At 67.9% G+C, this 57671-nt stretch carries 47 protein-coding genes, 2 tRNA genes and 1 pseudogene (1 of these 50 cut by a window edge); 21 read left to right on the forward strand and 29 right to left on the reverse strand.

Going from position 1 to position 57671, the window contains the following annotated elements:
* The 6 genes from J2X55_RS02270 to sfnG all read right to left on the reverse strand — a co-directional run.
* Nucleotides 1-416, reverse strand: the 5' end (the start) of a protein-coding gene (locus J2X55_RS02270) for an ABC transporter permease (protein ID WP_309821698.1). It extends 667 nt beyond the left edge of the window; only the first 416 of its 1083 coding nucleotides appear in the window; the start codon lies at nucleotides 414-416; its stop codon lies beyond the left edge, outside the window.
* Nucleotide 417: 1 nt separating this feature from the next.
* Nucleotides 418-1491, reverse strand: a complete 1074-nt coding sequence (locus tag J2X55_RS02275) for an ABC transporter permease (protein WP_103207537.1) — start codon at nucleotides 1489-1491, stop codon at nucleotides 418-420.
* Nucleotides 1492-1612: 121 nt separating this feature from the next.
* Nucleotides 1613-3244 carry an ABC transporter substrate-binding protein gene (locus J2X55_RS02280; protein ID WP_309821699.1) on the reverse strand — a complete coding sequence of 544 codons (1632 nt, stop codon included), beginning with the start codon at nucleotides 3242-3244 and terminating at the stop codon, nucleotides 1613-1615.
* 163 nt (nucleotides 3245-3407) lie between these two features.
* Entirely contained in the window at nucleotides 3408-4022 is a 615-nt protein-coding gene (locus tag J2X55_RS02285; protein ID WP_309821700.1) for a hypothetical protein, read from the reverse strand.
* A 62-nt stretch (nucleotides 4023-4084) separates the two neighbouring features.
* On the reverse strand, nucleotides 4085-7189 hold the full coding sequence (locus tag J2X55_RS02290; RefSeq protein ID WP_309821701.1) for a M14 family zinc carboxypeptidase: 3105 nt from the start codon (nucleotides 7187-7189) through the stop codon (nucleotides 4085-4087).
* A 160-nt stretch (nucleotides 7190-7349) separates the two neighbouring features.
* Nucleotides 7350-8483, reverse strand: coding sequence for a dimethylsulfone monooxygenase SfnG (sfnG, locus tag J2X55_RS02295; protein ID WP_115916482.1), 1134 nt, complete (start codon nucleotides 8481-8483; stop codon nucleotides 7350-7352).
* A gap of 123 nt (nucleotides 8484-8606) precedes the next feature.
* Between sfnG and J2X55_RS02300 the strand changes: the two genes are divergently transcribed.
* Complete coding sequence (locus J2X55_RS02300) at nucleotides 8607-9668, forward strand: LLM class flavin-dependent oxidoreductase (RefSeq protein WP_210111620.1); 1062 nt, start codon at nucleotides 8607-8609, stop codon at nucleotides 9666-9668.
* A 497-nt stretch (nucleotides 9669-10165) separates the two neighbouring features.
* Here J2X55_RS02300 and J2X55_RS02305 read toward each other — a convergent pair whose 3' ends face one another.
* Nucleotides 10166-11479 carry an O-acetylhomoserine aminocarboxypropyltransferase/cysteine synthase family protein gene (locus J2X55_RS02305; RefSeq protein ID WP_115916480.1) on the reverse strand — a complete coding sequence of 438 codons (1314 nt, stop codon included), beginning with the start codon at nucleotides 11477-11479 and terminating at the stop codon, nucleotides 10166-10168.
* Nucleotides 11472-12413: an alpha-L-glutamate ligase gene (locus J2X55_RS02310; RefSeq protein ID WP_309821702.1), complete on the reverse strand. Its 942-nt coding sequence runs from the start codon at nucleotides 12411-12413 to the stop codon at nucleotides 11472-11474. Before J2X55_RS02310 ends, J2X55_RS02305 begins: the two co-directional genes overlap by 8 nt.
* A 101-nt stretch (nucleotides 12414-12514) precedes the next feature.
* Between J2X55_RS02310 and J2X55_RS02315 the strand changes: the two genes are divergently transcribed.
* The gene (locus tag J2X55_RS02315; protein WP_309821703.1) at nucleotides 12515-13345 is read left to right on the forward strand and encodes a class I SAM-dependent methyltransferase; all 831 of its coding nucleotides are present in this window, start codon (nucleotides 12515-12517) and stop codon (nucleotides 13343-13345) included.
* Nucleotides 13346-13846: 501 nt separating this feature from the next.
* On the opposite strand, the gene J2X55_RS02320 is transcribed toward J2X55_RS02315, so the two are convergent.
* Entirely contained in the window at nucleotides 13847-15643 is a 1797-nt protein-coding gene (locus tag J2X55_RS02320; protein WP_309821704.1) for an alpha/beta hydrolase, read from the reverse strand.
* Nucleotides 15640-15930, reverse strand: a complete 291-nt coding sequence (locus tag J2X55_RS02325; protein ID WP_115916472.1) for a type VII secretion target — start codon at nucleotides 15928-15930, stop codon at nucleotides 15640-15642. The genes J2X55_RS02320 and J2X55_RS02325 overlap by 4 nt, the downstream gene beginning before the upstream one ends.
* Before the next feature lie 164 nt (nucleotides 15931-16094).
* Here J2X55_RS02325 and J2X55_RS02330 point away from each other — a divergent pair, with 164 nt between their 5' ends.
* Genes J2X55_RS02330 through J2X55_RS02345 form a run of 4 tightly spaced genes read left to right on the forward strand, consistent with a single transcriptional unit; the run spans nucleotide 16095 to nucleotide 19555 of the window.
* Nucleotides 16095-17030, forward strand: coding sequence for an ABC transporter ATP-binding protein (locus tag J2X55_RS02330; protein ID WP_115916470.1), 936 nt, complete (start codon nucleotides 16095-16097; stop codon nucleotides 17028-17030).
* Nucleotides 17027-17824 (forward strand): ABC transporter permease, encoded by a 798-nt coding sequence (locus J2X55_RS02335; protein ID WP_309821705.1) that lies wholly within the window; start codon nucleotides 17027-17029, stop codon nucleotides 17822-17824. Before J2X55_RS02330 ends, J2X55_RS02335 begins: the two co-directional genes overlap by 4 nt.
* A 19-nt stretch (nucleotides 17825-17843) precedes the next feature.
* Entirely contained in the window at nucleotides 17844-18953 is a 1110-nt protein-coding gene (locus J2X55_RS02340) for a sensor histidine kinase (protein ID WP_309821706.1), read from the forward strand.
* The gene (locus tag J2X55_RS02345) at nucleotides 18950-19555 is read left to right on the forward strand and encodes a response regulator transcription factor (protein WP_115917473.1); all 606 of its coding nucleotides are present in this window, start codon (nucleotides 18950-18952) and stop codon (nucleotides 19553-19555) included. Before J2X55_RS02340 ends, J2X55_RS02345 begins: the two co-directional genes overlap by 4 nt.
* On the opposite strand, the pseudogene J2X55_RS02350 reads toward J2X55_RS02345, so the two are convergent.
* Nucleotides 19556-19663 (reverse strand): annotated as a pseudogene (locus tag J2X55_RS02350) (DUF779 domain-containing protein); the annotation flags it as partial.
* Nucleotides 19664-20140: 477 nt separating this feature from the next.
* The gene (locus tag J2X55_RS02355) at nucleotides 20141-20956 is read right to left on the reverse strand and encodes a hypothetical protein (protein WP_309821707.1); all 816 of its coding nucleotides are present in this window, start codon (nucleotides 20954-20956) and stop codon (nucleotides 20141-20143) included.
* Nucleotides 20957-21049: 93 nt separating this feature from the next.
* On the opposite strand from J2X55_RS02355, the gene J2X55_RS02360 reads away from it, so the two are divergent.
* The gene (locus J2X55_RS02360) at nucleotides 21050-21442 is read left to right on the forward strand and encodes a YbaB/EbfC family nucleoid-associated protein (RefSeq protein WP_115916464.1); all 393 of its coding nucleotides are present in this window, start codon (nucleotides 21050-21052) and stop codon (nucleotides 21440-21442) included.
* A 141-nt stretch (nucleotides 21443-21583) separates the two neighbouring features.
* On the opposite strand, the gene J2X55_RS02365 is transcribed toward J2X55_RS02360, so the two are convergent.
* From J2X55_RS02365 to J2X55_RS02385, 5 genes are all read right to left on the reverse strand, one after another.
* Entirely contained in the window at nucleotides 21584-21973 is a 390-nt protein-coding gene (locus J2X55_RS02365) for a DUF779 domain-containing protein (RefSeq protein WP_115916462.1), read from the reverse strand.
* A gap of 160 nt (nucleotides 21974-22133) precedes the next feature.
* Nucleotides 22134-23684 carry an aldehyde dehydrogenase family protein gene (locus J2X55_RS02370; protein ID WP_309821708.1) on the reverse strand — a complete coding sequence of 517 codons (1551 nt, stop codon included), beginning with the start codon at nucleotides 23682-23684 and terminating at the stop codon, nucleotides 22134-22136.
* A 312-nt stretch (nucleotides 23685-23996) separates the two neighbouring features.
* Nucleotides 23997-24521: a hypothetical protein gene (locus tag J2X55_RS02375; RefSeq protein WP_309821709.1), complete on the reverse strand. Its 525-nt coding sequence runs from the start codon at nucleotides 24519-24521 to the stop codon at nucleotides 23997-23999.
* Between the two features lie 78 nt (nucleotides 24522-24599).
* Complete coding sequence (locus J2X55_RS02380; RefSeq protein ID WP_309821710.1) at nucleotides 24600-25886, reverse strand: GAF domain-containing protein; 1287 nt, start codon at nucleotides 25884-25886, stop codon at nucleotides 24600-24602.
* A 137-nt stretch (nucleotides 25887-26023) separates the two neighbouring features.
* A complete protein-coding gene (locus J2X55_RS02385; RefSeq protein WP_309821711.1) occupies nucleotides 26024-26584 on the reverse strand; it encodes a hypothetical protein in 561 nt (186 codons plus the stop codon).
* Nucleotides 26585-26696: 112 nt separating this feature from the next.
* On the opposite strand from J2X55_RS02385, the gene J2X55_RS02390 reads away from it, so the two are divergent.
* Nucleotides 26697-27731, forward strand: a complete 1035-nt coding sequence (locus tag J2X55_RS02390; RefSeq protein ID WP_115916454.1) for an NAD(P)-dependent alcohol dehydrogenase — start codon at nucleotides 26697-26699, stop codon at nucleotides 27729-27731.
* 246 nt (nucleotides 27732-27977) lie between these two features.
* On the opposite strand, the gene J2X55_RS02395 is transcribed toward J2X55_RS02390, so the two are convergent.
* On the reverse strand, nucleotides 27978-29405 hold the full coding sequence (locus J2X55_RS02395) for a CCA tRNA nucleotidyltransferase (RefSeq protein ID WP_309821712.1): 1428 nt from the start codon (nucleotides 29403-29405) through the stop codon (nucleotides 27978-27980).
* Between the two features lie 46 nt (nucleotides 29406-29451).
* Nucleotides 29452-30966: a methyltransferase gene (locus tag J2X55_RS02400; protein ID WP_309821713.1), complete on the reverse strand. Its 1515-nt coding sequence runs from the start codon at nucleotides 30964-30966 to the stop codon at nucleotides 29452-29454.
* A 107-nt stretch (nucleotides 30967-31073) separates the two neighbouring features.
* Here J2X55_RS02400 and J2X55_RS02405 point away from each other — a divergent pair, with 107 nt between their 5' ends.
* The 4 genes from J2X55_RS02405 (at nucleotide 31074) to trxA (ending at nucleotide 36362) form a co-directional block, all read left to right on the forward strand.
* A complete protein-coding gene (locus J2X55_RS02405; protein ID WP_309821714.1) occupies nucleotides 31074-33320 on the forward strand; it encodes a DUF6049 family protein in 2247 nt (748 codons plus the stop codon).
* Nucleotides 33317-34915 (forward strand): murein biosynthesis integral membrane protein MurJ, encoded by a 1599-nt coding sequence (gene murJ, locus J2X55_RS02410; protein WP_115916446.1) that lies wholly within the window; start codon nucleotides 33317-33319, stop codon nucleotides 34913-34915. Before J2X55_RS02405 ends, murJ begins: the two co-directional genes overlap by 4 nt.
* A gap of 74 nt (nucleotides 34916-34989) precedes the next feature.
* Entirely contained in the window at nucleotides 34990-35976 is a 987-nt protein-coding gene (gene trxB, locus J2X55_RS02415) for a thioredoxin-disulfide reductase (protein WP_103207479.1), read from the forward strand.
* 62 nt (nucleotides 35977-36038) lie between these two features.
* The gene (gene trxA / locus J2X55_RS02420) at nucleotides 36039-36362 is read left to right on the forward strand and encodes a thioredoxin (RefSeq protein WP_056225032.1); all 324 of its coding nucleotides are present in this window, start codon (nucleotides 36039-36041) and stop codon (nucleotides 36360-36362) included.
* Between the two features lie 254 nt (nucleotides 36363-36616).
* Here trxA and J2X55_RS02425 read toward each other — a convergent pair whose 3' ends face one another.
* From J2X55_RS02425 to rpmH, 9 genes are all read right to left on the reverse strand, one after another.
* Nucleotides 36617-36964: a tryptophan synthase subunit alpha gene (locus J2X55_RS02425; RefSeq protein ID WP_396653238.1), complete on the reverse strand. Its 348-nt coding sequence runs from the start codon at nucleotides 36962-36964 to the stop codon at nucleotides 36617-36619.
* Between the two features lie 82 nt (nucleotides 36965-37046).
* Nucleotides 37047-38015, reverse strand: a complete 969-nt coding sequence (locus J2X55_RS02430; protein ID WP_115916442.1) for a ParB/RepB/Spo0J family partition protein — start codon at nucleotides 38013-38015, stop codon at nucleotides 37047-37049.
* Complete coding sequence (locus J2X55_RS02435; protein WP_115916441.1) at nucleotides 38015-38932, reverse strand: ParA family protein; 918 nt, start codon at nucleotides 38930-38932, stop codon at nucleotides 38015-38017. The genes J2X55_RS02430 and J2X55_RS02435 overlap by 1 nt, the downstream gene beginning before the upstream one ends.
* A 3889-nt stretch (nucleotides 38933-42821) precedes the next feature.
* Nucleotides 42822-43451 carry a 16S rRNA (guanine(527)-N(7))-methyltransferase RsmG gene (rsmG, locus tag J2X55_RS02440; RefSeq protein ID WP_115916439.1) on the reverse strand — a complete coding sequence of 210 codons (630 nt, stop codon included), beginning with the start codon at nucleotides 43449-43451 and terminating at the stop codon, nucleotides 42822-42824.
* Nucleotides 43452-43459: 8 nt separating this feature from the next.
* Nucleotides 43460-43963: a R3H domain-containing nucleic acid-binding protein gene (locus tag J2X55_RS02445; protein ID WP_115916437.1), complete on the reverse strand. Its 504-nt coding sequence runs from the start codon at nucleotides 43961-43963 to the stop codon at nucleotides 43460-43462.
* 15 nt (nucleotides 43964-43978) lie between these two features.
* The gene (gene yidC, locus J2X55_RS02450; RefSeq protein ID WP_181906387.1) at nucleotides 43979-45052 is read right to left on the reverse strand and encodes a membrane protein insertase YidC; all 1074 of its coding nucleotides are present in this window, start codon (nucleotides 45050-45052) and stop codon (nucleotides 43979-43981) included.
* A 2-nt stretch (nucleotides 45053-45054) separates the two neighbouring features.
* On the reverse strand, nucleotides 45055-45411 hold the full coding sequence (gene yidD / locus J2X55_RS02455; protein WP_115917466.1) for a membrane protein insertion efficiency factor YidD: 357 nt from the start codon (nucleotides 45409-45411) through the stop codon (nucleotides 45055-45057).
* Nucleotides 45408-45746, reverse strand: a complete 339-nt coding sequence (gene rnpA / locus J2X55_RS02460; RefSeq protein WP_115916435.1) for a ribonuclease P protein component — start codon at nucleotides 45744-45746, stop codon at nucleotides 45408-45410. The genes yidD and rnpA overlap by 4 nt, the downstream gene beginning before the upstream one ends.
* A gap of 8 nt (nucleotides 45747-45754) precedes the next feature.
* Nucleotides 45755-45892, reverse strand: coding sequence for a 50S ribosomal protein L34 (rpmH, locus tag J2X55_RS02465; RefSeq protein ID WP_013584598.1), 138 nt, complete (start codon nucleotides 45890-45892; stop codon nucleotides 45755-45757).
* Between the two features lie 295 nt (nucleotides 45893-46187).
* Here rpmH and dnaA point away from each other — a divergent pair, with 295 nt between their 5' ends.
* From dnaA to J2X55_RS02510, 9 genes are all read left to right on the forward strand, one after another.
* A complete protein-coding gene (gene dnaA / locus J2X55_RS02470) occupies nucleotides 46188-47609 on the forward strand; it encodes a chromosomal replication initiator protein DnaA (protein WP_115916433.1) in 1422 nt (473 codons plus the stop codon).
* Between the two features lie 451 nt (nucleotides 47610-48060).
* Nucleotides 48061-49212 (forward strand): DNA polymerase III subunit beta, encoded by a 1152-nt coding sequence (gene dnaN, locus J2X55_RS02475; RefSeq protein ID WP_115916431.1) that lies wholly within the window; start codon nucleotides 48061-48063, stop codon nucleotides 49210-49212.
* A gap of 47 nt (nucleotides 49213-49259) precedes the next feature.
* Entirely contained in the window at nucleotides 49260-50414 is a 1155-nt protein-coding gene (gene recF / locus J2X55_RS02480; RefSeq protein ID WP_115916429.1) for a DNA replication/repair protein RecF, read from the forward strand.
* The gene (locus J2X55_RS02485) at nucleotides 50407-50895 is read left to right on the forward strand and encodes a DciA family protein (protein WP_309821715.1); all 489 of its coding nucleotides are present in this window, start codon (nucleotides 50407-50409) and stop codon (nucleotides 50893-50895) included. Before recF ends, J2X55_RS02485 begins: the two co-directional genes overlap by 8 nt.
* A 119-nt stretch (nucleotides 50896-51014) precedes the next feature.
* Nucleotides 51015-53054 carry a DNA topoisomerase (ATP-hydrolyzing) subunit B gene (gene gyrB, locus J2X55_RS02490; protein WP_115916425.1) on the forward strand — a complete coding sequence of 680 codons (2040 nt, stop codon included), beginning with the start codon at nucleotides 51015-51017 and terminating at the stop codon, nucleotides 53052-53054.
* Nucleotides 53055-53090: 36 nt separating this feature from the next.
* On the forward strand, nucleotides 53091-55721 hold the full coding sequence (gene gyrA, locus J2X55_RS02495) for a DNA gyrase subunit A (protein ID WP_309821716.1): 2631 nt from the start codon (nucleotides 53091-53093) through the stop codon (nucleotides 55719-55721).
* Complete coding sequence (locus J2X55_RS02500; RefSeq protein ID WP_103207439.1) at nucleotides 55718-56119, forward strand: DUF3566 domain-containing protein; 402 nt, start codon at nucleotides 55718-55720, stop codon at nucleotides 56117-56119. The genes gyrA and J2X55_RS02500 overlap by 4 nt, the downstream gene beginning before the upstream one ends.
* Nucleotides 56120-56184: 65 nt before the next feature.
* Nucleotides 56185-56258, forward strand: a tRNA-Ile gene (locus J2X55_RS02505).
* A gap of 13 nt (nucleotides 56259-56271) precedes the next feature.
* Nucleotides 56272-56344, forward strand: a tRNA-Ala gene (locus J2X55_RS02510).
* A gap of 57 nt (nucleotides 56345-56401) precedes the next feature.
* On the opposite strand, the gene J2X55_RS02515 is transcribed toward J2X55_RS02510, so the two are convergent.
* Nucleotides 56402-57661, reverse strand: coding sequence for an acyltransferase (locus J2X55_RS02515; protein ID WP_309821717.1), 1260 nt, complete (start codon nucleotides 57659-57661; stop codon nucleotides 56402-56404).
* Nucleotides 57662-57671 lie beyond the last annotated feature (10 nt).

Consider the following 57671-nt stretch of genomic DNA (forward strand, 5'->3'; position numbering starts at 1 on the left):
TCGAGCCAGCCGCCGAAGTAGCCGCCGACGAGACCCAGGAAGATGCCGAGGAAGATCGAGAACGCGATCGCGCACAGGATCACGAGCAGCGCGGTCTGTGCTCCCCAGATCACGCGCGAGAGCACGTCGTAGCCGCCGACGGTCGTGCCGAGCAGGTTCATCGCGCTGGGCGCCTGCTGCGTGCCGAACTTGACGCCGCCCGCCTCTTGCTGCGCGAAGCCGTAGGGCGCGAGCAACGGGGCGAACAGTGCCGTCAGCAGGAAGACGGTGGTGATGACGAGGCCGAGCACCAGCATGGTGCGCTGCAGGCCCACGCTGCGGCGAAGGTGCGAGATCACCGGTAGGCGGTCGCGCAGGGGGACCTTGCGCACGGTCACGCTGTCGTCGGAGAGGGTGGGGGTCACGGCATCCGACATGTCAATACCTCACTCGCGGGTCGATGATCGCCGCGATGACGTCGACCAGGAAGTTGGTGAAGGCGACCAGCACGGCGATGATCACGACGATGCCCTGCACGGCGACGAAGTCGCGCGCCTTCAGGTACTCGCTGAGCATGAAGCCGAGGCCCTTCCACTCGAAAGTGGTCTCGGTCAGCACGGCGCCCGACAGCAGCAGGGCGATCTGCAGGCCGATCACGGTGATGATCGGGATGAGCGCGGGGCGGTACGCGTGCTTGGTCACCAGGCGGTACTCCCCCACGCCGCGCGACCGCGCCGAGGTGACGTACTGCGCGCCCAGGGTGCCGATCACGTTCGTGCGGACCAGGCGGAGGAAGATGCCCGCGGTCAGGATGCCGAGAGCCACACCGGGCAGGATCGCGTGGATCAGCACGTCTCCCGCGGCGGCGCCGTCGCCGAGGCGGATCGCGTCGAGCAGGTAGATGCCGGTGGGGTTCTCGATCGAGGCGAACTTGAGCTCGGTGCGGGTGCTCGCGCGCCCGGCGACCGGGAGGACGCTCAGCCACACCGAGAAGACGAGCTTGAGCAGCAGGCCGACGAAGAAGATGGGCGTCGCATACCCGAGGATCGCCCCGATGCGCAGGGTCGCGTCGGGCCAACGGTCGCGCTTGTAGGCGGCGAGCAGACCGAACGGGATGCCGATCAGCAGCGCCACGAAGAGCGCATAGATCGCGAGCTCGAGGGTGGCCGATCCGTACTGCAGCAGGATCTCGATCACCGGACGGTTGTCGGTGAGCGTGGTGCCGAAGTCGCCGCGGAGGATCCCGCCGATGTACTCGAAGTACTGGACGATCAGCGGCCGGTCGTAGCCGGCCTGCGCGATGCGCTCCGCGAGTTGATCAGGAGGAAGACGGCCGCCGAGCGCGGCGGTGATCGGGTCGCCCGTGATGCGCATGAGCACGAACACCACGGTGACGAGGATGAACACCGTCGGGATGATCAGGAGCAGACGGACCAGGATGTAGCGCCACAGTCCTCCGCCCCTGGGAGCGACGGGTTTGGCGATGTCGGCAGCGTCGACGGCGGTGACCATACGGGAGAGACCTCACTCGAAGGGGGAACGGCGCCTCATCGCTCCGCTCTCACCCGACGACCGAGGGTACGTGACCCCCGGTCGTCAGGCGTGCGGAATCGCGCGAGGCGCCGATTCGGTGTTACTTGTGCAGAGGTGCGTAACGGAACTTGAAGGAACCGTCGAGGACGGCGCCCTCGACGCTCGAGCCCACGATCGCGACCTGCTTGCCCTGGAGCAGCGGCAGCGTCGAGAGGTCGGCGGCCACCTTGTCCTGGATCTCGCCGATCTCCGACTCGCGCGTGGTCTTGTCGGTCTGCGTCGCCTGGTCGACGAGCAGCTGCTGGACCTCGGCGTTGTCGTAGTGGTTCAGCAGGAAGTTGTCCTTCGAGAAGAACGGGGTGAGGTAGTTGTCGGCATCCGAGTAGTCGGGGAACCAGCCGAGCTGGTACGCGGGGTACGCGTCGGCCTTGCGGTCCTTCGTGTACTGCACCCACTCGGTCTGAGCGAGGTTGACCGTGAACAGGCCGTCCTTCTCGAGCTGCGCCTTGACCGCGGCGTACTCGTCGCCCGACGAGGGGCCGTAGTGGTCGCCGTTGTACTGCAGGTTCAGCGTGACGGGCGTCGTGAGACCGGCGGCCTCGAGAGTCGCCTTGGCCTTGGCGGCATCGGGCTTGCCCTGGCCGTCGCCGTACAGGTCCTTGAGCGCCTCGTTGGCGCCCGCGAGACCCTGCGGAACGTAGGAGTACAGCGGCGAGTAGGTGTCCTTGTACACGTCGGTCGCGATGGCCTGGCGGTCGACGAGGTCGGCCGCGGCCTGGCGGATCGCGAGCGACTTGGCGGGGTCGGCGTCGGCCGTCTTCGTGCCGTAGGGCATGGTGTCGAAGTTGAAGACGATGTAGCGGATCTCGCCACCGGGGCCGTCGACGACCTTGACCGCGTCGTCCTGCTGCAGGTCGGCGACATCGGTCGCGCTCAGGCTGCGGTAGGCGACGTCGATCGCACCCGACTGCACGTCGAGCTTCAGGTTCGACGAGTCGGCGTAGTACTTGGTCGAGATGCCGCCGTTCGCGGCCTTGGGGAGCGAGCCCATGTAGTCGGCGTACGGCGCGTACGAGATGAGCTCGTTGGGCTTGTACGACTCGATCGTGTACTGACCGGCGAAGGCCTTGCCCTCGACGATCGTGTCGTCCGAGGTGACGGCGGAGGCCGAGAAGACCTCTTCGTCGACGATCGGCGCGGCGGGGCTCGACAGGATCTGGGGCCAGACCTGGTCGTTGCCGTTCTTGAGGGTGAAGACGACGGTGGTGTCGTCGGGAGTGGCGACGCTTTCGAGGTTGCCCAGCAGCGATGCGGGGCCGTTCGGGTCGTTGATGGCGACCTGGCGGTCGAACGAGAACTTCACGTCGGACGACGTCAGGTCGTGGCCGTTCGCGAACTTCAGGCCGGACTTGAGCTTGACCGTGTACTCGGTCGGCGAGGTGAACTCGGCCGACTCGGCGATGTCGGGAGTGACCTCGGACGTGCCGTACTGGCTGTTCATGAGGAAGGGGTAGATCTGCGTCATGACGGCGAACGAGCCGTTGTCGTACGAGCCGGCCGGGTCGATCGAGGTGATCTTGTCGGTGGTGCCGATGACGAGCGGGTCGGTCGATCCGCCGTCCGAGGAGCCGCCCCCGGTCGTGGTCGTGCAGCCCGCCAGAACGAGGGCCGACGCGCCGAGAGCGCCGAGAGCGAGGCCGAGACGGCCGCGTCCACTGTTGTGCAGTGTCATGTTTTACCTCTGCTGTGAAGTGTCGATTGCGACAGACGCCGCAGTCCTTCGGACATCTAAGTCCGATTTCCGCCGCTCACAAAGACATCGCGCGCATATTTACGAGACCGAAACTCAAGGGCGGTGCGACGCAGTCTCACGGCGTTGACGCGTCCGGGGCTCGTCACCCGAGCTCTCTCGCGACCGCGATCGTGCTGCTCACCGTGCCGCCCGCGCCCTGGACCGTGAGCGTGAACACCTGGTCGGCGTCGCGGCACGCGAACGACACCGAGGTGAATCCGTCGGTGCTGGTGGCGACCTCCGCCGTCGGCTGGACGGACGCGTCGCTCGTGTTCACGCCGATCCAAGCGCGGTCGGCACCTTCGGTTCGCCACGAGAAGGTCAGCGGAACGACGCTGTCGCGCTCGTCGGGGCAAACCGCCACCTCGGGTTGCACGGCGAACGACGAGATGATCGGGGCGTCGGCCGCGGGCGGGACGGGAGCGACAGGAGCGACGGATGCCGATGGCTCGGCCACCGCGGTCGCCGACGGCGCCGCGCTGGGGGCGGCCGTCGTCTGCGTGGGGCTCGCGGCCGCGGTGGCGGAGGGCGTGGTCACGGGGACGTTCCGGCCCTCGGGTGCGCGGACCGCCGCGGCGATGGCCCAGATGGCCAGGGCGATCCCCGCCACGACAAGGAGTACGCCGATCACCACGGCGGCGCGACGGCGGGTGCGGTTCTCGGGGGGTGCGGAGGCGTCGTCGCGGTCGGAGTCGATGGGTTCTGTCGGGTCGGTCATGGGTGGAGCTCCAGGGGGTGGGGGAGTCCGGGGAGGGGCGGGTGCCCCTCCCCGGACGGGTGTCACTGCGTGCTGCTCGTCGAACGCACCCGGCCGATGACGACCAGGCCTGCACCGATCATGCCCGCGGCGAGCGCCAGCCAACCGAGCGACGACACGTCGGGTGCACCCGTGGTGGCCAGATCACGCGGGGCGTTCCCGGCCGGAGCGGGGACCGGAGTCTCCGTGGGGTCCGAGCTCGGCGTCGGAATCGGCTCCGCGGCGGCGGCGACCACGACGAGGTCGTCCCAGCCGAAGAGCGTTTCTTCGGCCGCGAGCGCGGCGACGCGCGCGGCGCTGGGCGCCGGCTCGTCCGATCGCAGCACCGCGATGCGCAGATCCCCGAGTGCCAGGTCGCCCGGCAGGGTGAGGGTCGCCGAGGTCGCGGTGACCTCATCGAACTCGACCGCCAGGGAACCCGGGAACAGCACCGCGAAGGGGTCGTCACCGGTGAGGTCGGCTCCCAGCTCGACGGTGATCGTCTGCCCGGCGACGGCCGTATCCGGCACGGTCACGGTGCCGCGCGTGGCATCCGTGAGGTCTTCCTCGATGACGCTCGGCGGCGGAACCACCGGGGTTCCCTGGCCGACCGCCCAGAACACCGCCCGGGCGATGTCGCTGAACGCTCCGACGGGGTGCGCACGGTAGGTGGGCGAGGTGCCGAACACGAAGGCCCGCGAACCGGACACACCCGTGAGCGAGACCGCCGACGCCTGGCCGGCGGCATCCTGAATCGATCGTCCCTGCGTCGCGCGCCAGTGACCCGAGACGAAGGTGTCGGTGGTCGCGTAACGCTGCTCGACGGTGACACCGGACGCGGGGGTCGGGAACCACGCGAACGAGGAGCCGAAGACGGTGTCCTGCGGGTAGTCGCCGAGGACTCCGTCGGCCGGTGTCTCGACGCGCGCGATGCCGTTCGACCCGCTCGTTCCCGAGACGGCGGCGAGCGGTGTGATGTAGGTGCTGACGAACGCGGCGGCGGCCGTGCCGCGACCGACGACCGGCTTGCCCGCGGCGATGTACGCGCGCACCTTCTCGGCGCCCGCGGACTGGGTCTGCGAGAAACTCAGGCCCGTGCCGATGTAGAGCACGTCGAGGGCGCCGAGGTCGACGTCTCCGGAGGTGACACCCGCGGCAGACACCGCGACGGGGGTCGAGAAACCCAGCTTGATCAGGGCGTCCCGGTCACCGGCGTCTCCGACGTAGCCGATCCTCGTGGGCGCCAGTGCGGTGCTCTCGCCGTCGCGGAGGGCGCGTCCATCGCTCAGGACGAAGTCCACGCCGAAGACGGCGGCGGCCTCACGGGCGGCCGTGCGCGAAGCGTCGTCCGCCCCCACGACGATCGTTCCGTCGGGCAGCTGTGACAGGGCGACGCCCTCCGCGAGGAGCGCGTTCACGGCCTGCCAGTCGGCGACGCCGCGCGGTTCGAAGGTGAGGTAGCCGGCACCGTCGGGAGCCGCTCCGGTGAGGGGCGCCGTGGTGACCCGCTCCACCGCGGTGGTCGGCGCGGGGTCCGTCGTCTCGCCCACACGGACGACGTCGGCACCCCAGAGCAGAGCCAGGCTCCACGCCGAGATGTCGTACATGTCGGGAACGCGGTTCGAGATGTCGGATCCGTCGGCCAGGAGCACGTTGGCCAGGCCGCGCAACGGCTGGTGCATGTCGACGTAGTACGAGCCGGCGGGGTAGTCCATGCCGTCGATGCGCGCGCCGGAGGTCATGCGGTCGACCCGGACGCCGTTCACGAGCAGCTGCTGCACGAGGGTCTGGGCGTCGGACTCGGAGCGCTGGCCGGCGCCGACGGGGATGACGTAGGCGCGGGGGAAGTCGGCGTTGTAGACGTCGGTCTCGTCCCAGATGTCCGTCCACTCCGTCGGCACGCCCGGAGCGAGGTCGCTCGGGGCGATGTCGGCCGGGATCTCGCGGCTGGGCTCGCCGGCCGTTCCGCGACGGAAGATCTCGATCTGGTTGTCGAGCAGCGCGTCGCTGTGGGTGTCGACGTAGTCCACGACGGTGTCGATGACGACCTCGGCGACCTCGATGTTCACCTTCGCGCGAGCGGGCTGGTCGCCACTACGACCGAGGGGGAGCTCGACGGTGTTCGTGATCGCACCCTGGTACGCCACGTACTGCGGGGCGAAGATCGGGGGCCAGTCGTCCCACCCCGAGCGCTGGTCGCGGAAGGGGATGTTGATGTAACCGGTGTTGGTGGAGGTGACCCCGCCGGACGCCGGGTCGTAGTAGGTGTTGCCCGGGATGTTCGCCGCGGTCACGGCCTGCTCGATCTCGAGCGCGGTCGCGTAGGCGTGGGGCACGAAGAGGTCGTACTCGTAGTTCTCGCCGTGCGGCGGGCCACAGGGCTCGACCTGGAGCACGTTCGTGTAGCCGTGCAGGTCGATGAAGTAGGTCGGCTGGATGACGCTCGCCAGGTCGCGGACGATGGATGCCTCGGCGGTCGCGCCCGTGATGAAGTCGCGGTTCGGGTCGTAGCCGTTGGCCGTTCCGCGCTGGCCCAGGGCCCGCCCGTCGGGGTTGTTGGTGACCGTGAAGTAGATGCGGTGGTCGGTGAGCATCTCGGTCGTGGCCGGGTCGGTGCTCGTGGCGAGGTCCTCGATGTAGTTGAGGGTCGCGTCGGTTCCCTCCCACTCGTTGCCGTGGATGTTGCCGTTGAACCACATCGGCACCTTGTAGCCGGACTGCAGGGCCGCGTCGGCGGCGGCAGCGGCCGGGTCGGCCTTGATCAGGTCTCGCCAGACACCCTGTTGGCGCGTCTGCTCGGCGTTTTCGGGGGTGGTCAGAGTGACCAGGTAGATGTCACGCCCCTGAGCAGAGGTGCCGACGACCTGCGCGGAGACGCGGTCGCTGGCATCCATCAGCGTGTTCAGGAACGGCGCGATCTCGTCGTACGGGCGGACCCCGCGGGCTATCGACTTGTCGTCGGGGTTGTCGGGGAAGACCTTGAGGTCGGGCTGCGCCGGGTAGGCCGTCGGCATGTCGATCAGCGGCGAGGCCGGTCGCACCACGCTCAGCGGCGGTGGGGCGATCGCGGCCGAGACCGGGGCGGCGGCGAACACGGTCGTCACGGCGATGCCGACGACGACCGTGCCCGCGAGAATGCGTCTCTGCACGGGTTCTCCATCAGGTTGCGCTCGCGCGGCATGGAGCTTCCCGCGCGATCGGTGGGGGGTTCAGGACCGAGCTGGATCCTGAGAACAACCTATGGATTACCTGTTACAGAGTTATGACGATATGGCGCCGATCGTGTTCATTCCGTTCGCGGCATGAACCTCAGCGCGCCGCCACACTGAGCGGGTCACCCGTCTTGGCGAGATCCGCCTCGAGCTCGCGCACGATCGGGATGACCGTTTCGCCGAAGCGCTCCAGTTCCTCTTGGAAGTGCAGGAAGCCGAGCAGGAACAGGTCGACACCGCGCTTCTTGTACTCGATGATGCGCTCGGCGATCTGCTGCGCATCGCCGAAGAGCTGCGTGCGGAACCCGTCGTTGTACTGCACGAGGTCGTCGACGCTCGAGTCGGCCCACATGCCCTTCTTGTCCGCCGTCGCGTTGCCCGCCTCCTGCACGCTTTTGCGGAATCCCTCCACCGCGCCCGAGTCGGCGTGGGCGATGATCTCGCGCAGCTGGTCCTCGGCCTCGGCACGGCTGTCGCGCTGGATGACGAACCCGTTGAGGCCGAAGCGGGTGCGCCGGCCGTGCTCCGCGGCGACACGCGTGACGTCGTCGTACTGCTCGGTGAACCCGTCGAAGTCCTTTCCGTTCGAGAAGTACCAGTCCGAGAAGGCGCCGCCGTTGAAACGTGCAGCGGTGGAGTTGCCGCCCTGGAAGATGTCGGGGTGCGCTCGACCCGGAACCTCGTACGGGAACGGCCGCAGCGTGAAGTCGGTGATGTCGTAGTACTTGCCGTGGAACGAGAACTTCTCCTGCGTCCACAGACCGCGAAGCACCTGGATGAACTCCGCCGCGCGCTCGTAGCGCTCGTCGTGCTCGAGCCACTCGAGACCCAGGTCGGTGTATTCGTCCTTGAACCAGCCGCTCACGACGTTGACGGCGGCTCGCCCGTGCGAGAACTGATCGGCCGTGTTGATGAACTTCGCCAAGACGGCCGGATGCCAGATCCCGGGGTGGATGGCGGCGATGACCTTGAGCTTCTCGGTGGCCAGCAGGAGCGCCAGGCTGATCGACGTCGACTCGTGCTGCTGCGCGGCGCCGTAGCTGGACGCGTACCGCACCTGGCTCAGGGCGTACTCGAACCCGACGCGCTCGGCCGTGCGGGCGAGCTTCACGTTGTAGTCGTAGTCCCAGTCCGTCCGCTGCTCGATCGAGCTGATGACGAGCCCGCCGCTGACATTGGGTACCCAGTACGCGAACTTCAGGGGCTCGTGGGTGGGAGTGGAATCGGTCATGGGGTCCTCCTCGCGGATCGGAACCCGGCCAACTTCGCACCGCTCGGGTCATCGGTCAACGTCATGTGACGGACCGTTTCGTCGCGTGACGCCGGGCGACGAAAGCCGGGTGAGGATGGAGCCATGACCTCCCCCCAGCGCGTGCGTTTCGGCTACTGGACCCCCATCTTCGGCGGATGGCTGCGCAACGTCGACGACGAGCAGACCCCCGTGTCGTTCGCCCACATCGCCGACATCGCGCGGGCCGCGGAAGAGGGCGGATTCGACCTGACACTCATCCCCGAGCTCAACCTCAACGACATCAAGGGTGTCGAGGCGCCGTCGCTCGACGCCTGGGCGGTCACCGCGGGGCTGGCTGCCGTCACCGAGAAGCTCGAGCTGATGACCGCCGTGCGTCCGGGCTTCCACAACCCCTTCCACACGGCGAAGCAGGCCGCGACGATCGACGAGATCAGCGGCGGACGCTTCACGCTCAACGTCGTGTCGGCCTGGTGGGCCGAAGAAGCCAAGCAGTACGAGGGCCTCTTCAGCGCCCACGACGACCGTTACGCCCGCACGATCGAATGGGTCGAGGTACTGCGCGGCCTGTGGTCGCAGACGCCGTTCGCGTACGAGGGCGAGTACTACCGCACCGAAGGCACCTACACCGAGCCCAAGCCGCAGGTGCAGCCGCGCCTGTACGCCGGCGGCGAGAGCGAGGCCGGCCGCACCGCGATCACGCGCTTCGCCGACGCGTATCTCACGCACGGCGGAACTCTGGAGGAGCTCGAGACGAAGGTCGCCGACATGCGCCGCCGCCGCGCCGAGGCCGGGGCGACGCCTTTCGAGGCCTTCGGGATGGCCGCCTACGCGATCGTGCGCGACACCGAGGAAGAGGCCCAGGCCGAGATCGACCGCATCACCGACGTGCGCGGGGGAGCGGCCTACGGCTCCTACCAGGACTTCGTCAGCAAGTCGAAGCTCGACACCCAGGTCGACCTCAAGGAGTACTCGGTGTCGAACCGCGGCCTCCGCCCCAACCTCGTGGGAACGCCCGATCAGGTGGCGGAACGCATCGTGGAGTTCGCGAACGTCGGCGTCTCGACGCTGCTGCTGCAGTTCTCGCCGCACCTCCCCGAGATGCAGCGGTTCGCCGCCGAGGTCATCCCGCGCGTGCGCCGTCTCGAGGCCCAGCGCGACGCTTGACGCGGGGTATTCAGTCGCGTCGCGACCGTCCGGCGCAGGTCGGTCGGGGCCGGGCGCAACCCCTGTTGAGTGTCCAAAACACCCGGACGGATTCGAAAAACCTCCGGGTGTTTTGGACACTCAACGTGGTGGGGACGGTGCATTCCGTTCACCGTCCCTGCCCGGGCTTCACTCGGCGGGCGATGTCGACACGGCCGCACCCCGTGTGTCGGCGCGCCGCGGCCGCACGTCGGCACGCCGCACCCGCCGTTGCCGCGGCCGCACGTCGGCACGCCGCGCCACACCAGACCGCCGAGGCATGTTGAGTGTCCAAGACACACCGAACGCGCCGCCGCCTTCACGGCGTGTTGTGGACACTCGACGCAAAGGGCGCCGCCGGGGTCGCCGCACGCCTGTTGAGTGTCCAAGAAACCCGGACGGATTCCGAGACTCTCCGGGTGTTTCGGACACTCAACAGGGCAGACGGATGGATGCCGTCACCCGCGCGATCGTGCGATCTACGCCACCGCGCGAAGGGCCTGGTCGAGATCGGCGATCAGGTCTTCGGCATCCTCGAGGCCGATCGACAGGCGGATGAGGCCGTCGCCGATGCCGAGGCGGTCGCGCGTCTCTTGCGTGAAGCCCAGGTGGGTCGTCGTCGCCGGGTGCAGCGCCATCGACCGTGTGTCGCCGATGTTCGTCATGCGACTGAAGAGCCGCAGGGCGTCGAAGAAGCGCTCCGCTGCGTCGCGTCCGCCGCGCACGGTGAACGAGAACACCGAACCCGACAGACCGTCGTAGTCACGCACGGCCAGTGCGTGCTGCGGGTGGGACGGGAGGCCGGCGTAGTCGACGCTCTCGACCGCAGCATGACCCTCGAGCCACTCGGCGATCGTCCGGGCGGTGGCGAGGTGCTGGCGCATCCGCACCGACAGGGTCTCCATGCCCTGCTGCAAGAGGAAGCCGTTGAGTGGCGAGAGCGCGGGTCCGGTGTCGTTCGCGATGCCGAATCGCAGCGACAGCTCGAATGCGCGCGGCCCGAACGCCTCGACGAACGAGGCGTGCCCTGCGATCGCGGTGTCGGTCAGCGCAGGATAGGAGCGGTCGGATGCCACCCAGTCGAACGTGCCACCGTCCACCACGGCGCCCGCGAGGTTCGCGCCGTGCCCCGAGAGGAACTTCGTCGCCGAGTGGACGACGATGTCGGCCCCGTGCTCGATCGGGCGGATGAGGAACGGTGTCGCGATGGTGTTGTCGACGACCAGCGGGATGCCGTGGCGCCGCGCCACCCGAGCGACGGCGTCGATGTCGACGACGTCGTTCTTGGGGTTCGGCAGCGTCTCGGTGAAGACCGCCTTGGTCTCGGGACGGATGAGAGCGTCCCACTCCTCCTCGTCGGCGGGGTCCCAGACGTACTCGACGGTCACTCCCATGCGAGCGAAGGTACGGTCGAAAAGCACACGGGTGCCGCTGTAGATGCTCGCGGTCGAGACGATGTGCTCACCGCTCCCCGCTAGACCGAGCAGCGCCATTGTGATCGCCGCCTGGCCCGAGCCGACGACGATGGCACCCGACCCGCCCTCGAGAGAGGCCAAACGGGCTTCCGCCACCTGGTTGGTCGGGTTCGCGTTCCGCGAGTACAGGTGGCCCAGGTCCGCGCCGGCGAACCGATCGGTCGCCTCTTGGAACGAGTCGAACCGGTACGCCGCCGACAGATGCACCGGCGTGATGCGCGAGCCGTGCGTGAGGTCTTCGACCTCGCCCGCGTGCACCTGTCGAGTGGCGAAGCCGAAGCCGTCCCACTCGGAATACGGGGGAGCGGCCTCAGACACGCGTACCGACCGCTTCCTGCGGAAGCAGCGAACCGAGCCAGCGCGCGATCTCGCGCGGTCCGGAGCGGGGCGCGGTGGCCTCGACGTCGGGGTTGTAGTTCGTGTTCGTGTTCACGTCATAGGTGACGGTGCGGCCGTCGCGCGTCTCGATGAACTCGATGCCGGCGATACCCACGCCCTCGGCCGCGAGGAACGCGAGGTAGCGATCGATAAGGATCGGATCGACGTCGTCGCGACGCCGGAACAGCGGCTCGGGCTCGACACCGTCGGCGCCCGGGACTGCGCACGCCTCGGCGGGGCACAGCTCGAAGCTGCCCGCGCTGGTGTCGACACGCACGGCGTAGACGAATCCACCGGCGACGAACTCGGCGCGCGTGACGAACGGAGCTTTGGCGATCAACAATTCCTGAAGAAGCGTGATGCCGTCGGGGGAGGGCTCGAAACCGGGGCTGCCGACCCACGCGGCGAACTCGTCGACCGTCTCCCAGCGACGCACGCCGAGGCCCTTGCCGCCCTGGTTGTGCTTGCTGATGAAGGGCGCACCGAAGTCGCGCGCCTGGGCCACCAGGTCGTCAGTGCCGAAGACGGCGACCGTGCGCGGAACATCGATGCCGGCGTGCCGCAGAGCAGCGTGCTGCGCGACCTTGCTCACCTCGAGCTCGAGCACGTCTGCGCCGTTGATCACGGTGCGACCCCACGACGCCAGCCACCGCAGCACGGCACGGCCGAACTCCTTGCTGTGGGCGTGATCGCGGGTGTGCGCCGAAGCACTCAGACGCGACCAGAACACCCCCTCCGGAGGCTCGACCGCGAGGTCGATCGACCCATCGGTGAGCAGCCACTCCTGGAACGGCACGCCCTCCGCCTCGAACGCCGCCGCGAACGGCGGGATCCACTGGGGGTTCTCGTGAATGACATAGACCTTGCCCGACATGCCGCCAGGCTAACCCGCCCCTCGGACATCGCGCCCGCCCCGCGTCACGCGGCGACACCGGGTCGCGGCATCCATATGCTCGATCTTCGGAAAGGGATGCCATGACCTCCGACTACATCGACGCCAACCGAGCCAACTGGGACGAGCGCGCCACGCTGCACGCCGCCCGAGACGGGTCGGGATACGGCATCCAGCGGTACGTCGACGACGCCGAGGCCCTGTCGGACGTGGTGCGTTTCGACCGGCCACTGCTCGGCGACATCTCGGGAAAGCGAACGGTGCATCTGCAGTGCCACATCGGCACCGACACTCTTTCCCTGGCCCGACTCGGCGCCAAGGTGACCGGACTCGACTTCTCCGAGAACGCCGTCGCCGAGGCCCGCCGGCTCGCCGCCGAGTCGGGCGTCGAGGTCGATTTCATTCAATCGGATGTGCGGGATGCCGCGAACGCCCTGCCCCGCGGAGGGTTCGACCTCGTCTACACGGGGATCGGCGCTCTGTGCTGGCTGCCGTCGATAACCGAGTGGGCGGGGGTCGTCGCCGACCTGCTCGCTCCCGGCGGCACGCTACACATCCGGGAGGGGCATCCTGTCCTGTGGGCGATGAACGAGGATCTACCGGGGCTGTCCCTCGCATTCCCGTACTTCGAACAGGCCGCTCCACTGGAGTGGGACGACGACAGCACCTACGTCGAGGTGGCCGCGCCCCTGACCTCGACGCGGACGTACGAGTGGAACCACGGTCTCGGCGAGATCGTCACGGCACTGCTCGAGCGCGGCCTGCGCCTCGACGCGCTGGTCGAGCACGACAGCGTGCCGTGGGAGGCGCTCCCCGGCCGCATGACCCAGCGCCCCGATGGCGAGTTCGCGTTGACCGAGCAGCCGTCGGTCGTGCCGCTGAGCTACACGATCAGGGCGACGAAGGTGGCGTGAGGGTCGGCTGCGGTGAGTTCAATTGAGCGAGGTCGCCCGCCACGCATGGACTCAACACTTGGAGCCCCGAGAACGTGGCGCTGACCTGCAGCTGAGTGAGGCTTCCGTCTTGCTTCGACCCTTGCAGGAAGGGCGGATCAGAAATGACATAAGTCCCGGGCTTGTCGGGGACGGGCTCGGCGCGGGCCGAGATTCCAAGCTCCTGCCACTTCTCCGCAACCTCCTCAGACAGCGTCGCGAGATCACCTTGCGTGGGCCCGAGCCTTTCCACGAAGAAGAGCCGCTGAACGAGCTCACTACCTCGCCCATCGCATCCCACCCACGTGGGCTGCGATGTCCACCCGGACTCTCCGAGAACGTCCTTGGTTGCGCGCAGGATCTGCTCGGCGCGCATCTCTACTACCCGGGTAGTCATCCCATTCCCCCCACCGTCTTGTGTCGGCACACACCCCGTCGTCGTAAGTGACAACGCAATCAGGCTCGCAAGACTCCTCCTGAGCCTCATTGGGCATCTCGGAGCGGTCGGGGGTCGATGTAAAAACGTGTGTTGATGCCTCCACTCGCGGCATGCCTGGCGAGGCTGTCGCCACCCTGCGGTATGTCCTCACCCAGACCCATGGAAGCCATTGCGGCATAGCGGAGAGTGACCGAACCGGAGTCGAGATAGCTGGGATTCTGCGGCCCGGCGCCGATTGGCCCGTGGCTGTGTACGCCACCAAACCGCTCGCCGTTCACGCGCGCGGGTTCCGACCAGAAAGCGTGTGCTCCGAACGATTCCGAGGTCGGGTCATTCCTCCCCGAGAGTCCCTGGCCCACTGGTGCCCACCCATCGTCCATTGCTTGCGTTGCATAGACTTCACCGTCCGGAACCCTCAGATCCTTCACCGATTCGATCTTGTCACTGACTCCGGCCGACCCGAGAAGCACGAGGTGGTCGGCGTCGGCCCGCTTGAGCGCGAGAGTGCTGACGTCTGTTCCGTAGGAATGCGCAATGACTGAGATGGTCGATTTTCCGCTGTTGAGTTCGTGCAAAGCCTTCATGGCGCCCAGATCGTGAGAAAGAGCCGTTGCTCCTACTTCGGCTCGAGCATCGGCAACGACCTCAGGGGCCCGCCAGAGAGGGTCGCTCACTGGGGGGTGATAGCCAAGCCAGGCGACGACGGCGATCTCATTCATGGGGGTACCCGACGCCAGAAACTGTTCCCACCTCAGTCTTGCGGCGACTGAGACGTAGGTTTCCATATCGTTCCCCACCGTCGTATTCATGCCGGGCACGACGAAGCTCACATGCTCCGCGGCATCCAAATCCCCCACGGCCACCTGCGCCAACGGCGGCCGATCCAGCACCAGTGAGGCGAGTGTGTTGCCCTTCGACGCACGATCCAGCGCCTCCAAAGCCGCCACCTGCTCCGCCTCGTCCAACGGACTGTTCCGCGCCTCCTCCAGCGCCTGGGCGAGCACGATGCGGTTCGCCCGGTCGCGTGCGGCGTAAGCCACGCCGCCGAGGTTGCCGATCACGCCGGGGGCCGTCGCGATCAGCGCGTCCTGCTGCGCCGCGCTCAGCTCGCGCCACCACGGCGCCACTTCGCTCGGGGCGATCTGCGACAGCCGGGTGACCAGGTCGGGCCGGGCATGCAGCAGCGCGGCGAGCGCGGCACCGTCGAGCGAGCGCAGGACCGACAGCACACGGTCCCACGTCAGTGTGGCCACGCCGAGTTGCGTACCGACAGCGGCCCACGTCGTGCCGCGCGCCCGCACCGCGCCGATCGCGGCGCGGACCGCCGCGGCCGCGACGGTACCCGCCGCGCGCACATCGGCGCGGGCGTCCGCGAGCATCGCCTCGGCGCGCGCTCTCGCTTCCGTGCGGGTCGTCGGGGCAGGGCCGCGGTGTCGAGCGTCGGTAGCGAAGACCGGCCACCCCCGAGCGAAGGAGGCGAACGGGGCTCCGTCGGCGGCGTCTTCCGGCAGCGACTCTGCGAACGCCCACCCTTCGATCGCCTCCGCCGCGAGGGTCTGCGCCCTGCGCAGCGCCAGGGCGTAGGTGCGCATCGGCTCGACAATCGAAGCCGCCCCGTCGCCGATCTCCGTCCACCGCTGCGCCACGGCCACCATGCGGGCGGCGTACGCGTCAGCTCCCTCGCCCCTCCAGCCGTCGATTTCGCGCTGCCACCGGAGTTCCTCGGCCGTCGTCCCCGCGACACGGCTTCGTCCCGACGCGAGATGAGCGACCTCGTACGCCGCCTCGACCGACCCCGGGACCAGCTCTTGCGCCACTGACGCCGAGCCCAGACCGCTCATAGTCCCTCCTTCAGCGTCTTCACGGTCGCGTCGGCCTTGGCATCCGCCGTCTCGTACACTTCTGCGGAGTCCCGAAGACCGGATGCCACGTCGTCCGACTGCGCGACCACTTCGGTCCACCCGCCGGTCAGCGCCTGGACGAAGTCGCCCACGGCCGCGCCCAGTTCGGCGTAACCGAGGTTGCGGGAGTCGGGGACCGCGGTCTCGCTCTCGGCGCGCTGGACGGTGACGTCGACGACCTGTGCCGTGCGACGCAATCTCTCCGGGTCGACCGAGATTTCGCGCATGCCGGAAAGGTAGACGAACTCGGCGGAGGACCTCGGAAGTTATCCACAGATCCCGCCCGCAAACCGGGCGAAGTTCACCCGGTCACCCACCCATGACGAACGTCACCCCCGAATGGTGACGGGCGGCGGATGTGCCCCGAGGCGCCCGCGGCCAGCATGAACACATGACCTCCTCCACCCCCCTCCCCGCCGCGATCGACGCGCGGGGCGTCGTCAAGAGCTTCGGCTCCGTCCACGCCGTGCGCGGCGTCGACCTCACCGTCCGACCGGGCGAGATCGTGGCCTTCCTCGGCCCGAACGGCGCGGGCAAGACCACCACGATCGACATGATCCTGGGATTGACCGATCCCGACGCCGGCAGCATCGAGGTTTTCGGTCACACCGCTCGCGGCGCCGTCGCCCGTGGTCTCGTCTCGGCCGTGCTCCAGTCGGGCGGACTGTTGAAAGACCTGACCGTGCGCGAAACCGTCGAGCTCACGGCGAGCCTGTTCGCCGAGAAACGTCCCGTCGACGAGGCACTCGAGCGTGCCGGCATCCGGAATCTGGCACGACGCAAGGTGGGACTGTGCTCGGGCGGCGAGCAGCAGCGACTGCGCTTCGCGATGGCGCTGGTGAGCGACCCGGCCCTGCTGATCCTCGACGAACCGACCACCGGCATGGATGTCGAAGCGCGCCGCTCTTTCTGGAGCGCGATTCGAGCGGATGCCGCGCGCGGACGCACCGTGATGTTCGCCACGCACTACCTCGACGAAGCTGACGAGTACGCCGACCGCATCGTGCTCATGCGGGGCGGGCAGATCGTCGCCGACGGCAGCACCACCGAGATCAAGAACCTCGTGTCGGGTCGTGTGGTTCAGGCGACGCTTCCGGATGCCGACCTCACGGCGCTCGCGGCTCTGCCCGGCGTCGACTCGGTCGAGGCCACCGGCGAGCGCGTCTCCGTCCACACGCGGGACTCGGACGCCCTCGCCCGTCACCTGCTCACCACGACCACGGCGCGTGATCTGGAGATCACCGCACAGAACCTCGAGAGCGTGTTCCTGACGCTCACCGCCGAGCCCTCGGCATCCGACCTCGTCTCGAAGGGATCACTCCGATGACCGCCATCACTCTCGACCGCCCGGTCCCCGCCTTCGGCGGCTTCACGCTGACCTACCTGCGCATCGAACTGGTGCGCAAGCTCCGCAACCCACGGAGCATCCTCTTCACCGTCGCGTTCCCCGTGCTGATGTTCTTCATCGTCGGGTTCCAGACGCTCGATGTGCCGCTCACCGATACCCCGCTGGCATCCGGGGGAGTGTCGGTGGCCGCGTACATCATGGTCTCGATGGCAATGTACGGAACCATGATGTCGGCGACGCAGACGGGCGCCGCCGTCGCTGTGGAGCGCGCGCAGGGCTGGACCCGTCAGCTGCGGCTCACGCCCCTGAATCCCGTCGCGAACGTCGTCGTGAAGATGCTCGCGGGCATGGTGTTCGGCCTCATCGCCGTGATCGCGACGTACGCGGTGGCGGCGGGTGCCGGCGTCCAGCTCGCCCCGGTGCAGTGGATCGTCACGGGAGTGTCCGCGTGGGTGCTCGCGGGAGCCGTGTTCACGACGCTCGGACTGATGGTCGGGTACATGGTTCCCGGCGAGAACGCGGCGCAGATCACCAGCCTGGCGGTGGTCCTGCTGTCGTTCCTCGGGGGGCTGTTCTTCCCCCTGTCGTCGATGCCGGACTTCCTGCAGATCATCGGCAAACTGACGCCCGTCTACGGCATCGGCGAGCTCGCTCGCTCACCCCTCACCGGCGACGGCTTCGACCTCGGCGCCCTGATCAACGCGGTCGTGTGGCTCGCCGTGTTCGTCGCCGGAACCGTGTACTTCTTCCGTCGCGACACGCGTCGCAGCTGACGCGCCTAGGGTGAACGACGTGAGCACGACGACCGGCCCGGAACGCACCCGAGTTCCGGGCCGTCGTCCGTTCCGACGGGGCTGGTTCATCGGGGCGTCGATCTCGCTGATCTGGACGTTCCCCGTCCTGGTCGAGCTCTGGGAGGGCCCGAGCGTCGCGGGTCACGTCGCCGGTACCGCGATCGTGGTCCTGTTCGCTGCCGTGTTCATGGCGACCGTCCCGTACGCCCGCGTCACGGCATCGCGTATCCGCCGGCTGGCTCCGACGCTGGTACTGTTCGCTCTCACCCTCGCCCTGGTGCCCTGGCTCGGCGCCGACATCCGCTGGATGTGGACATTCGTCGGCGTCGCCTTCGCCGTCTCGGCGATGGGCAGGAGGACCACGTGGCTCTTCATCCCTGCGCTGAGTGCCCTGTCGTTCGTGGGTGGCGAGGCGATGGACGCCGATCCGCTGTCGAACGTCGTGAACTCGGCGATCATCCTCTCGATCTCGATCATGATGTTCAGCTTCGTCGAGAACATCTCGACCCTTGAGCGCCTCCGCGCCGCCCAGGAGCAGATCGCCGAACTCGCCGCCGAGCGCGAGCGCGGCCGCGTCGCCCGTGACGTGCACGACATCCTCGGTCACTCGCTGACGGTGATCACGGTCAAGGCCGAGCTGACGGGAAGACTGATGGATGCCGGCTCCCCGGCCGCCCGCGACGAGATCGCCCAGATCGAGGGTCTGTCTCGCGGCGCCCTCGCCGACGTGCGCGCGACCGTCCACGGCTACCGCGGGGTGAGCATCAGCGGCGAAATCGCCGCGGCGCGAGCGGCCCTCGAGAGCGCGGGGGTCTCCGCCGACCTCCCCGGCTCCACCGACCAGGTTCCCGCCGACCGGCGCGAGCTCGCCGGATGGGTCGTGCGCGAGGCGGTGACCAACGTCGTCCGTCACTCCGGCGCGACCGCGTGCCGGGTGCGCCTGGACGGCCGGTCGATCGAGGTCGCCGACGATGGGTGCGGCCCGGCGTCCACGGCATCCACGGGCTCGGGACTGACGGGGCTCCGCGAACGCGTCGAGACCTCGGGGGCGCGGTTGACGATCGGTCGCAGCGACCTCGGCGGGTTCAGAGTGAAGGTGGCGTGGTGATCCGACTGCTCATCGCCGACGATCAAGCTCTCGTGCGCGGGGCCCTCGCCGCCCTCCTGGGACTCGAGCCCGACATCGAGGTCGTCGCCCAGGTCGGACGCGGAGACGAGGTCGTCGAGGCCGCGCGGTCGTCGGACGCCGACGTCGCCCTGCTCGACATCGAGATGCCCGGCCTCGACGGGATCGCTGCGTCATCCCTCCTGCGTTCGGAGGTTCCCGGATGCCGCGCCCTCATCGTCACGACCTTCGGGCGCCCCGGATACCTGGCGCGGGCCATGCAGGCCGGCGCCTCGGGTTTCGTCGTGAAGGACACCCCGGCGGCCGAACTCGCGGATGCGGTGCGGCGGGTGTCTCAGGGTCTGCGCGTGGTCGACCCGCAGCTCGCCGCCGAGTCGCTGGCTCAGGGCGACTCGCCCCTGACGGAGCGCGAAACCGACGTGCTCGCCGCAGCCCGCGACGGCGGCTCGATCGCCGACATCGCCCGCACCGTGCACCTGTCGGAGGGCACGGTCAAGAACCACCTGTCGAGCGCGATCGGCAAGACCGGCGGGCGGAATCGGGCGGATGCCGTGCGGGTCGCTGTGGAGCGGGGGTGGCTCTGATTAGGCGCCCACCCCGAACGCCACCGCCTCCTCCTCCGTCAGCATCCGCGACCGAATGAGGAATCGCATGCCCGTCGGTCCCTCGACCGAGAACCCGGCGCCTCGCCCGGAACGACGTCATGGGCGGGGGTCGTCGCCGAGCTCCCGACGCCCGGAGGGACCCTTCACATCCGGGAGGAACACCCGATCCTGTGAGCCCTGAACGAGGAGCTCCCCGGTCTCGCGCGATCTTTCCGTACTTCGAGCAGACAACCCGCTCGAGGGGGACGACAGCACGTACGTCGAGGTCTCGGCGCCGCTGACGTCGACCCGCACGTACGAATGGAATCACGGCCTCGGCGAGATCGTCACCGCCCTGCTCGGCAGAGGCCTCCGCTTCGACGCGCTCGTCGAGCACGACAGCGTCCCGTGGGAGGCCCTCCCCGGCCGCGCGACCTCACGGAAGGACGGCGAGTACGCCCTAACCGAGCAGCCGTCCGTCATGCCTCTGAGCTACACGATCCGGGCAACTAAGGGGCGTGAGCGGGGGCGCAAAACCTTCCGAAGGTGGAGGGGACTGCACAGCCCCGTTCGGCGCCCTGGATGTCATCGGCCGCCAAAAAGCAGCGCGGCACCCCCCGCAACCCCCATCGCGGCGACCACGGCCAGTAGGTACCACGTGACTCGCATACGGTTCACACGGCTTCCCCGCGACTGCATGGGCGTCACGGGCGCGCCGAACTGGTGTACCTCAGCGCCCGAGGACGAGGCGTCCATCGGGAAGGTCTCACGAACACGGTCCATGAGTAGCTGCGCTGTACGAAGAGTGTGCTCCCATGACTGCGCGTCGTCCGTCGAAAGAGAGCGAGGGGCGTACAGAAACAGCCACCGTCCGTTCAGTTCCACATCCAACGGATATGACCCGTTGTCCAACGCCTCGACGACCTCGGGCGTCAGGAGCGCGTCAGCCGCAAACTCTGCTCCGGGGGCTGCCTCTACGCGGAGGCCGCTACGACTTTCGTCCGCTAGAGCCCCGGCCGGGGTTGCCGGCAGAGGGCTCTGGGCAAAGTTCGACCGCGATTCCATCGTGACGGAGGGCATCTCGACGCCGACGTCCACAGCAAGATACCCCCACCGCTGAGTGAACTGGTTCCCCACAGCGACCTCCGTGTAGAAGCTGTCACCGATCTCCATCATGGGAGTGCCGGGGATGCGCACGATGTTGACGGCGCGCTGCGAGAATCGCGACCTGCCATTCGGTTCGCGAAAGACCACCCCGGGCAGCTGCTGCTCGACCGCATGCGTGTAGTACTGCCAGCCGTTCGCCAAGGCTAGACGAGCGACGGCGTTCGCCGTCGGGTCTGTCCTCGCCGGCGGATCGGTCGGATGCGTGAGCGGCGTGAAGTCGATGTCAGCGTGCACGGGGTCATTCTGCCCGCTGCGGTGTCAAGACGAGACTCCGTCTGTGGCGCGGGAGACCCTATGGTGTTGAGCACGACATTCAAGGAGGGCTGAGTGACGGACTCTGCAGAAGTGAAAGAAGCGCTACTCAAGCTCGACAGGCAGGTGGCCCTGAGCCAGCGTCGGGCGGAGCAGATGCAGCAACTCGCATCGGACATCGAGGCGATACGCGTCGAAATCTCCTCCCCAGGTGGGCAGGTAAACGTTTCAGTGGATGCCAACGGACGGTTGCTCGATGTCGGCTTCACTCACCAGGCGTTCGTATTGGGTCCCGATCGGGTCCGTTCGTTGCTCCTTCAGGCGCTCGACGAGGGCTACGAGGAAGCGACACGTCGCAGTATCGCCCTGGCTACGGATGCTCTCGGACCCGACGCGCCAACGGTCGCTGGCCTTCGCACGAATGCTGAACGGTACCGCCCACAAGCGAAGCAAGAGGATGCAGGGTGAGCGACGATCGTATTCGAGTAGATCCGGATTTCCTGCGGCAGCACGCTCGTAAAGTGGCGGCGCTGCCGGCAGCTCGCGACTAACGCGATGGTAAGCGACATACGAAGCGCCTCGGGTTGGTGAGGACGTGCTCCTTTGGCATTACGACGACGCGCCCACCCCGAACGCCACCGCCTCCTCCTCCGTCAGCATCCGGGAGCGAATGAGGAACCGCATACCCGTCGGGCCCTCGACCGAGAAGCCGGCCCCGCGTCCCGGAACGACATCGATGGTCAGGTGCGTGAACTTCCAGTACTCGAACTGCGACTCCGACATGTAGACCTCGACGGGGTCGTCGAGTCCGACCTCGATGTCGCCTAGGTGCACGTCGCTAGGACCGGTCAGGAACATGCCCACGGGGTAACACATGGGGGAGCTGCCATCGCAGCACCCGCCGGACTGGTGGAACATCAGCGGCCCGTGCTTCACCGTCAGCTCGCGCAGCAGCGCGGCAGCGGCATCCGTCACGTCCACGCGGGAGAGTTCTGGCATCCGTTCCCGTCCTTCGTTGAGGCCTGTCCCACTTCGTGCGGAGATCGGGGACCCGATCCGCACAAAGTGGGACATGCATACCGTCCGCCACGCTGCGCGTCCCACCTCGTGCGAGTTCAGTCCGTCAAACTCGCACGAAGTGGGACATCCCGGGGGAAGCTCAGAAGAAGCCCATCGCCCCGTCGGCGTACGACACGAGCAGGTTCTTCGTCTGCTGGTAGTGGTCGAGCATCTTGAGGTGGTTCTCGCGGCCGATGCCCGACTGCTTGTACCCGCCGAACGCGGCGTGCGCGGGGTACTGGTGGTACGTGTTGGTCCAGACGCGTCCGGCCTCGATCGCCCGACCGGCGCGGTAGGCGGTGTCGCCGCTGCGGCTCCAGACACCGGCGCCCAGACCGTAGAGGGTGTCGTTGGCGATCGAGATCGCGTCGTCGAAGTCGTCGAACGAGGTGACCGACAGGACCGGTCCGAAGATCTCCTCCTGGAAGATCCGCATGTCGTTCGTGCCCTCGAACACGGTCGGCGCGACGTAGTAGCCGCCCGACAGGTCGCCACCGAGGTCGACCCGCTCGCCGCCCGTGAGCAGCTTGGCACCGCCCTGCCGCCCGATGTCGATGTACGACAGGATCTTCTCGAGCTGATCGTTCGAGGCCTGCGCGCCGATCATCGTCTCGGGGTCGAGGGGATTGCCCTGACGTACCTTCTTGACGCGTTCCAGGCCGTCGCCGAGGAACTGGTCGTAGATCGACCGCTGGATCAGCGAGCGAGAGGGGCACGTGCACACCTCGCCCTGGTTCAACGCGAACATCGTGAAACCCTCGAGCGCCTTGTCGTAATAGGCGTCGTCGTTGTGCAGAGCGACGTCTTCGAAGAAGACATTGGGGCTCTTGCCTCCGAGCTCGAGCGTGACGGGGATGAGGTTCTGCGAGGCGTACTGCATGATCAGGCGGCCGGTCGTGGTCTCGCCGGTGAAGGCGATCTTGCGGATCCGCTTGTGCTGGGCGAGCGGTGCTCCCGCCTCGATGCCGAAGCCGTTCACGATGTTCACGACACCCGCCGGCAGGAGGTCGCCGATGATGTCGAAGAGGAACAGGAGAGATGCCGGGGTCTGCTCGGCCGGCTTGATCACGACGCAGTTGCCCGCGGCGAGGGCCGGGGCCAGCTTCCACGCAGCCATGAGGATCGGGAAGTTCCACGGGATGATCTGACCCACCACACCCAGCGGCTCGTTGAAGTGGTACGCCACGGTGTTCTCGTCGAGCTGGCTGAGCGATCCCTCCTGCGCCCGCAGCACGCCGGCGAAGTAGCGGAAGTGGTCGACGGTCAGGGGGATGTCGGCCGCGAGCGTCTCACGTACCGGCTTGCCGTTCTCCCACGTCTCGGCGACGGCGATCTTCTCGAGGTTCTCTTCGATCCGATCGGCGATCTTGTTCAGGATGACGCTGCGCTCGGCCGGCGTCGTCTTCTTCCACGAAGCGAACGCCTTCCACCCGGCATCCACCGCTCGATCGATGTCGTGCGCGTCGCCGCGACCGACCTCGCAGAAGGGCTTGCCGGTGACGGGGGTGATGTTCTCGAAGTACTCGCCGCTGTGCGGTTCGACCCACTCGCCGCCGATGTAGTGCCCGTACCGCGAGCGATACTCGGCGACGGCCCCGCGTTGCCCGGGGGCGGCGTAGACGCTCGAGACGCCTTCTTCGACGATGGTCATGCTGGTCTCCTTCGACGGTCATGAGTCGCCGCGACGGCTTTGAGCGGCGATGCGCCGAAGGTACGCCCGGGGAGGTTGCATCGGGTTGCACGGGGGGGGGGCGGGGCGGGTGGCGAGGACGCACCCGTTCGGCGAGGACGCACTTTATGGACGCGAAAAGGGTGCGTTCTCGAAGAACCGCTGCGGTTTCGTCACACGCGGGCCGGGCACAGACGGAGGCCCCGGGCTGGCCGGGCGCCGAGCTCACCGCACCCCGCGAAACAACGGATGCCACGACCCCGAGGCCGTGGCATCCGTTCTGTGCGACGAAGACTAGGCGTCGGCGTCGGCCAACACCGACCGCAGCGGCGGCACGTTGACCTCGTGCAGGTCGACGTCGTCGAGACGCTCGATGCTCTGCACGCGCGGCGCGATCGTGTGGCCGTCGGCGACGATCCAGCTGCCGACGAGGAGGAAACGGTCGTTGCCCGCGGTGATAGGACCCGTCAGCGCGAAGGTCTGGTGGGTCGGGGTGAGGAACGTCACCCGCACCGGCGTGCCGTGGGGGAGCGTCGAGGGGTCGACCACGTCGGCCTCGAGCGCGGGCTGCGGCGTCTCGATGCCGAGGTCGATGCGCTGGATCTCGGCGCTCGTGGCGAGGATGACATCGCCGACGAGCGGCTGCCCGCCCACGCCGATGCGCACGGCGCCCTCGAGGGCGTAGAGGCCGTACCGGGGCGAACGGACGATGACACGGGCGATGTCGCCCGCCTTGACCTCGGCGAGTGCCTCGCGAATGCGCCCCACGTCGCGACGGGCGCGAGCTGCCGAGAAGATGTCGAGCGCGTTTTCGTCCATATGTTCAGCGTAACGAGGGGCTCCGACATCGGGGACCCTCTCGGGAAACACCCTGGTGGCGAGGGGGAGAACGGAGTGTCACTCCCGTTCGAGGCGCTCCAGCCGCGCCACGAGACCGGCGCGCTTGGGCGAGCGGGCCGGCACCAGCTCCAGGCAGAGACGCAGCACCTCCTCGTCGTCGCGGGCGTCGGAGGTCTCGGCGTAGGCGAGAAGCACATCCACCCCCGCTTCGGCGAGGAGCGCTTCACGCAACGTCGACCGCACCGACTCGCGCACCTCGACCACCCCGGGCGCCTCGGAATCGGGGAGCACCGGACCGGCGTAGGCCGCGAGCGCGACGCGGTGCGCGCCGCGGTCGAGCAGCGACAACATCTGCTGCGCATCGGTCTCGAGCTCCGCAGGCAATCGGTAGGGCCGCGAGGCGGGGACGAGGCCCGGCGCCACCGGAACCAGCGCGCGCCGCAGCCGCACCATCTCGGGCCGCAGCGTCTCGACGGCGGGGTGACCGTAGACCGCCTCGCTCAGGGCCTCGGCCGACAGTCCCTCCCGGTGGACGGCGAGCAGCAACAGGATCTCGGCGTGCCGAGCGCTGAGCTCGACGGATGCGCCACCCGCCTCCAGCAGGGCGCGGTCTCTGCCCAGGATGCGCAGCAGGGCTCGAGCCGGCGCGGATCGGCGCGGGGGAGGAGCGTGTTGCGCGCGCAGTCGCGCCACGAGGATCTCGCTCTCGATCGCCCGGGCCGTGGCATCCACCAGCAACTGCGCCTGCGGGGTGACGGCCTCGCACCCTCCCGTGACGTCGATCACGCCGAGCAGCCCGCGCGTCTCGGGGTCGTGCACGGGCGCCGCGGTGCACGACCAGGGCTGCACGAGACGGTTGAAGTGCTCGGCGCCGCGTATCTGCACCGACCGATCGAGGGTGAGCGCTGTTCCGGGCGCCGATGTGCCCACGGCATCCTCCGCCCAGTTCGCCCCCGCCACGAAGCCCATGCCGCCGGTCAGGGCGCGGATGTGACGATCGCCTTCGACCCAGAGCAGGCGTCCCGAGGCGTCTCCGACTGCGACGACCACGCCCGATTCCTCAGCGGATCCGGGCAGCAGCAGCGAACGGATCATGTCCATGACGCCCGCGAGGGGGTGGCCGCGGCGATACGCCTCCAGCTCGTTGCTCGCGAGATCGAGCGAGGGGAGTCCTTCGGGACCGACGAGGGATGCCAGAGACCGGCGCCACGACTCCTGCACCAGCGGCCGCACGTCGTCGAGGCGCCCGTCGTCGTTCCCGGCGAGGAGCTCGTCGTGAGCGCGCGCGATCAGCAGCCCCGAGGTCTCGGGGGAAACAGCCGGACGCGACCACGAAGAGGACACGGGACTCCCATCGGCGGTGACGGAGGTGGGTCTCAGTGTAGGTCGCGAGGCGCCCGACCGGGAGGGTGGATTCGCCCGGGGCACTGTTCGTGCACCGGGGCGGTTGCCGGGCGCCCCACTGCACGGGAGACACCCCGCTACGGTGCGATCTCCCAGGACACGACCCGAGCGCGGTCGAGCGGGACGGACCCCGGAGCCAGGACATGCGGGATGCCATGGAACCAGGCCCCGCTCACCCCTCGGCGCGCGCAATCCTCGAGCCAGGCGCGATTCTGCGGGGTCGTCGTCAGTGCCGCTCGATGAGACGCACGATCGAACGGCAGGACCTCACGCGGGTCGATGGGATCACCTGTGGCGGTGAGCGTGCGGTCCAGCACGACGCTGCCATCGGGAAGATCGGCGGCCGGAATGGCCCAGAACTCCAATGGCGGCCTCTCACGGCCCCGGATCTCGAGCCACGCCCGCCAGATCGCGTGCGGGTGCACGGGCGAGAGGAAGACGACCTCTGTCCACGTCCGGTCGAGGCCGGGAATGACGGTGTCGCGCAGCCGCTGCCGCTCCGCGGTGTCGTCGTACTTCGCGAGGGCGGCTCGAGAGGCCTGGGGGGCGATCCGGGCCAGGTCGCTCATCGGCAAGAGCGCCGACGTTCCCTCCGCGAGACCGACCCGGGCGTGAAACACGCAGTCCATGGCATCCATTGCTCCAGCCTGCCGATGAGAACCATTCCCGATGCCCCGAAAACGCCGTCAACCCCCACAGGAAACACAGAGGACGCGCCCCACGGTGGAAAGAACGAGAGAAAGGGATGCCATGAAGGCAGTGCAGTATCGCGAGATCGGCAAAGGCCCCGAGGTCGTCGACATCGATGAGCCCCACGCGGGTCCCGGCCAGGTGCGCCTGAAGGTCACCGCGGCCGGCCTGTGCCACTCGGACTGGTTCGTCATGGACCTCCCCGAAGACCAGTACACCTACGGACTCCCTCTCACGCTGGGTCACGAGGGAGCGGGTGTCGTCGACGAGCTCGGCGAAGGTGTCGAAGGCATCGAGATGGGCGCGGCGTACGCGATCTACGGACCGTGGGGCTGCGGTCGCTGCCATGCCTGCGCCCAGGGGGCCGAGAACTACTGCCCCTACGCGGCCGAGATGGGCATCACGCCTCCAGGACTGGGCAGCCCCGGAGCCATGGCCGAGTACGTGATCGTCGACGATCCGCGTCACCTCGCACCCCTTGGCGACCTCGACCCGGTCGAGACCGTCTCGCTCACGGATGCCGGCCTCACGCCCTACCACGCCATCGTCGCGGCGAAGGAGAAGTTGTACCCCGGTGCCACAGCGGTCGTGATCGGTGTCGGCGGCCTCGGTCACGTCGGCGTCCAGATCCTCCGCGCGATCACACAGGCGACAGTCATCGCGGTCGACCTGGGCGAAGACAAGCTGGCCCTGGCCCGCGAGGTGGGCGCGCACCACACGGTCACCTCCGACGAGCAGGCGGCCGAGCGCATCAAAGAACTGACGAACGGCCTCGGTGCGACCGCTGTCTTCGACTTCGTCGGCGTCCAACCGACGATCGACCTCGCCCGTGCGGTCGCGGGAATGGACAGCTTCATCCACATCGTGGGCATCGGCGGCGGCATCCTCCCCGCCGGTTTCTTCTCGACGCCGATGGGCGCGGCCGTCCGCGCTCCGTACTGGGGCACCCGCAGCGAACTCATCGAGGTGCTCGATCTCGCCCGCAGCGGCGCGGTCGGCGTGCACGTGGAGCGCTACGGCTTCGACGGCGCCGTCGAGGCATACGGGAAGCTGCACAAGGGGGAGGTCCGGGGGCGCGCGGTCGTCGTGCCCTGACGCGGGCGGTGAGGGGGTGGCATCCGGCCTTCGAGCATCCCGATGACGCCGCACCCCTCTCTCGCCGATGGCCCCGGGGCCACGCAGAACGCCCCGGGGCCACGAACAACGCCCCAAGAGGCCGCCTCACCCCGTGCCGTCGTGCGGAGCGCGCCCGACCCGCCGCCGATGGCCCGTCACCGTCGGCGTGTCACCGACGAACTCCGCGCGACGGTCCCGCCCACCGGCGGGAAGCCTGGACCCGGTTCAGCCCCGCGCCGCCCACCACTCCCGCAGGCGCTTCTCGGCCTCGTCCTCGCCCAGCACGCCCTCGTCGAGCCGCAGGTCGAGCAGGAAGCGATACGCCTCGCCCACCTCGCGACCCGGCTTCAACCCCAACACCTCTTGGATGCGGTTGCCGTCGAGCTCGGGGCGGATCGAGTCGATCTCCTCCTGCTCGCGGAGCGCCGCGATGCGGGCCTCGATGTCGTCGTACGCGGATGCCAGACGCTGGGCCTTCCGCTTGTTGCGGGTGGTCACGTCGGCACGCGTGAGGATGTGCAGACGCTCGAGCTCGTCGCCCGCATCGCGCACGTAGCGGCGGACCGCGGCATCCGTCCACGCTCCCTCGGCGTAGCCGAAGAACCGCAGGTGCAACTCGACCAGGCGGGCGACGACCGACGTGGTGGCCGCGTCGAAGCGGAGGGCCTGCAGACGCTTGCGCGCCATGCGCGCGCCCTTGATGTCGTGGTGGTGGAACGTCACTCCACCGCCGGCTTCGAGGCGACGGGTGGCGGGCTTGCCGATGTCGTGCAGCAGCGCCGCCAGGCGCAGGGGCACGTCGGGTGCGGCATCCGGGTGACGCTGCTTCTCGAGCGCGATCGCCTGGCGCAGCACCGTGAGCGAGTGCTCGTAGACGTCTTTGTGGTGGTGGTGCTCATCGACCTCGAGGCGCAGCGCGGGCACCTCGGGCAGGAACTCCTCGATCAGTCCGGTCTCGACGAGCACCCGGATGCCGCGCACGGGGTCATCGGTCTGCAGGAGCCGTACGAGTTCCGCCTGCACCCGCTCTGGGCTGACGATCTGCAGCGAACCGCGCAGCTCGCGGACGGCGTCGAGGGTGTCGGGGTCGACGGCGAAGTCGAGCTGAGACGAGAAGCGAGCCCCGCGCAGCATGCGCAGCGGGTCGTCGCCGAAGCTCACGGCCGGGTCGATGGGGGTGCGCAGGCGCCCCGCGACCAGGTCTTCGACGCCACCGGTGGGGTCGACGAGGGTGCGGGCCGGAACCCGGAGAGCCATCGCGTTAACCGTGAAGTCGCGGCGGCTCAGGTCGGCCTCGAGGGTGTCGCCGAACTCGACGGTGGGCTTGCGGGTGACGCCGTCGTAGCTGTCCGCGCGGTAGGTGGTGATCTCGACTTGTTCGCCCTTCACCCGGGCGCCGATCGTGCCGAAGGCCCGGCCCACATCCCACTGCACCGACGAGACGGGCTTGACCAGCGCGAGGATCTCGTCGGGGCGGGCGTCGGTCGTGAAATCGAAGTCGTGGGTGACGCGGCCGAGCAGGGCGTCGCGCACGGGACCCCCCACGATGGCCAGATCACGACCCGCCTCGGCGAAGACGCGAGCGAGCGTGGCGACCACGGGATGCGCGGCGAGCTCCTCGAGGCGCGCGAGACCCTCAGCCATGTTCAGCATGCCTTCGAGCCTATCCGGGGCCGGAACGCCACCGAGCGGGGCCGGATCAATCGTCGGCGAAACCCAGGAAGCCCGTCACCAGCAGCTCGCGCACGCGCGGCAGCAGATCCGCGCGCAGGGCCACGGCATCCACCTCCATCAGCTGGGCGATCGCGTCGACGAGGGAGCCCACCGGCAGGTCGCCGTCGCAGGCGCCGACGAGCGCCGCCAGACCCGGGTCGACCTCGAGCGTGCGCGCGAAGCCGCCGCCCTGACGCAGCTCGATGACCGATGGGTCCTCCTCACCCGGGCGGTGATGACGCGCCTCGGTGACGTCGGGGGCGACGCGCAGCACGCTCGCGGCCAAGTCCTCGTCGTCGAGCAGGGCCGCACGGTCGTGAGCGGCGAGGGATGCCGACAGGTGGGGCCCGAACGCCGATTCCCCGCCGCCCGAGACGCGCTCGTATCGCGCGAGCGTCGGTCCACCGGCGAGAGGTCGACGCAGCAGCACGTACCCGAAGCCGACGCCCGTGACTCCGCGCCGGGCGAAATCGTCGAGCCAGGCGTCGATCAGACGCGCGTAGGCGGGAGTGCCGGGCACCGTGCCGCCGTCACGCACCCAGAGCTCGGCGTAGGCGAGCGGATCCAGCACCTCGCGCTCGATCACCCACGCGTCGAGCGACGATCCGACCCATCCCCGGACGCGGTCGAGTCCGGACTCGCCCCAGCGGTACTCCCAGTTGCCGAGCGATTGCGCCACCGCGCCGGGCGCGAGATGCTGCCCGACGCCCGAGATGACGGACGCGACGAGCGAGTCGCCCTCCATCCCGCCGTCGCGGTACTCGTACGCCGGCACCCCCGCGACCCGCGGCGTGATGACGAACGGGGGATTGGATGCCACTCGGTCGAAGGTCTCACCGGCGACGGGCTCGAACAGCGAGCCCAGGCGGGTCTCGATCCCGTCCACCCCGTTCACGAGGGCATTGAGGCGGGTGAAGCGCAGGGCGCGCTCGGAGATGTCGGTCGCCACCACGTGGTCGACGAGCCGGCGCAGGCGCAGGGCCTGGATGCCGCATCCCGTGCCGATGTCGAGGGCCGTGCGCGCGCTCCGGGTGAGCTGAAGGCGGGCGAGGGTCTGCGACGCCCCGCCCACGCCCAGCACGTGGTCCTCGGGGAGGGGGCCCTCGAGAGCAGCCTCGTCAAGATCGCTGGCGATCCACCACTCGACCTCGCCCTGGTCGTCGGCGAAGGCCTGGGGGCGCACGAGCACGGCCGGGGTCACGGCATCCCCCGAGATCTCCAACAGACCGAGGGCCGCAGCCCCGTCGACGCGGAGGGTGGGAAGAGCCGACTCGGCGTCGCCGCGGGGGACCGGCAGCCCGAGACCCCAGAGGCGCCCCAGCACGGCGAGGGCGTCGCCGCGCTCGCCCAGGGCCCGGGTGGCGGGGCGACGGAGCCCGCGGGCGACGGCGTCATCGGCCTGCGCTCCCCAGGCGTCACGGAGGGCGGCGCTGGTGTAGCCCGCCGCGCGGAGGTCGTCGGCGAGGGCCTGGCACAGCTGTGGATCGGGTTCGGGGAGCACCGGTCCATTCAACCGTCTGCGCGAGGCTATCGGGGGGCTTGTAGGTACGCGGGCCTAGACTCGCAGGCGGTACGAGGCCCCCTCGTTCCACCGACGCTCGTATGACCGTGACCTCCCAGCCTTCGGGCGCACCCGTGCCGCGGCGCTCCCTCACGCGCCGGCTCCTGGCGACCCTGGCCGCCGGGGCCATCGTCGTGGGCATCGCACTGCCCGTCACCGCCGCCACCGCGGCCACCCAGAGCCCCTCTCCGTCCGCCTCGGCCTCGCCCTCGGTCCTCACCGCAGCCCCCGCGGCGAACGGCATCCTGCGTCCAGGCGACGCTCTCTCGGTGGTTATCAGCGTCGCAGCCGGAACCTCGCCGGCGTCCGCGGGGCCCGTGGCCCTGTCCCTCGGTGCCGCCCCTCTCGCTGACGACGCCGCGATAGACCGATGGCTCAGCGGTGATGCCGCAGGCGTGACGCTCCAGCAGGTCGCCACGGGAACCTTGGATGCCGCAGCCTCCGGCTCGCAATCCACCACCACGCTCACGGCGCCCGGTAACGACCCGGCCCTCGCGAACCGCGGCGCCGGGGTCTACCCGGTGCTCGCGACGAGCGGGGGACTGACCGCACCCAGCGTCGTCGTGGTCCCCGCCGAGACGGGGGCGCAGACCCCGATCGCCCTCGTCGTGCCGATCACTGCGGCCCCCCTCACCCGCGGCTTGCTCACGGCGAACGAATTGGCCGAGCTCACCGCTGTCGACGGCGCCCTCTCGGCGCAGCTCGACGCGGTCGACGGCACGGCCGCGACCCTGGCGGTCGACCCCGCCATCCCCGCCGCGATCCGCGTGCTCGGTTCCGCAGCTCCGCCCACCGCGGTGTCGTGGCTGCAGCGACTGCTGGCCCTCCCCAACGACCGGTTCGCCCTGCAGTTCGGCGACTCCGACGTCGCGGCGCAGCTGCACGCCGGTCTGACCGCACCGCTAGCGCCCACGTCGCTGCAGAACTACATGACCGCGGCCGATTTCGTGCAGCCCGCCCCGGCCGTCTCGGCGGTCTCGACGCCCGACCCCGCCCCGAGCTCGACGCCCGGCCAACCCACCTACCCGTCGCTGTCGACGCTGCTCGACATCGGAGTCGCCACCCCCCACGTCTACTGGCCGGCCACCGGGTCCGCGGGATCGGACACCGTCGCCGCCCTCGGCGGCCTCGGCAGCGCCGACGAACCCGCCCACGTCCTCGTCCCGTCGACGAGCGTCTCGGGAGGCGGTCGACAGGCCGCCGCCAGCGTCGGAGGGGTGTCCACCCCGGTGTACGACGCCGAGGTCTCTCGCGCCCTCGCCGATGCGGCGGGGCAGAACGACAGCACCCGCCGCGGAGCCTCGCTGGCGGCCGCTCAGGCGTACCTCTCCATCGCACGCGCCGCCACCGGCGACCAGCCGGTCCTCGCCGTCCTCGACCGGGGCACCGACCGCTCTCGTGTGAGCCTGCGCGCGACCCTCGGCCTCGCCTCGACAGCGCCGGGCTTCACGGCCTCGACGCTGCGTACGGTGGCTGCCCTCCCGGCATCCGAGGTCTCCCTCACCACCCCGACCGTCGACGCCGCCCGTGTCGACGAGGTCCGCGACCTGCTCGGCGACGAGCAGAGCATCGACCGCTTCGCCTCGATCCTCGACCAGCCCGAGCTCCTGACCGGACGCGAACGCGCCGAGGTCCTGCAGGTCACGAACACCTCGTGGACGGGGGATGCCGCCCGCCAGGCCGTCTCCGACCACCGTGACGCCACGCGCACGACGCTCGACTCCGTCGGCATCCTGTCGTCCGACTTCCGCCTGGTCAGCTCCAGCGCCCCGCTGCGGCCGTGGGTGCGCAACGATCTCCCCTGGCCGATCACGGTCGTCATGGCGGTCCGCACCAACGACGTGCGGCTTCGCGTCCAAGACCACACGACCATCGACGCCCAGGCCTCCGCCAACACCCGCGTCGAGGTCCCCGTCGAAGCGCGCATCGCCAACGGAGAGGTCAGCGTCGACCTGCAGCTGTTCAGCCCCACGGGCGTCCCGATCGGTTCGCCTCAGGCGGTCGACGTCGAGGTCCGCGCCGAGTGGGAGAACATCGGCATCGTGGTGGTCATCGCCCTCATCGTCGGCTTCCTGAGCCTCGGCGTGGTGCGCACGGTCGCCCGTCGACGCCGGTTGCGTGCCGAAGAAGCCGCACCTCAGACCCCTCACGGCGACGAGCCCGCGGACGGGATCGTCCTGAAAGATCCGGATGCCGACGGCCGCAGCCCCGCGGAAGACGCCGAGGACTTCGCGCACGACGACCAGACACCCCGCGCGACCGCGTCGGAGACCGAGCAGGAGACACGCCCGTGAGCAGTATCGGACGGGCCAGCGTGCTCATCGGAGCCGGGACCATCGCGTCCCGCGTAAGCGGGGTACTGCGCACCATCGTGCTCGTCGCCGCCATCGGTTCGCAGAGCAGAGCGGGTGACGCCTTCGCCGTCGCGAACCAGCTCCCGAACAACATCTACGCGATCATCTCCACCGGCCTGTTGACCGCCGTGGTCGTCCCGCAGATCGTGAAGGCCGCCGCGCACGCCGATGGGGGACAAGCCTTCATCTCCAAACTGTTCACCCTGGGCACCGTCGGTCTGCTGGGCGCCACCGCTCTCGCGATGATCGCCGCCCCGCTCCTCGTGCAGGTCTACGCGGGCAAATTCACCGGAGACCAGCTCGCACTCTCGACCGCCTTCGCCTACTGGTGCCTGCCGCAGATCTTCTTCTACGGGCTGTACGCGCTGCTGGGTGAGATCCTCAACGCCCGGCGCATCTTCGGCCCGTACACGTGGGCGCCGATCGTCAACAACGTCGTGTCGATCGCGGGTTTCGGGGCGTTCATCCTGCTGTTCGGCGGTCCGCAAGAGAACGTGGACGTCTGGACGCCGTCGATGATCGCCCTGCTCGCGGCCACGGCGACGGGTGGGATCGTCGTGCAGACGGTCGTGCTGATGTTCTTCTGGCGCCGCGCAGGGCTCACTCTCCGGCCCGACTTCCAGTGGAAAGGCGTGGGGCTCCGCCACATCGGACGGCTCGCCGGCTGGACCTTTCTGATGGTCGTCGCCGGTCAGCTCGCCGGGGTCGTGCAGTCGAACGTCCTCTCCGGCGCGTCCGGAAACGACCCCGCGATCTTCGCGTCGCAGAACGCCTGGCTGCTGTTCATGCTGCCGTACTCGATCATCGTGCTCTCGATCGGAACGCCCTACTTCACGCAGCTCAGCGAGCACGCCACCGCGGGACGCGACGAGGACGTGCGTGCGGACATCGCCCGCAGTATCCGCACGCTCGGGTTCTTCATCGTCGCGGCCACCGCCGCCCTCGCCGTGGCCGCCGTTCCCGCGAGCCGGATCTTCACCAAGAATCCCGAACAAGCCCTCGCGGCGGCTCCCGTGCTGTGGTGCTTCCTGGTGTCCCTCGTGCCCCTCGCCGTGCTCTTCGTCATCCAGCGGACGTTCTACGCCTACAACGACACGCGGACCCCGTTCTTCTTCACGCTGCTGCAGTGCGTGCTGGTCGCCGCGGGAGCCCTCGCTGCCGGCGCGGCCCTCGACCGCTCGGAACTCGCCGCCGGCGTCGCCCTCACCCAGTCGTTCGCCAGCATCGTGCAGGTGATCGTCGCGACGATCCTGCTCCGTCGACGACTCTCCGGTATCGGCACGGGCTCGTGGCTCCCGGCGCTCGGACGCTTCGCGCTGGCTGCGATTCCCGCCGCCGCCGCCGGATGGGGGACCCTGCTCCTCCTGGGCGGTCCAGAAGGATGGATGACGAGCAGCGTCGGGGCCGGAATCGCCGGCGCCGCGGTGCTGGGCATCGTCGTCCTCGCCGTGTACATCGGCATCCTGGCCCTCTTCCGCACTCCCGAACTCGCCCCGGCGCTCGCGCTCGGTCGGCGGTTCCTCCCCAAGCGCTAGCCCCGGGGGCTGCGGAATACCCCGCGGCTACCATGGGTTTCATCCGACGGAATCAACGAGAGGAAGGCGCAACCGTGCGTCACGTCATCATCATCGGATCGGGCCCGGCCGGCTACACGGCCGCCATCTACGCTGCCCGAGCCAACCTCGAGCCCCTCGTCGTCGCGAGCTCCGTCGAAGCCGGCGGCGACCTCATGAACACGACCGAGGTCGAGAACTTCCCCGGGTTCCCCGACGGCATCCAGGGCCCCGACCTCATGGCCAAGATGCAGGCGCAGGCCGAGCGCTTCGGCGCCCAGGTGCTGTACGACGACGTCGTGTCGCTCGAACTCGACGGCCCCGTCAAGAAGATCACGCTCGGCAGCGGCAAGGTCGAAGAAGCCGTCTCGGTCATCTACGCGACCGGCTCGGCCTACCGCAAGCTCGGACTCGAGGGCGAAGACCGTCTCTCGGGCCGCGGCGTCTCGTGGTGCGCCACATGCGACGGCTTCTTCTTCCGCGACCGCACGATCGCCGTGGTCGGCGGTGGCGATTCGGCGATGGAAGAGGCCAACTTCCTGACCAAGTTCGCGTCGAAGGTCTACATCATCCACCGCAAGGACTCGCTCCGCGCGTCGAAGATCATGCAGGAGCGCGCCTTCGCGAACCCCAAGATCGAGTTCATCTGGAACAGCGCGGTCGACGAGATCCTCGGTGAGGACGCGGTCAACGGCGTGCGTCTGCGCTCGACCGTCGACGACTCGACCCGTGAGCTCCCCCTCGACGGTCTGTTCGTCGCGATCGGCAACGACCCGCGCACACACCTCGTGCACGACAAGCTGCAGCTGACCGACCAGGGCACCATCTGGGTCGACGGCCGTTCGTCGCGCACCTCGGTCGACGGCGTCTTCGCCGCCGGTGACGTGATCGACCCGACCTACCGCCAGGCGATCACGGCCGCGGGCAGCGGAACGGTCGCCGCTCTCGACGTGGAGCACTTCCTCGCCGCACGCGGTGAGGCCGGCGAGCCCGCCGTCGCCGAGAGCCCCATCGAGGGACTCCCCGACGCCGCGGTCGTCTGAGGAACAAAACCGCGCTCACCGGCGTTTTCACGAACTGACGCTTTCATCTAAGGAGAAATGCAATGACTGCCAAGGCGACGACCTCCGCAACGTTCGAGCAGGACGTCCTGCAGGCCGACGGACCCGTTCTCGTGGACTTCTGGGCCGAGTGGTGCGGCCCCTGCCGCATGGTCGCTCCCGTCCTCGACGAGATCCAGAACGAGAACGCGGGCAAGATCACCGTCCTCAAGCTCAACGTCGACGAGAACCCCGATCTCGCGATGAAGTACCAGATCACCTCCATCCCCGCGATGAAGGTCTTCCAGGGCGGTGAGGTCAAGACGACCATCATCGGCGCGAAGCCCAAGTACGCCCTCGAGCAGGATCTCGCCGCGTTCCTCGGCTGAGACCTCTCGCACGCGAACGTCCCCGGCGCCTCCTGGTGCCGGGGACGTTCGCGTTGTGCGCCCACGGGTGGCCGGGACAGGCTCAGGATGCCGAACCCCGAGCGTGGCGTCCATCCTCGGGCTCGAACGCGTCGGGTCGACCCGACGCTTGTCTCTCTCGGCTGTTGCTCGCACCCAGGGGTACCCAGTCGGGGACGTCGCCTCCGGACCCGGAGGTGCAGACCACACACCCTCTGAGAACGCCTGAGCGGCTCTCAGGAGGCGTCGAGGCGGACGCTGGCGTCCCAGCGGCGGTGCGGCTCTTCGTCGCCCAGAATGCGCCACACGGCCTTCGTGAGGGCGGGGTAATCGAGGGCGATCTGACGGAGCACTCGATAGTTCCGGGCACGGGTGGGCCGGATGCCGCCGTTCTCGGAGATGTTGTCAGCGCGGAGGGTGAGCACGACGAGTTCGTCGACGCTCGGAAGGTCTTCCATGAAGTCCCACGGGTCTTCACCACCGCGCAGACGCTCGTGGATCAAGACCGCAAGCTCGTCGGAAGCCTCCGCGCGCAGAAGCTCGAGGCTGGCGCGACGGCGCGGGGTGTCATCGTTCGCTGTCACCATTCCAGCGTACGTCGAGCCACCGACACCGGGCACCGAAAACCGTTCGCCCACCGCGAGACGGTGGCCCGGGGGAGTGGAGTCAGCCCGTGTAGCCCTCTTCGCCCAGGGTGGCGAGAATACGGTTCAGGTCCTGGATGCTGGCGAAATCGATGCTGATCTGGCCTTTTCTTGCGTTCAGCGACACGCGGACCTTGGTATCGAAGCGATCCCCGAGCCGATCGGCGATGGCGTCGAGACCCAGTCTCTGCGAGCCGGCCTTGGGCTTCTGCCGCACGGGCGCGACACCTGGCATCTTGGCCGCAGCTTCCGCCGCGCGCACGGAGAGATCCTCGTTGACGATCTTGTCGGCGAGCTTCTGCATCTCTTTGGGATCGTCCAACGAGAGGATGGCCCGCGCATGCCCGGCACTCAGGACGCCGGCGGCGACACGCTGCTGAACGGGGACCGGCAGCTTGAGCAGTCGAATGGTGTTGCTGATCTGGGGACGCGAGCGCCCGATGCGCGTCGCAAGCTCCTCCTGCGTGATGCCGAAGTCCTCGAGCAGCTGCTGATACGCCGAGGCCTCTTCGAGGGGGTTCAGCTGCGACCGGTGCAGGTTCTCCAGAAGGGCGTCGCGGAGCAGGTACTCGTCGTCCGTCTCGCGGACGACCGCCGGAATGGTCTTGAGTCCCGCCTCGCGCGACGCACGGGTGCGTCGTTCACCCATGATGAGCTCGTAGGTGCCGTCACCCTTGTCACGAACCACGACGGGCTGCAGGACTCCGAACTCCCGGACGGAGTGAATGAGCTCGGCGAGGTCATCGGCGTCGAAGTGTGTACGGGGCTGGCGCGGGTTGGGGACGATCGACGTGGGGTCGATGTGAACGAGTCGAGCACCGGGCACGGTGACGAGGTCCTCGCCCGACGAGCCCGGCGTGGCCTCGACGGCAGCGTCCGAACTCTTCGTATTGCCGTCGGGAAAGAAGACGTCGACGGGACGCGCCTCGGACGGCTCCATGGTGGGAATGAGGGCGCCGATACCGCGGCCCAGACCGGTCCTCTTAGCCATCAGGAACCCTTCTTGGTGGTGTCGCGAGCGACGATCTCGACCGCGGCCTCGCGATAGGCAATGGCGCCCGCTGACTGGCCATCGTACGCGATGACGGTCTGCCCGAAGCTCGGGGCTTCAGAGACGCGCACGGATCGAGGGATGACGGTGTTCAGGACCTCGTCGGTGAAGTGCGAGCGAACTTCCTCGGCGACCTGCTGGGCCAACCGGGTGCGACCGTCGTACATGGTGAGCAGTATCGTCGACACGTGAAGACCAGGGTTCAGGTGCTTCTGAATCATCTGCACGCTGCCGAGAAGCTGACTGAGACCCTCGAGCGCGTAGTACTCGCACTGAATAGGAATGAGAACTTCGTCTGCCGCGGTGAACGCGTTGATCGTGAGTAGCCCGAGGGAGGGGGGGCAGTCGATGATGACGAAGTCGAGGTGGTTGCCCTCGATATCCAGGTAGTCGCGCAGAGCCCCGCGGAGGCGATGCTCACGAGCGACCTGCGAGACCAGCTCGATCTCGGCACCGGCGAGATGGATCGTGCTGGGGGCGCACAACAAATCCGGGGACTCGGGGCTGGTCTGGATGATGTCCGCGAGAGGGAACTCATCGATGAGGACGTCGTACACGCTGGGCGTATCCGCGTTGTGCGCGACGCCCAATGCCGTCGACGCGTTGCCCTGCGGGTCGAGGTCGACGACGAGAACACGAGCTCCCACCGACACCAGGGCGGCTGCGATGTTAACAGCGGTCGTGGTCTTCCCCACCCCGCCCTTCTGGTTCGAGACCGTGAAAACACGGGTGCGACCCGACAGCTCCACGGTCGTCTCTTCCAGGGTGCGCCGACGCGCAGAGAGATTGGCGATCTCCCGAGCAATGGGGGAGTCGTCGAACGACGTCGACGCGGGCGCCTCATCGGACTGTTTCACGTGAAACGCACCTCTCCCTCGGCAACCCGCTCAGTCTACCCGCGCTCTGGCGCGCTCATGATGGACTGACGACGTGGATGTGCATTCGAGGCGCGACAACCGCTGCTCACATTCATTTCTCGAGCACCCCGTTAGTCGCAAGGTCGTCTTACGCTCCACCAGTAGGCGGCCAGCGCAGCGCGCAGGGCGACAAATCGCCCTGCCGCACGCGCCGATGGCCGTTGACGTTTCACGTGAAACATACGCGCGGTGAGCGTACGCACGTTCGCCCTCCGATGTGTCCAATTCGAGCTCTGTGTGCGGCACCCGATCTGACCGCCGTGCGGCTCCTCACCCGCGGCCGAAATTGCGCCCACACGACGCGCGCATCACGGTCAACGTTTCACGTGAAACGTTCTCCACGGCGCATCCGACTTCACCTCGGAGGTCGCGTCTATGTCGTGAGGTCGCGTCGGGTGTGACGAGGAGATGCGCGGGCGGTGGTCGCCGTGTGTCGCGGCCGTCTCACCCACGACCGGTCTCGGTTCAGGTTTGGCCGAGTTTCGGCGAACTTGCGCGAGGGGAGTGGCGCCCGACGGCGAGTATCGACCGGCGACTGAGGCACCTGAGGGGATCCGGCGGCACGCGACACCCTCGTCGAGGAGGTTGGGCCCAGGCTGTAGACGCGCCGGGGGTCATTGGACGCCGGCTCGTAAGGGAGTGTCTTCGAGGTGTCGTCGCACCGAGGACTGTCGCAGGTTCATGATGTCCTTCTGAGTGATTCCGTGCCCTCACCCCGCATCCGGATCTTTCCGGATGAAGGTGACTGCCGCCCGCATCGGACCAGAGAGATCGTCATCGGCACTGCCCGAGCCTCACTTGCCGCTGTCTCGTCACTTCGGTCGTCGGCCGCAGTTGATCACCACCGAGGCGTCCTCCTCCGCGAAGGGAACACGCCTTCTCGCAGTCCGCCAAGAAGTCCGGAACTCATCAGCCAGCGAGGGACCTATTGGGACTGGTTCACGCGCGCGATCGCCGTGGACCGTCGAACCCTCGCCCCCGGCACACCCCCGACGTCGACACGAGTGATCATGCGAAGCACCGCGAACGGCTGAGCGCCGGCAGGTCGGCGCCCGCTGGTCCGAGACTTCGCCGGCTTCTGAGTCGTGGCGCAGGAGGCAGATGGCCTCGTTGACCAGGGCCGCGGCCACTCGCTGGGTACCGACCATACGTTGACCCGGATGATCCCGCCCGTGTCACAATGCGTCAGACCCCTCTCGGGGGGCGGTCAGCTGTCCGCCCTTCCCATCAAGGTGCAACTTGCGCGCAGATCTCCGCCCCACTGGCTCGCGTGTTTCACGTGAAACGCTACCGTTCGCTGTTCCCTAGCACCGCCGATGCGCGTCTTGCGGTGCCGACGGGGCCCGTTTGCGGAGGGAGTGACCACGCCCACGAGCGCCGCACGCCCATCGTGAGGTGACGCGCACGCTCGTTCAGGGCAGCAAGCTCGCATCGGGCGAAACCTTCGCTGGCGCGCCGCCCTCCCGATGTCCGGACGGCGCCCGTCTCGCCCGTGACCGTCTGTTCGCGTGGACAGATAAGCAAGAGATCTCTGAGCAATCGGAGTGGCCGGGGATGAACACACCGCCGGATCTCCCGAGAGCTCCGCCACGACGTCGTCCTGCGCCTCCCTCCGGCACGAGGTCATCCTGTGCTTTCCTCCGCAACGGGGTTTCACGTGAAACCCTCGCCAGCTGTCCCGGGGCGCAAGGCCTGCTCTACGCGCGCGCCCGTTGTGTCGCGCTCCGCCGGCGGTCACGAGAAGTGCAGCTATGAGCTCGCCGCGCACCACCTGTTGCACGTGCAGGTGCGACGTGCTCGGGAGAACGCGGGACGTCACGCCGCGTTCCCGGTGCGCAGAAACATTCTCCAGCGGCCGGATATTCGTCACCCACGTAGCCACGGTGGCCGCGAGCTCATAGCCGCTCGGCATATGGCGTGCACCTCTCTAGGGCGACGCATCTCCAAGATTCGACATGGCGCGCTGGCCCTTCACGCAGCACCGAAAGATACTTCACCTGCCGACACGTCTCGAGTGTTTCACGTGAAACGAGCACCTCCCTGATCAGCCGGAGATCGGCGTCGCCCTGCACCGGTTCCCAACGCGATCCATCGCGAAAGCGCAACTTGGAGGCGATCAGCCGCCGAGATGCGAGCAACGCTGACGCTTGACCTCCCAGCCGGCCTCGGACGCACGTCTTGCGCAACCATCACACCGAGGATCAACGCGACGCATCACGTGAAACCAATCGGCATGCCGTTTTGAAGACACCGCGGCAATCGTAGATGGGCGATCAGCCAGCAGGGGAGTGGGTGACGATTGAGAGTTCTCCGCCGCACGAGGCGAAGCTCAAGAGAACACCCACGGCTCGGCACGACGAGTAACTTGGCCATCCAAGGGCCCTGTCTCAACCCCGTCGAGGGAACGGCCTTCCGCACGGCGCGTGACTCTCGGCTCAGCCGACGGGAACACCTCAGTCACTTATCCACCCGCCCGCGCTCACGCAGCTGTCACGGCCAACATCAGTCCTCACGGACTGCGCCGATCACCCTCCAGTCAGCTCCCTCACATGAGACGTTTGAGGCTCGTGTGTTGGCCCTCACGCCGGGTCGCAGATACACCACGGCGCAGCCCACCCGCAGACCCTGCCGCAACGTACATGCGCAGCGTGACTCCCGCACCGCGCCGCTACCAGCCAGGCGGCCGGCGCCGGGCCCGGCGCGGCGCCCGACGCGCGACACAGCCCGCCTTTCGCCGCAATCGTTGCGAGAGCTGCCCACCCCAGTAGCTCCATGCATTGTGAGCACCTGACGGGCGTATCCCACAGCAAGTCGCGCTCACCCTGCAGACCAGCGCGCTTGAGCACGATGGTGGGGGCCGCTGTGCGAATGGGGGAGTGCCGCCGATCTCTCACACCCGAACAGGGCTTGACGCGCGTGCGCATCACACGGCATCTCCGCTAAAGCCCGCGCGTGAACTCCCGGGGGCTTGCGCGCGTTGCAGGCAAGACGAAGAGCACGCGAGCGCTCGCGGGTGAGCAGGTTCCGTCGTTGCGGCCATTCCTCGCTCCATGCACACCCGGGCTCAGCAGCGAGCGATCGGTGCCACGCCGGACGTCCCGACGGAGTTAGGAGCGGAAGACCAACGACCTGCGCGAGTGCCAGCCGGGCAGCACTTCGCGAGACGACAATGGTCACCCAAGGCGCTCTTTCAGGCGCGGGTACAAAGCGCCCGGCGTGGCCGCACACGCCGGCGTATGGCAGTGCCCGAGCACCCCGGGATGCAACTGCAGTGGAACCGTTTCACGTGAAACTCTTGCTCCACAGAACCAGCAGATCCCCTGACCGGCCGGTAGGTATACGACAGCTGCGCATGGAAAACCGAAGACAGCACTCATCGACCGCGAACGAATCTGCGAGCTCGCAAACGGTTTCCCGCCACTCCAGGGTCACATGCCGCCGGCGGCGCCGAGGTCCCAGGAAGCCCGGATTCGGCGAGGAAGACATCGCGGCACCGAAGCCGACAACACAGAAGCCCGCCGATCCGCGAGCCTTCCGGTCAGCCATCGAATGCAGAATCTCCCACGTTCTCACAGCGACACTTCCGCCCGAACCACGTTCGGCATATGCACCCCCGCCGCGCATCGACACGACGCGACGGGGAGTCACGACCCGCGCGAGCCGACCGCGTCACCCTCGCGCGTGCTACGCGGTGCGGATTCTCGACTCGACAAGGATCGGTGCGATCGAGGTCAGCGAGGGTTCTCCGCACGAGGCGGGAGCGTTCATGCGCATAGGAAACGCATAGCTCAAATCGTCTGACTAATCATGGCATGCACACATGCCTCAATCAACGACTGAGCGTAGCGAGGAAGACCCGCGTCGGCTCCTCGAGAACACCCTCGCCGACGACCTCGATCGACACATCGCTGAGGCCGTACTTGCGCACCTGCTTCGCGGCCGCCTCGACCTCCGCTCCGACGTTGGCGCCCTTCAGGAAGACGAGGCGTCCGCCGGGACGCACCAGGGGAGCGGTGAACGGAAGCAAGGTCCGCAGCGCGCTCACAGCGCGCGCCGTCGCGACATCGAACACCCGCCCCTCGCTCCACTCCTCGCCGCGCATGCGCGCAACGGTCACGTTCTCGAGCTCGAGCTCGGCGACCTGCTCCGACAGCCACGCCGTGCGACGCTCCATCGGTTCGATGAGCGTCCAGTCGACGTCCGGTCGCGCGATGGCGAGCACGAGCCCGGGCAGGCCGGCGCCCGAGCCCACGTCGACCGCGCGACCCGCGAAGTATGGCGCAGCGATCGCACTGTTGAGGACATGACGCGTCCACAGTCGCGGGACCTCGAGCGGCCCGATGAGACCACGCTGCTCCCCGTACAGGGCCAGGTTCTCGGTGAAGCGACGGGCCCTCTCGATGTTGTCGCCGAACAGCGTCAGCGCTGCACTCGGCTCTGTCTCGAGGTGTTCCGGCATCCTGAGACTCAGCCGCGTCGAAGCACGGTGTGGCGGTCGGCGCCCTCACCGAACGACTCGGACGAGAAGCCGCGGTCCGCCGCGATGTCGTGCACGAGCTTGCGCTCATAGCTCGACATCGCCGGCAGGGACGCCTGCGACGCACCCTCGTCGAGACGCGCGATCGCACGGTCGACGAGGTTCTCGAGCTGGCGCTGTCGCGCGTCGCGAGACCCCCCGATGTCGAGGATGAGTCGCGAGAAACGTCCCGTCGAATTCTGCACGGCGAGACGCGTCAATTCCTGCAGGGCCTGCACGGTGTCGGGGTGCGAGAGGGTCGACAGAGAAGCGGCATCCTCGGCCTCGACGGAGACGTACGCGCGGCCCGCGCGCACGTCCATGGCGAGATCGCCGTCGATGTCGGCGATGTCGAGGAGCCCCTCGAGGTAGTCGGCGGCGATGTCGCCTTCTTGCTCGAGCTGCTCCTCGGTGGCCGCGGTCTGCTCGGGTGCGATCTGATCGGACGTCGTCATCGTGATCTCCGGTTCTCAGGAGGCGGGTGCGGAACCGGCTTTGCCGGCGGCCCCACCCGCGGCACCGGTGTTCTTCGTGGACTGTTGCTTCTTCGCGCGCTGCTTGCCGACCGGCTGCTGACGCTTGGGCTGGGCCGCGCGAGCCTTCTCGGTCTCTTCGAGCAGGCGCTGCTGCTCGGCGCGGTACTTCTCGATGGGGACGACCTTGCCCGACGAATCGATGGCCTTGCCCTTGCGCGCGAGGCGCTCCTCACGCGCCTTCGCCGCGTCGGACCCGGGAGTCGGCATCTCGCGGATGACCACGAACTGCTGGACCATGGTCCACAGGTTGCTGACGAACCAGTAGATGACGACACCGAGCGGGAAGAAGACACCCGAGAAGATGAAGGCCAGCGGCAGGATGTAGAGCATGATCTTCTGCATCTGGTACGCCTGGCCGGTCTTGGCCTCGGGCGACAGGTTCTTCGAGATGATCTGCAGCTGAGTGAAGAACTGCGAACCGATCATGAGCACCACGAGCGTCAGCAGGATGGCGACGGTGACCTGCCCGTCGGACTGACCCCACGCGGTGACGAGGTTCACGTGCATGGATGCCACGTCGAACAGGCGCGCGTCGTAGAACTCGGTCGTGAGTTCGGGCGTGAGCAGACCGACGCCGCCGATGCCGCTGGCCGCGTGCTTCGACACGTCGTTCAGCACGCTGAAGAGGGCGAAGAAGATCGGCATCTGCACGAGCAGGGGCAGGCAGCTCGAGACCGGGGTGGTGCCGTGCTTCTTGTACAGCGCCATGGTCTCGCGGCTCATCGCCTCGCGGGACAGCTGGTCGCGCTTGCCCTTGTACTTCTCCTGCACCTTGCGCAGCTCGGGAGCGATCTCCATCATCTTGCGCTGGCTCTTGATCTGCTTCACGAAGAGCGGGATCAGGGCGGCACGGACGATGAGCACGAGGCCCACGATCGACAGCACCCAGGTGAGACCCGCCGCGGGGGCCATGCCGAGTGCCGTGAAGAGGGCGTGCCATCCCACCAGCACGAGTTCGACCACCCATTTCAGCGGCCAGAGGATGGTCCCAATGAGATCGAATTGCACGATCAGTCCTTTCGGGAGGGCACGACGAATCCGTGCCGAGTGAGTTCGTGGCGGAAGGCCCGATGAGGACGGACGTCGTCGATGCCACCCTGAGCCCAGGGATGGCAGCGTGCGAGACGGGCCGCGGTGAACGCGATGCCCTTCACGAGTCCATGCTGCTGCACGGCGCCCACCGAATAGGCGGAGCAGGACGGGTAGTACTTGCACACGTCGCCGTAGACGTGCGAGATGGTGGCGCGATACGCGTGCAACAACGCCAGCCCCGCATTGCGGGGGAGGAGCGGGATGGATGCCGCGACACCGTCAGCGGTGAGCCGTCCGGCCCCCGTGGACGAGGTCGGGAGAGTCGAGACGCTCATACCGATGCTTTTCGTTCGAGGCATCGCACCACTTCGGCCCGAAGCGTCGGATAGTCGACGGTCGCGGCCGAAGGCAGCGCTCGGATGACAATCGAGGCGCCCCCGCGAACAGACGGGAGCGCCTCGGCGCACACCGCCTTCAGGCGGCGGCGAATGGTGTTACGGGTGACCGCGGAGCCGACCTGGCGGCTCACGATGAAGCCGAACCGGGGCGAATCGGTCTCGGCCGACGTTCCGACGTAGGTCACGGTGTGCGCTCCGGCACAGCGAGTGCCCCGTCGGACCGTGGCTTTGTAGTCCGATCCGCGGGTGAGTCGGTTCGGCTTCGCGAGCACCGGGTCCGTCAGGCCGAGAGCTCGGTGCGGCCCTTGGCGCGACGTGCGGCCAGGATGCCGCGGCCGGCACGCGTGCGCATGCGGGCGCGGAAGCCGTGCTTCTTGGCGCGGCGGCGGTTGTTGGGCTGGAAGGTGCGCTTGCTCATGGGTCACTCCGGAGGTGATGTCGCCCGATGCTCTTCTGCCGGGGACGGGGGTCGGGACTGCCGTATAGGCATAAGTCAACCGACTAAGGCTACGTCGCGCGCGGCGTTAACTCAAACCGAGAAAGCGACCGCCCATTATCCCCAGGCGTTGTCCACAAGCGTGGCAAAGACACGCGACCGAGTCCTACAGTGGATTTTGCTCCGACAGGGCCGCGAACTAGCGTGGCCACGGAAGTTATCCACAGGTTCGACGCGACACGTCGATCACCCGTCGCGTCAAGATCCCGGAGGGGCTATGTCTCTGCACGAAGCACCGGATGTGCCCGTCTGGTCATCCGTGCTCGACCAGCTTCTCACCGATGATCGGGTCACCCCGCAGTTGCACGGCTTCCTCAACCTCGCCGTCCCGCAGGGGGTGATGGGCGGAACGCTGTACTTGGACGTCCCGAACGACCTCACTGCCGCCCAGTTCAACAAGCGCATGCGCGCGCCCATCCTCGAGGCGCTCGCGCAGGTGCAGGGAGACGACCCTCAGGTCGGGACGTTCCGAGTCGTCGTGAACCCCGACGTGATCGAGACGCAGCGCAGCTCCTCCGCCGCCCCGCGCGAGGAGCGTCCCCAGCCCGCACCCGCACTCTCGCCCGTGAATGAGCCGGCCCCCGATCCGATCGTGCCGGCATCGCGAAACGACACACGTCTCAACCCCAAGTACACCTTCGACAACTTCGTCATCGGGCAGTCCAACCGCTTCGCGCACGCAGCGGCGGTCGCCGTCGCCGAGGCGCCCGCCAAGGCGTACAACCCGCTGTTCATCTACGGCGATTCCGGCCTCGGCAAGACCCACCTCCTCCACGCGATCGGCGACTACGCCGCGAGCATGTACGCCGGCATCCGAGTCCGCTATGTCTCGAGCGAAGAGTTCACGAACGACTTCATCAACTCGATCGCCAACAACCGGGGCTCGGCCTTCCAGGCGCGCTATCGCGACGTCGACATCCTGCTGATCGACGACATCCAGTTCCTGCAGGGGCGCGCCGAGACGCAGGAAGCGTTCTTCCACACGTTCAACACGCTGCACGACCACGACAAGCAGGTGGTCATCACGAGCGACCTGCCGCCGAAGCAGCTGACCGGCTTCGAAGACCGCATGCGCAGTCGATTCGAATGGGGCCTGATCACCGACGTCCAGGCACCCGACCTCGAAACGCGCATCGCGATCCTGCGGAAGAAGGCGCAGAGCGAGCGGCTTCTCATCCCCGATGACGTGCTCGAGTACATCGCCACGGTCGTCTCGTCCAACATCCGCGAGCTCGAGGGCGCGCTCATCCGCGTCTCCGCGTTCGCCAGTCTGAACCGCTCGACGCTCGACATGTCACTCGCACAGACGGTCCTGCGCGACATCATCGACCAGGACGACGCCAACGTCATCTCGCCGACGGACATCATCACCGCGACCGCGCAGTACTTCAAACTGTCGGTCGACGATCTGTACGGCTCGAGCCGTTCGCAAGCTGTGGCCACCGCTCGACAGATCGCGATGTACCTCTGTCGCGAGCGGACGAGCCTGTCGCTCCCGAAGATCGGGCAGCTGTTCGGCAACCGCGATCACACGACAGTGATGTACGCGTACAAGAAGATCAGCGACCTCATGAAGGAGCGCCGGTCGATCTTCAACCAGGTGTCGGAGATCACCAGCCAGCTGGGACGTATGCGCTGAACGCTCGTCTGACGAAGGGGCTCGACCACGACCGTGGTTCGGGCCCCTTTCTGTTTTTCTGCCCCTGATCAGGCGTTGATGGCCTTACATAGGGGGTTTCTGCGCGGGTTCTACACAGTGTGGAAAACCTGTGGATAACTCGAATTTCCTCGGGATGATCTGTGCACCGACGCGTTAACACTGTGGACGAGCGAGCGATGGCGCTCGCGCCGTCGCGTGTTAACTCGACAGGCTCTCCGCAGCTCGTCCACAGTTGACGACCCCCGTGTCCCCTGCTGTTAACAAGCGTGTCGTGAGTTATCCACACTCTCCACAGCTGTTAACAAGATGAAGATCCCAGTTCTTTGTTAAGAGAGATTCGATGACCTTGCCGTGGGAACGTCGCTCGACAGGCGTCGCCGGAAGGGGGCACTAGCATGGGTAAGCCATACCCGCCGTCAAGGGAGCACCCGTGAAGTTCCACGTCAATCGCGATGTGTTCAGCGAAGCCGTCTCGTTCGTGGTCAAGCTCCTGCCGCAGCGCAACCCGCAGCCGATCCTGGCCGGCGTGCTCATCGAGGCGAACGAGCAAGGACTGACCCTCGCCGCCTTCGACTACGAGGCTTCCGCCCGCACGACGATCGAGGCGACGGTCGACGAGCCCGGCACGATCCTCGTCCACGGCCGACTCCTCAGCGACATCGCCAGCCGTCTGCCCAACGCCCCGATCCAGATCGCGGTCGACGACGACGGCGGCATCCTCCTCACGTGCGGCTCGGCACGCTTCACGCTCGCCTCGATGCCCGTGCAGGAATACCCGGCGATCCCCGAGGTCACCGGCGAATCCGGTCTCGTCCCCGCCGACGAGTTCGCCACGGCCATCGCCCAGGTCGCGTTCGCGGCGTCGCGCGACGACGTGACCCCCGTCCTCACCGGCGTGCAGCTCGAGGTCTCGGGCACGCGCCTGAGCCTGGTCGCGACCGACCGCTACCGCGTGGCCCTCCGTGAGATCCCGTGGGATGGCGGGGCCGTGGCATCCGATGAGACCACCTCCGCTCTCGTTCCGGCCCGCACCCTGCAGGAGGTCGGCAAGACCTTCGCTCACAGCGGCGACATCTCGATCGCGTTCTCCGGCTCGGGCGACCGCGAGATCATCGCGTTCTCGTCGGGCAACAAGACCGTCACGTCGCTGCTGATCAAGGGCAACTTCCCGCCCGTGCGTCGTCTGTTCCCCGCACAGACCGAGCACCACAGCGTGGTCAACACGGCCGAGCTCATCGAAGCGGTCCGTCGCGTCGCGCTCGTGCTCGACCGCTCTGCTCCTCTGCGTTTCACGTTCGGCCCCGACGGCGTCTCGATGGATGCCGCGGGCACCGAGCAGGCTCGCGCCAACGAGTCCGTCGACGCCACGCTCGTCGGAGATGAGGTCACGCTGGGCCTCAACCCGCAGTACCTCATCGAGTCGCTCGGCGCGGTCCGGAGCGAGTTCACGCGCATCACCTTCACCTCCAGCGACAACGCGAACAAGCTCAGCCCCGTTCTGGTCACGCCGCAGACGTCGGTCGAGAAGGGCGGCGAGGGCACCTTCAAGTACCTCCTTCAGCCCAACCTGCTCTTGCGCTGAGCGGCATCCCACGCTGCCGTGTCGGAGGTGGCGGGTAGTCTGACTCGGTGATCGTGGAGCAGCTCGGACTGAAGGACTTCCGCAATTACGCGGAAGCCGATGTCGCGCTCTCCTCGGGGGCGAACGTCTTCGTCGGCCGCAACGGCCAGGGCAAGACGAACCTCGTCGAAGCGGTGGCGTACCTGGCGACTCTCGGCTCGCATCGTGTGTCGAACGATGCGCCTCTCGTCAAAGACGGGACGGATGCCGCGATCGTCCGCGCACGGCTCGCTCACGGCGAACGCAGCGTTCTTCTCGAGCTGCAGCTCAACCGCCAGGGCGCGAACAAGGCGCGCGTCAACGGCGTCAACGTCCGCACCTCCGAGCTTCCCCGCTATGCGCAGGTCGTCCTGTTCGCTCCGGAAGATCTACAGATCGTCCGGGGCGATCCTTCCGCCCGCCGCCGGTTCGCCGATCAGCTCATCGTGCAGCGCATCCCGCGCATGGCCGGGGTGCTCGGCGACTACGACCGTGTTCTGCGCCAGCGCAGCGCTCTGCTGAAGTCGGCGCGCGCTCGCGGTCTCCGCGGCGAGGCGCTGAGCACGCTCGACGTCTGGGACGAGAAGCTCGTCGCTCTGGGCACCGAGGTGATCGAGGCGCGGAGCGCGTTGGCATCCGACCTCTCCGATCCCGTGGCTCGGGCGTACGCGGCGATCGCCGGCGCCGACCACGAGCCGCGGCTGTCCTGGGCACTGTCTGTCGGCGGAGGCGATCCCGAAGAGGGCGACGCCGTCGACGCGGCGGGATCGAGCGAGCCCCTGGCCGACCAGTTCCGTGCGGCCCTCGCGGCCAAGCGCTCGGCCGAGCTCGAGCGCGGTCTGACACTCGTCGGACCGCACCGCGACGATCTCGTCCTGCGTGTGCGCGGTCTCCCCGTCAAGGGATACGCCTCGCACGGCGAATCGTGGTCGGTCGCACTCGCCCTGCGCCTGGCATCCGCCGAACTGCTGCGCGCCGAATCGCGACTGGGCGACCCGGTCCTCATCCTCGACGACGTCTTCGCCGAGCTCGACGCCGGCCGCCGCTCCCGGTTGGCCGAGCTCGCGGGCGGGTATGAGCAGGTCATCGTCACCTCGGCTGTCGAAGAGGACGTCCCCGACGCCCTGCGCGCGCACGTCGTGCGTGTCGAGGCGGGCCGCATCGAGGAGCCCCGCGGTGAGTGACGACGCCGAGATTCCCGAGACGATGTCGACCTACCTGCGTCTGCGAGGGCTCGAGCCGTCGCCGTACCGCAAGAAGAAGCGACGTCGGCGTGCCGACGACGGCGAGAACGCCCCCTTCAGTCCCGGGCGCGACCCCCGTGGCCTGGGGGACGTCATCTCGGCGCTCACGCAGTCGGCCGGGTGGGAACCCCAGCTCTCGCGCGAGGATCTCGTGCGCACCTGGGACGACGTCGCAGGCTCGGACACCGCCGCGCACACGCGTCCGGTCGCTCTCGAGAACGGCACACTCACCGTTCAGGCCGATTCGACGGCCTGGGCCAAACAGCTGCAGTTCATGCGGGCGCAGATCCTCTCGGAGATCCTCCGACGCTTTCCCGAGGCCGGTGTCGAAGCGATCCGGTTCGTGGGCCCGGACGTCCCCTCGTGGAAATGGGGGCCCAGAGCCGTTCCAGGCCGCGGTCCGCGCGATACCTACGGTTGAGTCATGGTCGATCCCGGCTTGACGTGATTTATCCCCGCATTGGGGCGTACAAGCCATTTCGGGAGCCCTTCCGCGATAGGATGGAGGTTCCGACGAACCGATCTGGAGCGCGCGTACCCATGACGTCCGAAAACCCCGACAGCGTTTCCGAGGAACCCGAAGTCCCCGCCGCGGCGAAGAAGGTTCCCAACGAGTACGGGGCAGACGCCATCCAGGTGCTCGAAGGCCTCGAGGCCGTTCGTAAGCGTCCCGGTATGTACATCGGCTCCACCGGTGAGCGCGGCCTGCACCACCTCGTGCAAGAGATCGTCGACAACTCCGTCGACGAGGCGCTGGCCGGCTACTGCGACACGATCCAGGTCACCATTCTCGGCGACGGTGCCGTGCGCGTGGTCGACAACGGCCGCGGCATCCCCGTCGACATGCACCGCACCGAGGGCAAGTCGACCGTCGAGGTCGTTCTGACCGTGCTGCACGCCGGTGGAAAGTTCGGCGGCGGCGGCTACGCCGTCTCGGGTGGTCTCCACGGTGTCGGCTCGTCGGTCGTGAACGCTCTCTCCACGCGCCTCGAGGTCGAGGTCCGACGTCAGGGCCACGTGTGGCGTCAGTCGTTCCGCGAGGGAGGCGTGCCCCTCGCTCCTCTCTCGAAGGACGAAGAGAGCGACGAGACGGGCACGACGATCACCTTCTGGCCGGATGCCACGATCTTCGACACCATCGACTTCGACTACGACACGCTGCGCACGCGTTTCCAGCAGATGGCCTTCCTCAACAAGGGCCTGCGGATCAGCCTGCGCGACGAGCGCCCGCAGTCCGTCGTCACCGAGGGAGAGCCGGGTGAAGAGGTCACCGACGCCCGTCACGACACATTCCTGTACGAGCGCGGCCTCGTCGACTACGTCGAGCACCTCAACCGCGTGCGCAAGGCCGACGTGGTCAACGACGAGATCATCGAGGTCGAGTCCGAGGACACCGAGCGCAAGATCGCGCTCGAGCTCGCGATGCAGTGGACGACGGCATACACCGAGAACGTCTTCACCTACGCGAACACGATCAACACGCACGAGGGCGGCACCCACGAAGAGGGCTTCCGCGCGGCGCTGACGACGCTCGTCAACCGCTACGCCCGCGCCAACAACCTCCTCAAAGAGAAGGACGACAACCTCACCGGCGACGACATCCGCGAGGGTCTCACCGCGGTGATCTCGGTGAAGCTGTCGGAGCCGCAGTTCGAGGGTCAGACCAAGACCAAGCTCGGCAACACCGAGGCACGCGCCTACGTGCAGAAGGTGGTCGGCGACAAGCTGGGCGACTGGTTCGATCGCAATCCCGCTCAGGCGAAGAACATCATCCGCAAGGCCATCGACGCCGCGACCGCGCGTCTCGCCGCACGCAAGGCGCGCGAGACCGCCCGCCGCAAGAGCGTGTTCGAGTCGGCCGCCATGCCCGACAAGCTGAAGGACTGCACCTCGAAGGACCCCTCGATCAGCGAGATCTTCCTCGTCGAGGGTGACTCTGCCGGCGGCTCCGCGGTGCAGGGTCGCGACCCCCACACGCAGGCGATCCTGGCGCTCCGCGGCAAGATCCTCAACGTCGAGCGCGCGCGTCTCGACCGTGCCCTGGGCAACAAAGAGGTCCAGGCGATGATCCAGGCCTTCGGCACGGGCATCGGCGAAGACTTCGACATGGCCAAGGCGCGGTACCACAAGATCGTGCTGATGGCCGATGCCGACGTCGACGGTCAGCACATCACGACGCTGCTGCTGACGCTGCTGTTCCGCTACATGCGCGGACTCATCGAGGCGGGCTTCGTCTACCTCGCGCAGCCGCCGCTGTACCGCCTCAAATGGTCGAACCACCCCCACGAGTACGCGTACAGCGACCGTGAGCGCGACGCGATGCTCGTCGACGGTCAGGCCTCCGGTCGCCGGATCCCCAAAGACAACGGCATCCAGCGCTACAAGGGTCTCGGCGAGATGAACGACCACGAGCTGTGGGAGACCACGATGGACCCGCAGACGCGCACGCTCAAGCAGGTCACCATCGACGATGCCGCGGCAGCCGACGAGATCTTCTCGGTGCTCATGGGTGAAGACGTCGAGTCGCGACGCAGCTTCATCCAGCGCAACGCCAAAGACGTCCGCTTCCTCGACATCTGATCTCGCACGACGCATTCATCACGGAACTGAGAAGACATGGCTGACGACATCACGCCCGAACCCGACGACGTCCGCGGCGAGCCGGCGCACGACCACGGGAAGATCGACCAGGTCGACCTCCAGCTCGAGATGCAGCGGAGCTACCTCGACTACGCGATGAGCGTCATCGTCGGGCGTGCTCTGCCCGACGTGCGCGACGGCCTCAAGCCCGTGCACCGGCGCGTGATCTACGGCATGTACGACGGCGGCTTCCGCCCCGACAAGTCGTTCTCGAAGTGCGCCCGTGTCGTGGGTGAGGTGATGGGTCACTACCACCCGCACGGTGACGCTCCCATCTACGACGCCCTCGTACGCCTCGTCCAGCCCTGGTCGCTGCGCTACCCGCTCGCTCTCGGACAGGGGAACTTCGGTTCGCCCGGCAACCAGGGCGCCGCAGCCCCCCGGTACACCGAGACCAAGATGGCTCCCCTCGCGCTCGAGATGGTGCGCGACATCGAAGAAGAGACCGTCGACTTCCAGGACAACTACGACGGTCAGACGCAGGAGCCGACGGTCCTGCCCGCGCGCTTCCCGAACCTGCTCGTCAACGGCTCGGTCGGCATCGCCGTCGGCATGGCCACGAACATCCCCCCGCACAACCTGCGCGAGGTCTCGGCCGGTGCCCTCTGGGCCCTCGAGAATCCGGATGCCACGCGCGAGGAACTGCTCGAAGCGCTCATGGAGCGTATCCCCGGCCCCGACTTCCCGACGCGCGCGCAGATCCTCGGTACCCGCGGCATCAAGGACGCGTACCGCACCGGTCGCGGGTCGATCACGATGCGGGCCGTCGTCAACATCGAAGAGATCCAGGGCCGCACGTGCCTCGTGATCACCGAGCTGCCCTATCAGGTGAACCCCGACAACGTCGCGGTCAAGATCGGCGACCTCGCCCGCGAGGGCAAGATCACCGGTGTCGCCGACATCCGCGACGAGAGCTCGGGTCGCACCGGCCAGCGCCTGGTCGTGGTGCTCAAGCGCGACGCCGTCGCGAAGGTCGTGCTGAACAACCTGTACAAGCACACGCAGCTGCAGGAGAACTTCGGCGCGAACATGCTCGCGATCGTCGATGGTGTGCCTCGCACGCTCTCGCTCGACGGCTTCATCAGCCTGTGGATCGACCACCAGGTCGAGGTCATCGTGCGTCGCACGCAGTACCGGCTTCGTAAGGCCGAAGAGCGCATGCACATCCTGCGGGGTTACCTGAAGGCGCTCGACGCGCTCGACGAGGTCATCGCGCTCATCCGTCGATCGCCCACGGCTCAGGATGCCAACGTGGGACTGCAGAAGCTCCTCGACATCGACGACGTCCAGGCGCAGGCGATCCTCGACATGCAGCTGCGACGACTCGCGGCCCTCGAGCGCCAGAAGATCGTCGACGAGGCCACCGAGCTCGAGGCCCGCATCGCGGACTACAACGACATCCTCGCCACCCCCGCACGTCAGCGCACCATCATCCGCGACGAGCTCACGGCCATCACCGATCGTTTCGGCGACGACCGTCGCACCGAGATCCTCCACGGATTCGACGGCGACGTGTCGATCGAAGACCTCATCGCCGAAGAAGAGATGGTCGTCACGGTCACCCGTGACGGGTACATCAAGCGCACGCGCAGCGACAACTACCGTTCGCAGCACCGCGGTGGCAAGGGCGTGAAGGGTGCGCAGCTGCGCGCCGACGATGTGGTCGAGCACTTCTTCGTCACCACGACACACCACTGGCTGCTGTTCTTCACGAACAAGGGCCGGGTGTACCGCTCCAAGGCGTACGAGGTCCCCGAGGCCGGTCGGGATGCCAAGGGTCAGCACGTCGCGAACCTGCTCGCCCTGCAGCCCGACGAAGAGATCGCGCAGATCCTCGACATCCGCGACTACAGCGTCGCGACCTACCTCGTGCTCGCGACCCGAAACGGTCTCGTGAAGAAGACCCGTCTCGACGAGTACGACACCAACCGCCAGGGTGGGGTGATCGCCATCAAGCTCCGCGGCCAGGTCGCCGAGGAGGGCGACGAGGCCGAGCAGGGCAGCGCCGACGAGCTGGTCAGCGCGATGCTGGTCGACGAGGGTGACGACATCCTCCTCATCAGCCGCCTCGGACAGTCGTTGCGCTTCTCCGCCACCGACAGTGCGCTGCGCCCGATGGGTCGGTCGACCTCGGGCGTGAAGGGCATGGACTTCCGCGAGGGCGACAGCCTGCTCTCGGCATCCGTCGCGAAAGACGACGAGTTCGTCTTCGTCGTGACCGAGGGCGGCTATGCAAAGCGCACCGCGGTCACCGAGTACCGCATGCAGAATCGCGGTGGTCTTGGCATCAAGGTGGCCCGTCTGACCGACGACCGCGGCGTTCTCGCGGGCGGAATGATGGTGTCGGAGGGCGACGAGGTCCTCGTGGTTCTTGCCAGCGGCAAGGTGGTACGCTCTGCCGTGGCCGAGGTACCCGCCAAGGGACGCGACACCATGGGTGTCGTGTTCGCACGAGCCGGAGGTGATGACAAGATCATCGCCATCGCCCGAAACGCAGAGCGGAACCTGACCGAGACGACGGAGACGACCACCGAGCCCGCCGCTTCTCCCGCGGACGAGGCCGACGCCTCCTCTTCCGAGACCCCCGAGGAAAGTACTGACGCATGAGCACGGTAGCCGACAAGCTCGCCAAGAAGTCGACTCACAAGACCCCCGCCAAGCAGGTCCGTCTGCGCCTGGTGTACATCGACTTCTGGTCGGCGGTGAAGCTGTCGTTCCTGGCGGCGGTCGCCCTGGCCATCGTGACGGTCGTGTCGTACTTCTTGATCTACCTCGTGGTGTCGGCGACGCTGCTGACGAAACTCGACGAGTTCTTCACCAGCTTCACCGACGGTGGCGCCACCCTCTCGCAGTACGTGGGTCTGCCCCAGGTCATGGCATTCGCCGCCATCATCGCCATCCTCAATCTCGTCATCGTGACGGTGCTCGGCGCCGTGATGGCGGGCATCTACAACCTGGCGGTCAAGGTCACCGGTGGCCTTCTCGTCGGGTTCACCTCGAACTGACGTCGATTCGTCAAAACCTCGCAAGTCCGGTAAAGTCTTCGAGGTTGACATCACGTCAGCGAGACGGGGCTATAGCTCAGGCGGTTAGAGCGCTTCACTGATAATGAAGAGGTCCCAGGTTCAAGTCCTGGTAGCCCCACCCCTTCCCTCGCGGGGCCTTAGCTCAGCTGGTAGAGCGCCTGCTTTGCAAGCAGGATGTCAGGAGTTCGAATCTCCTAGGCTCCACATTCGACAACGAAGAGCCGGTCCGACAGGACCGGCTCTTCGTGTTTGCCGACGTGATCACGCGGAGTCGCGTCGCCCTCTCCGCAGCAGGACGACGGATGCCGTGTACAGGACCGCTCCGCCGATCGCGAGGGCCGCATTCATCCCCTGCAGCGTGACGCCGAAGGGCGGCAGGAACGCACAGATCCATGCGATCGCCAAGATGGCCCCTGACGGTGCCGCGGGCAGTGTGCCCAAAGCCTCGAATCGGACGAGCATCAGCGAGAGCAGCCACAGCACCACTGCCGTCGCGAGGATGACGAGCGGGCGCGACGCCCACCACTCCGGACTCGCGGGAGCAGGGGCGGCGCCGGGGACGAGCAGCGCGATGCCCGAGATCACGAGGATGACGGGAAGGTGCCACAGGTACACCGTCATGAGCCGGGAACCGATCACGAAGACGACCCCCTGCGCGACCCGGGTGCGCATGAGCGCGGTGAGCGCGGGCTTGGCCAGACGCAGGAGACACGCCTGGGCGAGACCTAACAGCACGAGCGGAAGAGTGGGCGGGTTGAGGTTGGCGAGCATGTTGGTCGAGTACGGTCCCCAGGCCACCACGGCGCCGACCACGAGGTAACAGGCGAGGGCGAGGGCGATGAGGGACACGGGCGACCGACGGTCGAACCATCCGTCGCGGTACCAGAACCCCAGTTGCTGGATGAGCGGCCAGACGAACAGGAGGTTGAGGTACCCCAACTCCTCCACTCCGGAGAGGAATCGCAGCGCGTCGACCGCGATGACCGCGACGAGAAGGACCACGAGAGTGCCCCGAGGAGCCCGCTCGTGCCCGTGCGCGGCGAGAGGGACCACGGCCTGGCACAACAGGTAGGCGGCCAGGAACCACAGCGGCATCCCGACTCCGACGACGGCGGCATCGACCAGGGACGGATCGACGCCGATGGCGGCCGCGGCGGCCAGGACGATCGCGACGAAGACGAACAGGGGCAGAGCCGGCTGCGCGAGCCGGAGCGTTCGAGAGCGGATGAATCCGCGCGCGTCGCCGCCGCGGCTCGTCCACGTCGACCATCCCGCGGCGGACGCGAAGCCACCGACGACGAAGAAGAGCGGCATGATCTGACCGAACCAGGTCGCGGCGTCGAACCACGACTGCATCTCTGCGGGCCGAGACGTGACGAGGGAGCCGTCCGGGCCCCAGCCGACCCCCACCTGCAGCAGGTGCACGATGACCACGAAGCACACGGCGGTGACGCGAGCGAGATCCAGCGTGAGATCGCGACGCGAGATGTCGGGCGTCGTCGGGGAGAGCTCAGTGCGCATGGCACCATCG

Origin of the sequence: Microbacterium sp. 1154, assembly GCF_031455375.1 — a bacterium.
Classification (GTDB): Bacteria; Actinomycetota; Actinomycetes; order Actinomycetales; family Microbacteriaceae; genus Microbacterium.

Coding starts and splice junctions, on each gene's coding strand:
- J2X55_RS02275 (WP_103207537.1), bottom strand. CDS start 1,491: ATGGTCACCGCCGTCGACGCTGCCGACATCGCCAAACCCGTCGCTCCC.
- J2X55_RS02280 (WP_309821699.1), bottom strand. CDS start 3,244: ATGACACTGCACAACAGTGGACGCGGCCGTCTCGGCCTCGCTCTCGGC.
- J2X55_RS02285 (WP_309821700.1), bottom strand. CDS start 4,022: ATGACCGACCCGACAGAACCCATCGACTCCGACCGCGACGACGCCTCC.
- sfnG (WP_115916482.1), bottom strand. CDS start 8,483: ATGACCGATTCCACTCCCACCCACGAGCCCCTGAAGTTCGCGTACTGG.
- J2X55_RS02300 (WP_210111620.1), top strand. CDS start 8,607: ATGACCTCCCCCCAGCGCGTGCGTTTCGGCTACTGGACCCCCATCTTC.
- J2X55_RS02310 (WP_309821702.1), bottom strand. CDS start 12,413: ATGTCGGGCAAGGTCTATGTCATTCACGAGAACCCCCAGTGGATCCCG.
- J2X55_RS02315 (WP_309821703.1), top strand. CDS start 12,515: ATGACCTCCGACTACATCGACGCCAACCGAGCCAACTGGGACGAGCGC.
- J2X55_RS02320 (WP_309821704.1), bottom strand. CDS start 15,643: ATGAGCGGTCTGGGCTCGGCGTCAGTGGCGCAAGAGCTGGTCCCGGGG.
- J2X55_RS02325 (WP_115916472.1), bottom strand. CDS start 15,930: ATGCGCGAAATCTCGGTCGACCCGGAGAGATTGCGTCGCACGGCACAG.
- J2X55_RS02330 (WP_115916470.1), top strand. CDS start 16,095: ATGACCTCCTCCACCCCCCTCCCCGCCGCGATCGACGCGCGGGGCGTC.
- J2X55_RS02335 (WP_309821705.1), top strand. CDS start 17,027: ATGACCGCCATCACTCTCGACCGCCCGGTCCCCGCCTTCGGCGGCTTC.
- J2X55_RS02365 (WP_115916462.1), bottom strand. CDS start 21,973: ATGCCAGAACTCTCCCGCGTGGACGTGACGGATGCCGCTGCCGCGCTG.
- J2X55_RS02370 (WP_309821708.1), bottom strand. CDS start 23,684: ATGACCATCGTCGAAGAAGGCGTCTCGAGCGTCTACGCCGCCCCCGGG.
- J2X55_RS02375 (WP_309821709.1), bottom strand. CDS start 24,521: ATGGACGAAAACGCGCTCGACATCTTCTCGGCAGCTCGCGCCCGTCGC.
- J2X55_RS02385 (WP_309821711.1), bottom strand. CDS start 26,584: ATGGATGCCATGGACTGCGTGTTTCACGCCCGGGTCGGTCTCGCGGAG.
- J2X55_RS02390 (WP_115916454.1), top strand. CDS start 26,697: ATGAAGGCAGTGCAGTATCGCGAGATCGGCAAAGGCCCCGAGGTCGTC.
- J2X55_RS02395 (WP_309821712.1), bottom strand. CDS start 29,405: ATGCTGAACATGGCTGAGGGTCTCGCGCGCCTCGAGGAGCTCGCCGCG.
- trxA (WP_056225032.1), top strand. CDS start 36,039: ATGACTGCCAAGGCGACGACCTCCGCAACGTTCGAGCAGGACGTCCTG.
- J2X55_RS02430 (WP_115916442.1), bottom strand. CDS start 38,015: ATGGCTAAGAGGACCGGTCTGGGCCGCGGTATCGGCGCCCTCATTCCC.
- rsmG (WP_115916439.1), bottom strand. CDS start 43,451: ATGCCGGAACACCTCGAGACAGAGCCGAGTGCAGCGCTGACGCTGTTC.
- J2X55_RS02445 (WP_115916437.1), bottom strand. CDS start 43,963: ATGACGACGTCCGATCAGATCGCACCCGAGCAGACCGCGGCCACCGAG.
- yidD (WP_115917466.1), bottom strand. CDS start 45,411: ATGAGCGTCTCGACTCTCCCGACCTCGTCCACGGGGGCCGGACGGCTC.
- rpmH (WP_013584598.1), bottom strand. CDS start 45,892: ATGAGCAAGCGCACCTTCCAGCCCAACAACCGCCGCCGCGCCAAGAAG.
- dnaA (WP_115916433.1), top strand. CDS start 46,188: ATGTCTCTGCACGAAGCACCGGATGTGCCCGTCTGGTCATCCGTGCTC.
- gyrB (WP_115916425.1), top strand. CDS start 51,015: ATGACGTCCGAAAACCCCGACAGCGTTTCCGAGGAACCCGAAGTCCCC.
- gyrA (WP_309821716.1), top strand. CDS start 53,091: ATGGCTGACGACATCACGCCCGAACCCGACGACGTCCGCGGCGAGCCG.
- J2X55_RS02500 (WP_103207439.1), top strand. CDS start 55,718: ATGAGCACGGTAGCCGACAAGCTCGCCAAGAAGTCGACTCACAAGACC.
- J2X55_RS02515 (WP_309821717.1), bottom strand. CDS start 57,661: ATGCGCACTGAGCTCTCCCCGACGACGCCCGACATCTCGCGTCGCGAT.